This window comes from Halorubrum ezzemoulense, assembly GCF_004126515.1.
Lineage (GTDB): Archaea > Halobacteriota > Halobacteria > Halobacteriales > Haloferacaceae > Halorubrum > Halorubrum ezzemoulense.
In genome coordinates this window covers 1-56,673 of sequence record NZ_CP034940.1, presented here as the reverse complement: position 1 = coordinate 56,673, position 56,673 = coordinate 1, and the positions used below count along the sequence as shown (strand labels likewise).

Sequence of the window (56,673 nt, the reverse complement as noted above, 5' to 3'; positions counted from 1 at the left end):
CGTCGGGCGCGCTCATCATCCCGCAGTCGGTGTGGTTGATAACGACGATCTCGTCGGTGTCGAAGAAGTTCGTCGTGAGCGCGGCCGACCGGATCACGTCGTCGGTCACCTTCCCGCCGGCGTTGCGGAACACCTGCGCGTCGCCGAGGTCGATGCCGAGCGCCTCCTCGATCGGGATTCGCTCGTCCATACAGGCGACGACGAGGAGGTTCTTATCGGTCGGGATCCCTTTCCGGCGGCGGCGCGCCCAGTCGTCGCGCTCGTCGACCGCGGCGTCAAGATGTTCGTGGTGCGCGTCGTGGTCGGCGTGGTCGTGCGATGGCATCGCTCGATCGGAGGGGTGGGACAAAAGGGATCGTTGCGAAAACCGAGATTCCCGCCGTCGACGCGGATCGGCGGCGATATCGTCCGATATCGAGGACGCGTGGCAGATCGGTCGATCCGGATTCGACCGACGCGGGCGGGTCGAGGCGTCGACCGAGGCGGTCCGCCCGCGGCCTTTCGAAATCCTTTTGTCCCGAATCGGCATTGATGTGAGTGCGAGCCGCCTTAGCTCAGACTGGGAGAGCACTCGACTGAAGATCGAGCTGTCCCCCGTTCAAATCGGGGAGGCGGCATATTCTGAACCCGCGAGCGACAGCGAGCGGACGACCGCGGGTCACTCGTCGTCGACGAGGACGGTCGCGAGGCGGTCGCCGCAGTGCGGGCAGTTCAGCGTCTGCCAGGTGTCGGGATCCAGATCGCCGAACGGCTCGGACCGGCGCGCGTCCGCGGCGGCGACGCTCGCGCCGCAGGTCTCGCAGTCGTGGGTGTCGTCGGGATCGGTCATCGCCGGGCGTACGGGCGCCTCGGCGAAACCGACTTCGCCGCGCGGCGCCTCCGATCGTCCATGAGCCGGTTCGCGGCGGTGGCGTTCGACCTCGACGACACGCTGTGCCGCCACGACCACGACGTGGACGCCCTCTACCGCCGGGCGTTCGAGGAGGCGGGCGTGGAGCCGTTCGGCGAGCCGGAGGAGCTGTGGCCCCTCCTCGACGGCCCGCCGGACCCCGACGATCGCGTCGGTTACCTCGGCGCGGGGTTCGCGCGGTTGGCGGCGCAACACGGGAGAGACGTGGACCCCGTCGCGCTCGCGGCGGCGTTCGAGGCGGTCGCGGACGAGTCGCGGGTGGCGTACCTGCCGGGCGCGACCGAGGCGCTGGCGGCCGCGGCGGCGGCGGGTCCCGTGGGCGTGCTCACGAACGGTCCCGAGGACCGACAGCGGGCGAAGATCGAGGCGCTCGGGTTGGACGACCTCGTCGACGCGATCGTGTACGCCGGGGACCTGCCCCGCCGGAAGCCGCACGCGGAACCGTTCGAGCGGCTGACCGCGGCGCTGTCGGTCGATGCCGAAGAGACGCTGTACGTCGGGAACTCGCTGTCGTACGACGTCGCGGGCGCGCACAACGCCGGGCTCCGGTCCGCGTGGCTCCGCGCGAGTCCCGACGACGCGCCCGGCGCGTACGGGCCGGACCACGTCGTCGACTCGTTAGCGGAGATCGCGGACCTGCTGGCCGAGGGGCGCGGAGCCGACGGCCGCGAGCCCGGAGGCGAAGCAGCGACGACCGAGCCGGAGGAGAGTCGGTGAGCGACGCGGTCAGGGGTCGCGCCCTCGCCAAGGCGAGACCGGGGGCGACGGTCGCGAGCGTCGAACCGCTCGGGCGGGGGAACCGCAAGCGGACGGAGGTGGTGCGATTCGAGAGCGCCGCGCCGGTGGTCGTCCAACGCTCCGAAACGCCGGCCGCGACCCGGACCGAGGCGGCGCTGCTGACGGCGATCGGCGATCGGACGGACGTGCCAGTTCCCCGGCCGCTCGGCGAGGGCGTCGACGACGGGACGGGGTGGTTCGTGACGCCGCTGGTCGACGGCCGCGACCTCCACGAGGCGTTCGTCGACCTCGGTCCGGCGGACCGGCGGGGGGTCGCGCGGGCGTTCGGCCGCTGGCTCGCGGCGCTCCACGAGGCGTTTCGGTTCTCGGGGTGCGGGCGGCTCGCGGTCGACGGCGCGGCGGGCGGCGGAGCGATCGACGCGGAGTCGGTCCTCGGACGCGACGCGTCGCTGTCCGTCCGCGATCCGGTCGGCGCCGACGAGTGGCTCCGGGAGTTCGGGGAGCGACACGCCGACCGGCTCCCCGAGGAGTTCGACGGGCTCCGCGCTCGGCTTCGGGACGCGTTCCGGGAGTCGACCGCGTCCGACACCGATCCGCAGCTGTTCCCGTGGGACTTCCGCCCGGGGAACGCCCTCGTCGCGGACGGCGCGGTGACGGCCGTCCTCGACTGGGAGGCGCCGCTGGCCGCCCCGCGTGGCGTGTCGGTCGCGAAGACCGAACACCTCGTCGTCGACTGGTACGTGCCGGCGGCCGAGACCGGGCCGCTCAGGCGGGCGTTCCGCGACGGCTACGAGTCCGTCGCGCCGCTCCCGCGCGTCGAGCGTGCCCACCGCGCCGCGGCCGTCGCGAGCGCGGTCGTCGACGGCGAGGGCGTGGTGACGAACCCGCGCTACCCGCCGGTCGACCGCGACGCGGCGGTCGAGTTCCATCGACGGGCGCTTCGGCGCGCGCTGGACAACGGACCCGGATAGACCACTCCGAAACGAGGCGCCGGTCAGTACAGCGCCGTGGCCGCGAGGATGCCGGCGGTCTGGCCGAGGCCGACGAGCGCGATGCCCGCGACCGTCCCCGCCGCGGAGCCGGCGAACGCGGCGACGACCGCGCCCACGACCGAACACGCGGCCGCGGCGTGGTGGACGGTCGAGCGCGGGGCCGTCGCGTCGCGAAGCCCCGTGTAGACGAACGCCGGCGCGGGCAGGAGCATCCAGCCGTAGAAGGCGACGGCGAGGAGCGCGCCGGCCGGGAGCGCGGCCGCGAGCCCGGCCCCGTCGCGTGCGAGGAACCCGAGGACGCCCGCGAGCGTGACCGGGGTCCCCGCGAGGATCACCAGCTTCCACGCGCGGAGGATTCCCGTCGCCATGTCGCGCCACGAGGCGACGACGAAGGCGACGAGCAGGGCGCTCATGACGACGTGCGCGACGAACAGCGCGTGGAGGGAGACCGCACCGAGGACCGTCGCCGCGGCGACGCCCCACGCCGCGGGGACCAGCAGCGCGGGACCGTTCTCGCGGAGCGTGATGGCGGGGCCGTCCGCTTGGTACTCGCGTGACACGTTGGTCGCTTCCGCGCCGAGGAATATAAACGTCGGCGTCCGGTGGGGCGCCGAAGAACGACACGATCCGGTCTCGCTCGCGCCGCGAATCTGTTGTTCGGGCAGTGTTCGCTGATAAAGTTTCGGTTATTCGGAAACGATCGTCTAGAGAGAGTCGTGGTAACTGTACACTCGCAATCCTTATGACCCGACAGGGTCTCTCTCTATTCGCAATGGCGACCGGAAAGGTTGATTTCTTCAACGACACTGGCGGCTACGGATTTATCGAGACTGACGACGCGGACGACGACGTGTTCTTCCACATGGAAGACGTCGGCGGCCCGGACCTCGAAGAGGGTCAGGAGCTCGAGTTCGACATCGAGTCCTCCGAGAAGGGTCCCCGCGCGACGAACGTCGTTCGGCAGTAAGCCGATCCGAGAAGGTGGGTCGGTCCGGCTGACGCCGAACGCGACTCTGACACACGGTATCAAACGTTTTCGTCCGCGTCGCGGGCTCGCGTCCGCCGCGGTCGTATTTTACGCTCGACGAGCGCCCCGCTCGTCGCGTGCGCGCGTCGTACCCGGAGAAGAGATGAGAGCGACCGCGTCCGCGCTCAGATGTGTTGCCCGAAGAGCCCGCGGCCCTTCGTCACCTCGACGTCGCCCTCGACTTTCGTCTGACAGGAGAGGCGGACGTCGTGGTTCGGGTGGTGCGGCGGGAGCCAGAGACGGGCCTTCTCCTTCTTGCTCGGCTCGCTGACCTCGCCGTCGACCTGGACCGCACAGGAGCCGCACGACCCGGAACCGCGGCAGTTGAGCTGTTCCATCTTGCCGTTGTAGACGGAGAGACCGGCCTCTTTGAGCACGTCGCGCAGATTGGCGCCCTTCTCGCACTCGATTTCCTCGCCCTTGTAGGATACAGTAGGCATGTCGACTCACGGTACGCGAGCGATCCACAAAAGAGTCTGTGTCCGCGGGGCGCGGCGACCGGAACCGCGAGCGCCGACCGCGGCACGCCCAGAAACGGTCGTGTGCCGAGCGTCGGACGCCGACGGGGCGTTTTTTACCCTCGGCACCGCAGGGTGGCACAATGGGACTCAGGTGTCTGCTCGGACACGACTTCGGCGAACCCGAACTCCAGCGCGAGCGCGAGGAGGAGGGCGACGAGGTCGTCACGACCGTCAAGGAGGTGAAGACCTGCGCTCGCTGCGGCGAGACGCAGATCGTCAGCGAGAATACCGAAGTGACGACGATGGAGCAGCTGGCGGACGAGGCCGCCGCGAACGTCGGCGGCGAGACCGCCGGCGCGTCGGCCGCGGCGCCGACGCGCGACGACGCCCCGGACGCTGCCGAGGAGGGCGCCGGACCCGGCACGGCGTCGGGAGGGGTCGGTGCGGCCGACGCCGGGACGGCGGACGAGGGCGTGACCCTCGACGAGGAGCCCGGAGCCGGGAGCGACGACGCGGTGATCCTCGACGACGGGGCCGCGGCCGACGAGCCGGCGGGGCCGACCGACGCCGCTCCGGCCGCGGACAGCGTCGACGCGGCGACGGGCGCGGCGGACGGTCCGAACGCGCCGGACGAGGCGGGCTCGCCGGACGGAGCAGATCCGGCGGACGAGGACACGGAGGTGTTGGGCGCGGGCGGCGAGTCGGCGTCCGCGCCGTCGCCCCCGGCCGAGACCGAGTCCGGTGCCCCCTCGGGCGACGAGGCGGACGCGGAGAGCGACGACGGCGTGATCCTCGACGAGGACGAGGAGCCGGCCGACGACCGGGAGCGGGGCGCGTGGCCGGAGGTCGAGGAGGAGGACGCCGGCGCCGACGGAGCGACCGCGTGGCCCGATCACGGCGGCGAAGACGAGGGGTTCAGCGCGGAGGTCGGTGAGGGCGGTGACGCCGACGTCGAGTTCGGCGGCGGGCTCACCCCGGAGGCCGCGGATGGGCGGGAAGAGCAGGAATCGGCGACGGAGTACGTCGAGGCGCCCGACGACGGCGAGGGCGCCACGTTCGACGCCGGCGGCGAGGGCGGGACGGGGATCACCCGGGGCGAGAGCCCCGAGTTGGAGACGGTGGGCGACGACGCCCCGACGGAGTACTACTGTCCCGAGTGCGGGATGGTCCGGGCGGCGGACGGGAGTTCGATGCGCGCGGGAGACATCTGTCCGGAGTGTAAGCGCGGGTACGTCGACGAGCGTCCTCGGTAGGCGGAGCGGAAGCGGGCAGTTCGGGCCGAACCCGCCGAGCGGCCGTGACGAAACTGGTTTACGCCGGCCTGTCGAACGGTCGCGGCATGAAGGAGTACAAGATGCGCCGCGGCGAGCATCTGGACGACCGCATGCCGGACCTGAAGGGTTCGATCGAGGAGTACTTCGGCGAGGTCACCGGCACCGAGGAGTGGGAGGGGCACGAGCTGTACGTCGTCGCCGACCCCGACAACCCGGTGTTCGAGCGCATCGTCGCGGGCGCCGCCGAGTACGGGAGCAAGAAGGACAAGCTGGCGGTCCACTTCGAGGAGCGCCCCGCCGAGGACGTCATCGCGGAGGGGAACGCCGACGCCGCCGCGGACGCCGTCGACGCGAAAAACGACTTCCTCCTGGAGGCGACCGGGCGCGACGCGAAGTCGCGCCGCGACTCGCTGAAGCGCGAAGTCGAGGACGACGCCCCCGATTACTGAGCGGTTTCTGCGGCGACCGGTTCTCGTCCGTCGAGGAAAGCGCGGAGCCCGCTAGCGTCCCGCTCGCGCGACTGAACCCCGCGAGAGAGTCGTCACCGTCCTCGAAACGTCGTCGCCTCCTCACGGGAAGCGTCATCGCCCGACGAGAATCGGCTCCACTCGGCGGTGAGACTGTCAGGATCGATCTTGTGAATATTTATTCAGACTTGAGTTAAAACTCCGGCACTTTTAAGACGCACGGGGACGAAACGGTGTGTATGAGCATTGAGACGGTCGTGCTGGCGGTCGGATCGGAGGACGGGAAACGCGTCGAGCGGCTCGCCGAGGAGATCATCTCCGTCGCCGAGCCGGCGGACGCCGAGGTCGTGTTGACCCATGTGTTCGACAGGGAGGAGTTCGACGAGACCAGCGCGAAGCTCGGGTTTGAGCCGGAGAGCGAGAGCTCGACGCCCGACGCCATCGCGGAGCGACACACCACCACCCGGAAGCTCTCGGAGGCGCTCTCCGAGGCCGGCGTGCGACACTCCGTCCGGGGCGCGGTGGGAGACCTCGCGGACGAGGTCGTCGAGACGGCCGAGGGCCTCGAAGCCGACCGCGTCGTGGTCGGCGGACGGCACCGCTCGCCGACCGGGAAGGCCGTCTTCGGCAGCGTCGCGCAGGAGGTCATGCTCTCGGCGCCGTGCCCGGTCACCTTCGTCCGCGAGCCGGCGTCGTAACGCGGTTTCGCGGTACGGACCCCGTTTGTTATTCACGGTCGACCGCGCGAAGCGTCCCGCTTAAGTGAGACGGGTCCGCGCTTACACCCGATGTACTACGTGGGCGTCGACCTCGGGGCGACGAACGTCCGGGCGGCCGTCGGCGACGAGAGCGCGGCGGTCCTCGGCTCCGCGTCGCGGGGTACGCCGCGGGGACCGAACGGCATCGCCGTCACCGAGGCCGTGTTGGAGGTGGTCCGCGGGGCCTGTACGGACGCGGGAATCGCGCCGAGCGAGGCGGTCGCGGCCGGGATCGGCTCCATCGGTCCGCTCGATCTGGCGGAGGGGGTCGTCCAGGGGCCCGCGAACCTCCCGGACACGGTCGAGCGCATCCCGCTCGTCGGGCCGGTCGGTCGGTTGCTCGACACCGACGAGGTGTACCTCCACAACGACACCATCGCAGGCGTCATCGGCGAGCGGTTCCACTCCGAGCGCAACCCCGACGACATGGTGTATCTCACTATCTCCTCGGGGATCGGCGCGGGCGTCGCCGTCGACGGGAACGTCCTCTCGGGGTGGGACGGCAACGCCGGCGAGGTCGGCCACATGACCGTCGACCCGCACGGGTTCATGACCTGCGGCTGCGGGCTCGACGGCCACTGGGAGGGGTACTGCTCGGGCAACAACATCCCGAAGTACGCCCGGGAGCTCCACGAGGAGGACCCCATCGAGACGATCCTCCCGATCGAGGATCCCGACTTCTCCGCGGTCGACGTGTTCGAGGCGGCGGGCGAGGACACCTTCGCCGACCACGTGATCGACCAGGTCGCCCACTGGAACGCCATGGGGATCGCCAATATCATCCACGCGTACGCGCCGCTCGTCGTGAGCGTCGGCGGCGCGGTCGCGCTCAACAACCCCGACCGCGTCCTCGACCCGATCCGCGAGAAGCTCCCGGAGATGGTGTTCATCAACGTCCCGGAGGTTCGGCTCACCGACCTCGGCGACGACGTCGTGGTGAAAGGCGCCCTCGCGAGCGCGCTGACGGGCGGGACCGGCGACCGTGCGCGCGTCGAGAACGCGCCCTGACCGAGCGCGGCGACGGCGGCCCGCGGGCTACTGCTCGAACTCGTCGAGCTCCGGTTCCACGTCGGCGCCGACCGCGTCGCGCGTGTCGAGGTACGCGTCGCGGTACCGCCAGATCTTCCGGAGGAGGACGTACCCGAACGCGCCCTGGAAGACGATGACGAAGCCGAACAGCGCGAGGACCTGCGGGAGGCCGAAGAGTCCCGCAGCGACGCCGGTCACCGGACCGACGAGCGTGTTGTACAGCGCGTGGATCGCCGCCGCGAGGACGAGCCCCTTGACGATGATCGGGCCGCGGTTCCCGGGATTGAACTTCGCGAGCCCGAGGTAGTAGCCCGCGAACGCCGAGTAGACGACGTGTCCCGGTCCCGCGAGCGCCCGGAGCGCGGCGATGCCGTCGCCGGCGCCCAGCGCCGCGATGCCGACCGTCAGCTCCGCCATGTCGACGTTCTGGGCGATGTACACGAAGTTCTCGATGACGACGAAGCCGAGCCCCGCGATGGCGCCGTAGACGGCGCCGTCGATGACGGCGTCGAAGCGGGCGTCGGTGTACGCGTACAGCCGCACCGCGAGCAGCTTCACCGACTCCTCTATCGGGCCGACGACGACGAAGAAGAACACGACGATTCCGAGGAAGCCGAGCGGCCGGAAGTACGGCTGGAGCACGCTGTTCAGGATCGCCGCGAACGTCGCGGTGAGGATAGAGAGGAGGAACGTCGCCACGAGGAGCGACAGCGGCTCGCCGGTCGTCACGTCCGAGACGTACACGTACGCGGCCAGCCCCAGAGCGGGGATCACGGAGAGCCCGAGGAGGACCGCGATGGCCGGGTCGAAGAGGAGCCCGAGTCCGAACGAGCCGAGGATCGCCAAGAGTCCGACGAACGCGACGAGGACGACCCCGGCCTTCGCGGAGCGCGTGAGGAACCAGTACAGCGCGACCGACAGCCCGTCGAGGGAGGTGCGCTCCTCCCACGTCGCGACATCGTAGAGGTCGCGGTCGTCGTCGGCCCGAGACGCGATCGGGTCCTCGTCGCTTGGCATGGCCCCCGTTTCGCCCCCCGGTGACTTAACGGATTGGCGGAACCGGACGGGCGCGCTGAGGGCGGTGGGCGGGATGCGTCACCGACCGCGCTCGCTCCGCGGCCGACAGGATTGAAACCGCGGCGGACGAAGGTCGGGTATGCACTTCGATCCGCGGGTCCAGCGCGCCCTGAAGGAGGCCGGGCTGGACGCCGACGCCGTCGCCGACGCCTCGGACCGAGTCGCCGAACTCGTCGCCCGCGACGCCGACCGCCTCCGAGAGTTCTTCGACGGCGACGGCCCGTACTACTCGGACATGGAGATGGCGCACAGCGCGGCGTCGAGACAGGAGCACGCGAGCGCCGACGTGGACCTGTTCACCCACGGGAGCGACCTCCGCGGGTACCTCTCGCTCGACGGGTGGGGCGTCCCGGTCGAGGGCGGGCGGGTCCTCCGCGAGGCCGACGACGGCGCCCCGGTCGTCGTCGAACTCTCGCTCGGCGACACGGTGAACGACCGCGTGCGGTTCGCGCGCGAGCGCGAGGAGCTGTGACGATGGCGCGGGCCCGCGTCCGCGGCATCTACGCGACGGCGCTCACCGCGCGCCTGCTCGACGCCGGCCACGAGGTGGTGGACGCCTCGCCGCCGATCCGCCGGCGGTTCGACGCCGAGTTCGGGACCGAGCCGCCGGCCGTCCGGATCGGGACGAGCGCGGACCGGCAGGGGGTCGGCGCGCACGGCGACGCCGGCGCGCTCGGCGCGGTCCGAGATCTCCTGACCGACGCGGGCCGCGACGCGCTCGCGTGGCCCGACCCGACGCCGCCGGGGACCGTCCTCGACGGCGAGGTGACGGAGACGCTCGGCGGCGGCGCGGTCGTCGACCTCCGAGTCGGCGGCGGGCGAGTCGGCGGCGAGGGCGGCGACGTGACGGGCACGCCCGCCGCGGCCGTCGAGGGGTACCTCCCGTACGGGGCCGTCGACGCCCGGGTCGAGACGGGGGACGCGGTCCGGGTCCAGGTGCGCGAGTCGGCCGCGCCGTGGACGGACCGTCGCCCCGAACTCGCCGGGGAGTTGCGGGTCGGCGGCGACCTCGTCGCGCTCGAACCGGGGTCCGGGACGCGGGTCGACGCCCGAGACGACGAGGCCGCCCGAGAGCTGTCCGGGATGCTCGACCTGCTCGACCTCGAACCGCCGACGGGCTGGCGGGCGGTGTGGCAGCCCGCCGCCGTCGACGCCGACACGGAGGCGCTGACCGCGGGCCTCGACGCGGCCGTCGAGGCCGCCGAGGGGCTACGCGCGGCGACCGGAGCGGACGACGAGAGTGGAGTCGACGACGGGACCGGAGACGGGCTCGGCGTCGTCAGCGACCGGAGCCGGCTCCGCGACGCCCCGCTCGCCGCGCCGAACGCCGGCGTCTGGGTCTGGTTCGGCCGCGAGAGCCGGTCGGGACTCGACGACGCGCGGCGGACCGCGACCGCGACGATGCCCGGCCACCACCGCGTGAAGGCGGGGTCGGCGGACGCCTCGGCCGGCGTCGACCTCGCGGAGGCGCTCTGCGACCCCGCTCCCGACGCCGAGTTCCCGTTCGCGGTCGTGGCCGACGCGTTCGGCCCGCGTGAGGGCGACGCGCTCCGGATCGACCACGGGAAGCCCGACGGCCGGCTGATCACCCTCGGCGAGGGGACGGTGACGGGAGTCGACGCCGACGGGACCGTCACCGTCGAGCGCGAGATGACCGGCGGGGGGACCTACGACGGGCTCGGCGTCGACCGCGAGGCCGGCGACGTCGCCGAGACGAGCCTGAAGGAGGGGCGCTGGTGGTACCCGACGACGTACCGCGGCCGCGACGGGACGGTCCGCGGGACGTACGTCAACGTCTGTACGCCCGTCGAGGTGTTCCCCGACGCGGCCCGCTACGTGGACCTCCACGTCGACGTGATGAAACACCCCGACGGGACGGTCGAGCGCGTCGACGACGAGGAGCTGACCGAGTCGGTCGCGGCCGGCCACACCCCCGAGGCGCTGGCCGAAAAGGTGCGGAGCGTCGCGTCGGCGCTGGAGAACGCGCTGTAGAGGTGGATCGGCGGGCGGCGGTCCGGGCGCCGAGGCGCGTCGACTCGGTCGTTTCGAAATCCAATCACTTCGATTCGTTACAATAGCATTATTATTCATCGCATACACGCTGCGGACGGAATGCGTGAGAAACGATCACAGCAAACGTTTGACGGCGCGACGCGGCGGGGGTTCCTCGGGAGCGTGGGGGCGCTGGTCGCCGCCGCGGCCTACTCGCGAGACGTGTCGGCCGACGACGCCGCGCGAGTCGACAACGAGGCGGACGACCCGGTCCAGACGGTCGAGTCGCCCGACGGATCGATCGCGGTCACGGTCGACGTCACCGGCGGATCCCCGACCTACGAGGTCGCTCGCGGCGGCGAAGCGTACGTCGGACCGTCGACGGTCGGGTTCGACTTCCGGAATCAGCCGTCGTTCGGTGCGAGCGCCGACGGGGAGTCGGGCCCGGTGACGGTCACGGGCACCGAGCGCAAGTCGGCGACCGAGGAGTGGGAGCCGGTGTGGGGCGCGTACGAGGAGGTGTCCGCGGAGTACCGCGCCCTGAGCGTCGGGCTCGCCGACGCCGCCGGGGACGCGGACGGGTCGGGCGCCCCCGCGGCGGACGCGCGGACCGCGACCCTCCAAGTGCGCGCGTTCGACGACGGGGTCGGCCTCCGGGTCGTCCTCGGGGAGGGGTTCGCGAGCCACTCGGAGAAGGCGGTGATCGACTCGGAGAACACCGGCGTCGACTTCGCGGCCGACTACGACGCCTGGTGGATCCGAAACGAGGTAACCAATCCGCGGTTCGAGCAGGAGTACGCGGAGACGCCGCTGTCGGAGATACCGGCCGGGAGCCGCGAGACGCGGCCGACGGACACGCCGACCCGGACCGGCGCGCACACGCCGCTGACGGTGGACGCGGGCGACGCGTACCTCAGCGTCCACGAGGCGAACCTCGACGACTACGCGGCGGCGACGCTCGCGCCCCGCAGCGACGACGGGGGGACGGCCTTCGCGACCGAGCTCACGCCGCTGCCCGACGGGTCGAGGGCCTCGCTCGACCTCCCGGCGGCGACGCCGTGGCGGACGATACAGGTCGTCGACCGGCCGGGCGAGCTGATCGAGTCGCAGCTCGTCCCGCTGCTCGCCGACCCGCTCGACGAGTCGGCGCTGCCGACCGCGGGCGGCGAGCCGGACGCCGACTGGATCGAGCCCCGCAAGTACGTCGGCATCTGGTGGACGATGATCGCGGGGCAGGCGAACTGGGAGTACAAGTCGGACGACGAGATCGCCGGGAACGACGGAAATCCCGCCGCGTACGTCCACGGTGCGCGGACCGAGCGCATGAAGCGGTACATGCGCTTCGCGAGCGAGAACGGGATCGACAGCGTGCTCGTCGAGGGGTGGAACGAGGGGTGGGACACCTATCCCGGGGACGGCACCGGCTTCGGCTTCGGCGTCGACGACTCCTATCCGGACTTCGACGTGCCCGAGGTGACCGACTTCGGCGCGTCGCTGCCGGACCCCGTCGAGATGACGATCCACAACGAGACGGCCGGTAACATCCCGCAGTACGAGGCCGCGATCCTCGACGAGGGCGTGTTCGCGGGGTACGAGGCCGAGGGGATCAACTCGATCACGGGTACGTCTCGGACCCGGGGCTCGGCATCGACGGCGACGGCGCCGAGCCGACCCACAACCAGCACAACCAGCTCGCGGTGAACCACCACCGGCTCGCGATCCGTGAGGCGGCCGCGAACCGTCAGCTGCTGGAGATCCACGAGGGGATCAAGCCGACCGGCGAGATCCGGACCTACCCGAACGTGGCGAACCGCGAGGTGGTGAAGGCCCAGGAGTACGACGGGTTCGGCCAGCTCGGATCGAACGTCGGCCGCGACCACCACGTCACGCTCCCGTTCACGCGGAACCTCGCCGGCCCGGTGAGCTTCCAGCCGGGTATCTTCGACGTGACCTTCGGCGACGACCGCGGCGACCAGGTCCAGACGACCCGCGCCAAGCAGCTCGCGATGTACCCGACGTACCTCAGCGGCCTCCAGATGGCCGCCGACCGGATCGAGGGGTACGTCGACGAGACGTTCGAGGTGGGCGAGGGGCTCCAAGCCGCGGCTGGCGAGCGCGACGGACTGGTGACCGACGACACGTGGCGGGACGCGTTCGGCACGAACCACGTCGCCGTCGACCCTAACCGCGCACCGAGCGGCTCGTCGGTGACGTACGTCGTGCGCGGCGTCGAGGAGCCGGGGACATACGACCTCCACCTCCGGTACGCGAGCGCGCCGGAGGAGAACGCGCAACGCGTGATCGACGCCGGCGGGCCGCGAGCGACGCTCCGCGTCGGCGACGCGAGCCGGACGATCGAACCCGACTTCACCGCCTACTGGGACGACTGGCGGGTGTTCACGACCGGGGTGGAACTCGACGCGGGCGACACCGAGATCGCGGTCGAGCTCGACTACGAGGACGGCGGAGACGGGTTCACCGGCGACGTGGGGGGATTCAACCTCAACGCGGTCGCCGTCACCGAGTCGGGCAAGCCCTCCCCGATCCCGGCCGAGTACGAGGGGTACGTTCCGGAGAACGAGAACTTCGACGCGAAGCCGGAGTTCTCCTTCGTCGAGTCCGTCCCGGCCGCCGGCTGGGACGAGACGCGCGTCGTCGGCGCCGCGATCGGCGACTACCTCGCGATCGCCCGCCGGCACGGCGGCGAGTGGTACGTCGGCGTCATGACCGACGGGGCGGGCCGCGCGGTCAACGTGCCGCTCGACTTCCTCGCACCCGGTAAGTCCGGGGACGCGCCGGGGCACGGCAACGGTGGCGGAAAGGGGAAGGGGAAGGGGAAGGGGAAGAATAACGGGAACGGCGGCGGCCGCGACGGCCCGAAGTACGTCGCGGAGATCTACTCGGACGCGATCGGAGGAGGCGTCGACGCCGACCCGACCGGGGTCCGGATCGACGAGGCGATCGTCACCCCGAGCACGACGCTGCTCGCGTCGCTCGCGCCGAGCGGCGGAACTGCTGTCAGGTTCCGTCCGGCGCGGGGCCGCGAGATCGGTCGACTCCCGGAGTACGAGCGGCCGGAACAGGACATCTCGATCGAGATCGCGGAGGAGGCCGACCTCGACGAGTCGTTCATCGCGGGGACGGGGTCGAACGACGCCGGGTTCGTGGGCGGCACGAACGTCGAGATCGTCGTCGACGGCGAGGTCGAGACGCTCGCCAACGTCCGGCTCCCGCCGAACGCGACGGACGAGACGGTCGAACTCGGCTACCGGATCACGGCGATCGGCACCTACGACGTCGCCGTTCGCGACCCGGAGACCGACGAGGAGCTCGCCGTGGAGACGGTTACCGTCGCTCCCGGCGACGTCGTCGCCGAGCTGACCGACCCGAAGCGCGACGACGACGGGCCCGCCGAGTACGTCTACCCGACGGACGGTGCGTTCCGAGACGGCGCGTTCGATCTGCGCTCATTCCGCGTCTTAGAGACCGAGAAAGAGTACCGGTTCGCATTCGAGGTTGAGAACCTCTACGACGCGTTCGGCGGCGACTTCTCGCCGCACTACTTCCTCGTCTACTTGCGCGATCCCGACGCGAACGGCGGCCGCACGAGCGCGCTGGACGATCTCGGGCTCACCGCCGAGTTCGGCGCGCCGTGGCAGTACCGGATCGACGCCAGCGGCTTCGCGAAAGGGATCACCGACGCCGACGGCGGAGACCTTGGCACGCCGGAGGTGTTCGTGAGCTTCGAGTCGAACACGGCCGTCGTCTCGGTGCCGAAGTCCGCGGTCGGCGGCGACATCTCTGGCTGGGAGGTGGCGCCGGTCGTCGGCTCGGAGGACCGCGGCAGCTTGCGCGCGGTCGCCGAAGAGGCCGGGACCTTCGTCTTCGGCGGCGCGCGCGAGGGCGCGGCCGGGAACGCGCCGCGGGTCGTCGACCTCGTGACGCCGGACGGCGTCTCGCAGGCCGACGCGCTCGACTACGGCCCCGATTCGCTCGCGTCGCTGCCGTTCACGTCGTTATAAGAGAGGCGGCGGAATCGAGAGGCCTCGCGGCGGGACGGCCCGCCGCGTTCAGAAGTGGTTCGCGGAGTCGGTCTCGTGGCGGAGCTCGCCGCCGCGACCGCCCTCGACCGTCGAGGCGCCCTGATCGCCGGAGGAGGCGGTCCGCACCGTCACGTTGTCGACCTCGTCGAAGTCCATGATGAGGTCGCGGCGGATGTTGTCGGCGGTGATGTTCGAGATACCGCAGCCGGAGCAGGTGCCGCCGAGCTCGACGACGACCTCGCCGGTCTCGGGGTTCGCCTCGCGCACGACGCTCGTGCCGCCGTGCATCTGGATGATCGGCATCTGTCCGACCATCCACCGCTCGACCCGGTCCGCGAGGCTCTCGTCGCTCTCGTCGCTCATTACCCCCAATACATCGCCGACGGTATGGAAAGTTGCGGTTTAGGAGCCGTCGGGCGCGTCGAAAGGAACTGTATCATCGTCGATGAGACGGAACGGCGGCAGCCGAGCGCGCTATCGCTCCCCGTCGTCGCCCGAGTCGGCCGCGTCGCCAGACTGGCTGGGGAGCCGCGTGGGGTCGGCCGGGTCGTCGCCGTTCAGCGAGTCGTCGCGTTCGAGCACGTACAGCAGCGGCCCGAGCGCGGTCAACACGAGGACTCCGGGTAGGGGCGCGTCGGGAACCGCGAGTAGCGTGACGAGGCTCGCACCGCCGGTGAGCACGACGAGCGCGGCCCACGCCGCCGGCGAGCCGAGGTCGACGCCGACGCGCGCGGCGTCGCGGTAGACGGCCGCGGCGATCAGCGCGACGACGACGCCTCCGCCGCCCCCGACGAGGGCCGTGGTGACGGACATACGGCTTGTTGGACCGAGACGCGAAAAAGGGTGTCGCGAGCGAGAAGGACTGGGAACGAGCGCGGAATCGAGAACGGGTGGGAGAGTCGAGACCAGGAAACGGGCCTACGGCGCCTCGCCGGTCTCGATGCTGAAGGAGTCGCGCGGGTACGCGACGCAGGTGAGCGTGTAGCCGTCGTCGATCTCGGCCTCTTCGAGCATCTGCTGGTTGTCGTGCTCGACGAAGTCCTCGGAGGGGCCGTCCGCGATCTGCCCGGCACAGGAGACGCACTGGCCCTGTCGGCAGGCGTACGGGAGGTCCCACCCCTCGTCTTCGCCCTGTTCGAGGATGGGCTCGTCGTTGGAGAGCTCGACCGTCTCGCCCTGCTTGACGAACTCGACCTCGTAGTACTCCACCTCGTCTTCGGGGATGTCACCGGGGCCGGAGCTGACGGTGCCGCCCTCTTCGAGCTCGCCCTCCCCGCCCTCGGCGCCGCCCGCCGGGATGGCGCCGCCGCCACCGCCGCCGCCGACCGCGCGGTTACCCGGTTCCGGGAACTCGGTCTCGGGGACCGACGACGCGCGGTGTTCGAGCACTTCGTCCGAGACGTCGGTCGTGGGTTCCCACCCCGTCCCCCGCACCGAGGTGACGAGGACGACGAGAAGCGTCGCGACCGCCGCGAGGACGATCGCGGGGGGATTCACGATCGCCACGAGCACGATCGCCAGTGGGTTGAGCATACGAATGGATATGGAGAGGTGGTTTAAGGCCGTTTTGATCGGTCCAACGAGTCGAGACCGTCGCCGCGGAGCGCCCGCCGCGGAGCGACCCCCGGACGAGGCGGGGAGCGGTCCATTTATCGGCCGAGCGGTCGACGGAACGCCCATGGAAGTGAAATCTCGGCACCACCTCCGGAGCGACGAGATCACGGCGATCCGCGAGGCGGTGGCCGACCACCTCGGGGTCGACATCGACGGCGAGGCGTTCGAGTTCGTGGAGTTCGTCGACGCCGGCTACGAGCTCGTCTTAGTCGACGGCGACCCCGCCGTCTTCTACGTCGACGACGACGAGCCCTTCCTCACGGTCCGGGGGGCGAACGACTTCGACCCGGAGACGGGCGTCGTGACGGTCGACGCAGGGGCGATCTCCTTCGTCTCCGACGGCGCCGACGTGATGCGCCCGGGGATCGTCGAGGCCGACGAGGCGATCCGCGCGGGCGACCTCGTCGTCATCGCCGAGGAGACCCACGGGAAGGTGCTGGCGGTGGGCCGCGCGATGGTCGACGGCGACGCGATGGTCGGCGACAGCGGCAAAGTCGTCGAGTCGATCCACCACGTCGGCGACGACCTGTACGAGTTCTCGGTGTGAGCGGTCGGGGAGCGGCGGCCTCGATTCGTTCCGCGACACGTCCCGCGCTCCGCGCATTTTAATCGCCTCGCCCGCGACCCCCGACGTAATGACCGCGATCCGGGTGCTGAGCTACAACGTCCGCTACGCCAACCGGGGCGACCACCACGACGCCTGGCACGACCGCCGAGACGCCGTCGCGCGCCTAGTCCGCTTTCACCGGCCCGACATCGCCGCGTTTCAGGAGCCGCTCCCCGGACAGCGCCGCGACCTCCGCGAGCGACTCCCGGAGTACGAGTTCGTCGGCCGGGGTCGCGCGACCGACGGCGAGGGCGAAGGGTGCCCGATCGGCGTCCGGGGCGACCGCTGGGAAGTCACTCGGAGCGGGACGTTCTGGCTCTCCGAGACCCCGGACTCGCCGTCGGTCGGGTGGGACGCGTCCCACCCGCGGATCGCGACGTGGGCCCGAGTGCGCGCCGTCGACGGCGACGCCGCGCTCCGCGTCGTCAACACGCACTTCGACCACGTGAGCGCGCGGGCGCGGCGCGAGTCCGCCCGCCTGCTGCGCGAGCGGCTCCCGGCGATCGCGACGGGCGACGAAGCCGACGCCGACGGGACGGCCCCGGTCGTCCTCGTCGGCGACCTCAACTGTACGCCCGGGTCGGAGCCGCACCGGATTCTCATCGGCGACGACGCCGGAACCGGGGGGACCGTCGACGGAGGAGCGGTCGACGGAGGGGCGACCGACGACGCGCCCGCGCTTCGCGACGCCGCCGTTGCCGCCGACCTCCGACACGGCCCGGAGACGAGCCTCACCGACTTCGCCCGCCTCATCGACGGCCGCCGGATCGACCACGCGCTCGTCTCGCCGGAGCTTTCGGTCGAGGCGTTCGCGACCCTCGCGGACCGCGACGACCGCGGGCGGTACCCCTCCGACCACCTGCCGATCCTCGCGCGGCTGTCGATGTAGCGGGCCCTCTACTCGTCGTCTGTTTCCGTCTCGTCGTCCGTTGCCTCGTCGGGCCCCCTACCGTCGTCCGTTGCCTCGTCGGCTTCTCTCTCGTCGTCGGTCTCCTCGTCCGCGTACTTCTCCAAGACGGTCTCGTAGCCGCGCTTGGCCGTCTCGTACGTCTCGCGGAGGTCCGCCACCGGCGTCTCGCTCGCGTCGACCCGGAGGTCGTTGTAGTACGGGTCGTCGGTCTCCTCCTCCGTGTTACACACGAGCAGCGCGGCGGACTGGACTTCGAGGTCCTCGCGCTTGTCGCCCCCCGCGGCGTGGCCCGCGGCGAGGGCGTCGATCAGCCGCTCGGCGAGGGGCGCGTCGCCGTGGGCGTCGGACTCGTAGGCGGCCGCGGTGTCCTCGACCACGTCCTCGCCCGTCAGGAGGTTGCCCGCGACGGTGTAGTTCTCTCCCTCCCGGTGGCCGTACCAGCCGTTACACTCGTCGCCGGAGAACGCGAACGTCCCGTCGGCATCGACGCCGTGGAGCTGGCGCTGAGCGCTCCCCTCGTCGGCGTTCAACAGCGCCTCCAGCGCGTCGTCGACCGCGAGCCCGTCGCCGAGGTACTCGATCCCCTTCCGTCCCAGTTCGACGTTGACGAGCGACTGGGTCGCCACCGCGCCGTCGGCCGAGGCGAAGGGACACAGCGTGCCGACGCCCGGCAGGCGGGTGGTCACCGCCACGCCGAACCGGGTCTGGTCGTCGCCGTCCTCGTCGGTGTACCGCTCGCGAACGCAGATGCTGAACGTCACAGGCGTACTGGGACGGCGCCCCGCAAAAGGGTGGGTGCCGGGGTCGATGGTTCCGGTTCTCAGCGACGGGCGCGCGGACAGCGCGCGTCTCGAACGGGGCCCAACCGGCGCGCGCGAGGGATTCGAGAGAGCCGACGCTCGCCGCCGCCGTAGATCCCACGGGTCGCTGATAAAACCGGTCGAGGGACCGTCGGCGAACCGGTCGGATCCGGTGAGGGCGCAGGCGCCGGTCGCTGAGTGATGCGTGTCAACGGGCGACACACTTATCCGTGGCAATCCCTCTCACATATATAGCCTCGGATACGGGCGAGGCGACCACCGACACCGACGCGCGCCCCGACGACGCGCCGCTCGCGGCTCGACGAGCTGTTGACATGCGCACGAAGAGCGGCCGCTCCGGCCGTCGCGTCGGCCGTCGGCGACCCCGCCGCGCCCCCCGAGCGAACGTGATACGATGGCAGACCGACAAACGCTTGAACGGCTCAGCGAGGAGTACCGGACGGAGGTTCCCGACGACCTCAGAGCGGCGCGCTCGTTCGACTGGTACCTCGACGCGCTGTACGACGACCCCCGGATCGCGCGGAACGCGCACCAGCGCGTCGCGGACATGTTCGACCACTACGGGACGCACTACGACGAGGAGCGCGGCGTCGCCGAGTACGCGCTCGCCGCCGAGGACCCGCTCCACGACGGCGAGAACGTCTTCTACGGCCGCGAGGTCCACGAGGCGATCCACGAGTTCGTCAACAAGGTGAAGTCCGGGGCCCGCGGACTGGGTCCCGAAAAGCGGATCAAGCTCCTGTTGGGGCCGGTCGGCTCTGGGAAGTCGCACTTCGACTGGCTCGTGCGCCGCTACTTCGAGGCGTACACCCGGGAGGACGCGGGGCGGATGTACACCTTCCGGTGGGTCGACCTCTGTTCGGTGATCGACGATCAGGACCCGGACGACGACACGGTCCGCTCCCCGATGAGTCAGGACCCCCTCGTCCTCCTCCCGAAGCCGCAGCGGCAGGCGGTGATCGACGACCTGAACGAGCGGCTCGACGCGCCCTACACGCTTCGGAACGACCAACACCCGGACCCGGCCTCGGAGTTCTACCTGAACGAACTGCTCGCGCACTACGACGACGACCTCCAGCGCGTCCTCGACGAGCACGTCGAGGTCGTCCGGCTCGTCGCAGACGAGAACCGCCGGGAGTGTATCGAGACGTTCGAGCCGAAGGACAAGAAGAACCAGGACGAGACGGAGCTCACCGGCGACGTCAACTACGCCAAACTCGCCGTCTACGGCGAGTCCGACCCGCGGGCGTTCGACTACGCCGGCGCGTTCTGTAACGCGAACCGCGGCCTGTTCTCCGGCGAGGAACTGCTCAAGCTCCAGCGGGAGTTCCTCTACGACTTCCTCCACGCCTCGCAGGAGTCGACGATCAAGCCGAAGAACAACCCGCGGATCGACATCGACCAAGTGATCGTCGGCCGGACGAACATGCCGGAGTACCGCGAGAAGACCGGCGACGAGAAGATGGAGGCGTTCAACGACCGGACCAAGCGGATCGACTACCCGTACGTGTTGGAGTACGAGAGCGAGGCGGAGATCTACCGGAAGATGCTCGCAAACGCCGACGTGCCCAACGTCCACGTCGAGCCGCACGCGCTGGAGATGGCCGGCCTCTTCGGCGTGCTCACCCGGTTGGAGGAGCCGACCGACGAGACGGTGAGCCTGTTGGAGAAGGCGAAGGCGTACAACGGCGAGCTCGAAGACGAGGAGATCGACCGGCGGAAGCTCCGGGAGGACGCCGCCGAGTCCGCCGACGTCGGCGAGGGGATGGACGGGATCTCCGCGCGGTTCGTCGGCGACGAGATCGCCGAGGCGATCATGGACGCGACCCACCGCGACCGCAGCCACCTCTCCCCGTTGTCCGTCTTCGATCACTTCGAGGCGAACCTCGGCGGCCACGGCTCGATCGCGGCCGACGACCTCGGCCGCTACGAGCGGCTCTTGGAGACCGTCCGCGAGGAGTACCGCGAGCGCGCGATCGAGGACGTGCGCCACGCGCTGGCGTACGACGTGGACGAGCTCCGGCGGCAGGGCGAGAAGTACATGGACCACGTGATGGCGTACATCGACGACGACACCGTCGACGACGAGCTGACCGGCCGCGAGACCGAGCCGGACGAGACGTTCCTGCGCGCGGTCGAGGAACAGCTCGACGTGCCCTCGGACCGCAAGGACGACTTCAGACAGGAGGTGTCGAACTGGATCTCGCGGCGCGCCCGCGAGGGGCGCGGCTTCGACCCGCAGGAGAACGACCGCCTCCGGCGCGCCCTCGAACGGAAGCTGTGGGAGGACAAGAAGCACAACATCAACTTCTCGGCGCTGGTGTCCGCGACCGACCTCGACGACGAGGACCGGAGCGCCTGGGTTTCGGCCTTGGTCGACCGCGGGTATTCTGAGGACGGCGCCGCAGAGGTGTTAGAGTACGCGGGCGCGGCGGTCGCGCGCTCGGAGATAGCGGACGGCGGGGACTGAGATGAGCGAACGCACTCGAACGGACGGCGAGGGGTTCGTCGCCGCGGCCGACGACGCCCTTCGGGGGGCGTACGACCCGCCGATGAGCCTCGAGTCCTACGTCGACCGCGTGTTGGAGAACCCGACCGCGGCCGCCTCCGGGGCGGGGTACGTCCTCGCGGCCGTCGAGTCGTACGGCACTCGTGAGGTCCGCGAGCGGGGCGAGACGCTCGACCGGTACCGGTTCTTCGACGACCCGGCGAACGACGGCGAACACGCCGTGTTGGGCAACACCCGCGCGCTCAACGCGTTCGTCGACGACCTCCGCGCGGCCGCGACGGGGCGCGGGAACGACGAGACGATCGTCTGGATCGACGGCCCGACCGCGACGGGGAAGTCGGAGTTCAAGCGCTGCCTGATAAACGGGCTCCGCGCGTTCTCGAAGACGGACGCCGGGCGCCGGTACACCGTCGAGTGGAACGTCACCGGCGCGGGCGTCGGGAGCGGGGGCGGGGCGGGCGCCGCGTCGCTCTCGTACGGCGACGGCGGCGACGCCGGGGAGTGGTACCGCAGCCCGGTCCAGACGCACCCGCTGTCGGTGTTCCCCGAGTCGGTCCGCGAGTCGGTCGCCGACGCGGCCGACGACGACGCGTATCCGATCGCCGCCGACGTGGGGCTCGACCCGTTCAGCCGCGAGGCGTACGACCACCTGGAGTCGACCTACCGCGAGCGGGGGCGCCGCGACCTCTTCTCGGCGATCACCGACCGCGACCACCTCCGCGTGACGAGCTACGTCGTCGACGTCGGGCGGGGGGTCGGCGTCCTCCACGCCGAGGACGACGGGACCCCCAAAGAGCGGCTCGTCGGCTCGTGGATGGGCGGCATGTTGCGCGAGCTCGACTCGCGCGGCCGGAAGAACCCGCAGGCGTTCAGCTACGACGGCGTCCTCTCGCAGGGGAACGGGGTCGCCACCGTCGTCGAGGACGCCAGCCAGCACGCCGACCTGCTCCGGCGGCTGCTCAACGTCCCCGACGAGCGGCGCGTGAAGCTCGACAAGGGGATCGGGATGGACTTAGACACCCAGCTGATCGTCATCTCGAACCCCGACCTCGACGCCGAGTTGGACCGGCACGCCGAGCGCGGCGACGCCGACCCGCTGAAGGCGCTGAAGCGCCGGCTCTCGAAACACGAGTTCCGGTACCTCACGAACCGCCGCTTGGAGGCGCGGCTGCTCCGGCGGGAGATCGCCGGGGCGACGGCAGTCGAGGACGGTAGCGTCGGCGCGAGCGGCGCGGCCGCCCCGGACGCCGGTGACGGCAGGGACCGCGACCCCGGAGCGGCGCCGCTGTCGGTCGCGGTGCGGGAGTCGGACGGGACGGTCGCCGAGCGCGAGATCGCGCCCCACGCGATCGGGGCCGCGGCGCTGTACGCGGTCGTCACGCGGCTCGACGCGGACGACCTGCCCGGCGACCTCAACCTGATCGAGACCGCCGAGCTGTACGAGACCGGCGAGGTCCGCCGCGGGGACGACGCGGTCACCGTTGCCGACGTGGACCTCGCCGAGGGGGACGGCCGAAACGGGATCCCCGTGACGTACGCGCGCGACGCGGTCGCGGACCTGCTCTCGTCGACCGCCGACCGGAGCCACCCGGAGCTTCCCGTCGAGCGAGTGATCACGCCGACGGACGTGCTCGACGCGCTCGCCGACGGGCTCGTCGACGCCCCCGTCTTCTCGCGGGCCGAGGCGGCGGAGTTCGACGGGCGGCGCGAGCCGGTCGCGACGCAGATCCGCGAGCGGCAGCGGGAGGACGTGATCGACGCGATTCTCGCCGCGGAGACCGTCTCGGCGGAGACCGTCGCCGAGTACGTCGAACACGTGTACGCGTGGGACGACGACGACCCGACGGAGCGCGGACGCGCGGACGAGGCGCCGGACCCGCTCGCGATGAAGGTGTTCGAGACGGAGACGCTCGGGCGGTTCGACGAGAGCGACTACCGCGGGACCGACCCGGGCCGGGCCGTCGAGAGCTTCCGGCGCGAGCGCGTGATCCGGGGACTCACGCGGTACGCGTGGCGGAACCGTGGCGACGCGTTCAGCGTCGACGACGTGGAGCTCGCCGAGGTGCCGGAGCTGAAGGCCGTTATCGACGCGAACGACCTCGCCGACGTGAAGCGGCGGTTCCCCGACCTCGATCCGGCGGCGTGGGCCGACCCGCCGGCCGACACCGAGACGGAACGGGTGAAGGCGGAGACGATCGACCGCCTGTGCGACCGCGGCTACACGCCGGCGTCCGCGGAACTGACGAGCCGGGCGGTGATGGAGCAGGTCCGCAAGGAGTGGCCCGATATCGACGGTGAGCGGGCCGGCGACGCGGGTCCGAGCGACGGTGCCGGTCCCGACGGAGGTGGTGACCCGTGGGACTGACCGAGGACCGCGAGCGGTTCCGCGAGGTCGGCGAGACGCGCCGGGCGGACCTCGCAGAATTCATCAGCCACGGCGACCTCGGCGGGTCCGGCGCGGACCGGATCCGGATCCCGATCAAGCTTGTCGACCTCCCCGCGTTCGAGTACGACCAGCGCTCCGCCGGCGGCGTGGGACAGGGCGGCGACGGCCAGCCGCAGCCCGGCCAGCCGGTCGACCCCGAGCCCGGCGACGGCGACGAGGCGGGCGACCCCGGCGAGGAGGGCGGCGACCACGAGTACTACGAGATGGACCCGGAGGAGTTCGCCCGCGAGCTCGACGAGGCGCTCGGGCTCGACCTCGAACCGAAGGGGAAGCAAGTGATCGAGGAGGTGGAGGGTGACTTCACCGACACCGCCCGCGCCGGCCCGCGGGGGACCCTCGACGTCGACGAGTTCTTCAAGCGGGGGTTAAAACGACACCTCGCCACCGACTTCGACGGGGCGTACGTCCGGGAGGGCCTGTTCGTCGACGGCGCCGACGTGGACGACGTCTTCGCGTGGGCGCGCGGTGAGGGCGTCCCGGTCTCGCGGGCGTGGATCGCCGACGCCGCCGCGACCGTCGCGGACGAGCGGGGTGAACCGGTCGCCGCGCTTGACCGCTGGGAGAGCTTCGAGGCGCTCGACGACGGGGTGGACCACGAGCCCGTCACACACCGGATCCGGCGCGAGGGGCTCGACAGCGTTCCGTTCCGCAGCGAGGACGAGCGGTTCCGTCACCCGGAGGTGATCGAGAAGCGCGAGCGCAACGTCGTGGTGATCAACGTCCGCGACGCCTCCGGCTCGATGCGCGAGACGAAACGCGAGCTCGTCGAGCGCGTGTTCACGCCGATGGACTGGTACTTGACCGGGAAGTACGACGCCGCCGAGTTCCGGTACGTCGTCCACGACGCGGAGGCGTGGGAGGTCGACCGCGAGGAGTTCTTCGGGATCCAGTCGGGCGGCGGAACCCGGATTTCGAGCGCCTACGAGCTCGTCGAGGAACTGCTGGAGGAGTACCCGTACAGCGAGTGGAACCGGTACGTGTTCGCCGCGGGCGACTCCGAGAACGCCGGTAGCGACACCACGAACAACGTGATCCCGCTGATGGAGTCGATCGACGCCAACCTCCACGCGTACGTCGAGACCCAGCCCGGCGACGGCGCGGCGAACGCCCGCCACGCCGACGAGGTCGAGTCCGCGTTCGGCGACGACGACGACGTGGCCGTCGCGCGCGTCTCGGAACCAGACGATATCACGGACGCCATCTACGAGATCCTCAGCACGGAGTCTGACGGCGGCGGGAGCGCTCCCGCCGGAACGACCGCGGCGCGGCGGACCGACGGAGGTGAACGCAGATGAGAGACGACCGGATCGAGGCGAAGCGCGAGGCCGACGCCCTCGACGAGCCGGCCGAGGAGGCCCGCGAGCTGGCCGAGCGGCTCGGGTTGGAGCCGTACCCGGTGCGGTACTGGGTGGTCGACCACGACCAGATGAACGAGCTGATCGCCTACGGCGGCTTCCAGCGCCGGTACCCGCACTGGCGGTGGGGGATGAACTACGAGCGGCAGCGCAAGAAGGACCGCCACGGGCTCGGGAAGGCGTTCGAGATCGTCAACAACGACGACCCGGCCCACGCGTTCCTCCAGGAGTCGAACGCGGCGGCCGACCAGAAAGCGGTGATCACCCACGTCGAGGCGCACGCGGACTTCTTCGCGAACAACGAGTGGTTCGGGCTGTACGCCGACCGCGGCGAGGGCGGCCCGAACGCCGCGGCGCGGTTGGAACGCAACGCCGACCGGATCGCGGCGATCGCGAAGCGGGCCGACGTCGACCGCGACGAAGTCGAACGCCTGATCGACGCCGTGAGCGCGCTGGAGGACACGATCGACCAGCACAGCCCGGTCGACGCCGCGCGGTCCGTCGAGGAGCCGGGGATCGCGGACGACGTGAGCGGCGACGGCGACGACGCGCTCGACGCGATAGAGGCCCGGATCGACGACCTCGACCTCTCCGAGGAGGTGCGCCGGGACGTGTTCGACGACGAGTGGCTCGAAGCGCGCGGGGAGGGCGTCGAGCCGGAGGAGCCCCGCCCGGACGTGCTCGCGTTCCTGCGCGACCACGGGAAGCGGTACGACCCGGATAGCGGGAAGGCGGTCGACCGCGAGCCGTGGGAGACGACCGTCGTCGACGCGATCCGCGAGGAGGCGTACTACTTCGCCGGGCAGAAGCAGACGAAGGTGATGAACGAGGGGTGGGCGACGTACTGGGAGTCGCTGATGATGGGCGGCGAGGGGTTCGCCGGCGAGGACGAGTTCCTCACGTACGCCGACCACATGTCCCGGGTGCTCGGCTCGCCCGGCCTCAACCCGTATAAGCTCGGCTTCGAGCTGTGGACGCACGTGGAGCTGCGCGCCGCGCGCCGAGAGGTGATCGACAAGCTGCTCCGGGTCGACGGGGTGACGCCGGAGAACTTCCACTCGCGGATCGACCTCGACGAGGTCGCGACCCTGCTCGAACCCCACCCGGCGGTCGCGGGCGCCGGCCCGGCGACGCTGGACGAACTCGCCGACCTCGCCGCTGACGGCGATCCGCGCGTCGACGCCGAGGCGGTCGACCGGGCGCTGTCCGCTCGGCGCGAAGACGGCGACGGCGCGTCGGCCGACGGCGAGGAGATTGACGTGGAGCGGTACCCGTGGAAGCTCCTCACGCGCGAGGGGCTCGCGGAGCGCCACTACGTTCTCTCGCGGCCGGAACACCGGGGCGCGCTCCGGAACGTCTCTCGGGAGACGCTCGAAGAGCAGGCGCGGTACCTGTTCGACGTGGACCGGTACGCGACGGTCGCCGAGGCGATCGCCGACGTCGACCGCGCGGCCGGCTGGGAGCGGATGTTCGAGGTCCGCGAGAGCCACAACGACGTGACGTTCATCGACGCGTTCCTCACCGACGAGTTCGTGCGCGAGGGGAACTACTTCACCTACGAGTACAGCCGAGCCGCCGAGGAACACCGCGTCGCCAGCGTCGACGCCGACGACGTTCGGAAGAAGCTGCTTCTCCGGTTCACCAACTTCGGGAAGCCGACGATCGTCGTGTTGGACGGGAACTTCCGCAACCGGGGGGAGCTACTCATCGGCCACCGGTACAACGGCGTCGCGCTCGACGAGGAGCGCGCCAAAGCGACGCTGAAGCGCGTGTTCGAGCTGTGGGGTCGCCCGGTGAACCTGGCGACGATCCGCGTCGAGTACGACGACGGGGCCGTCCGGCGCGCCAAGCGACGCGGCGAGGAGCCGGAGGGAACCGAGGTCGGCGTGCGCTTCCAGTACGACGGCGGCGAGGTGACGGAACACGACCTCGACGAGTCGATCCGGGAACGGATCACCGCGGACGAGGTCGACTACGACACGAAGCCGGACGACTGGCTAGCGTGATCCGGGCGGGCGACCCCCTCGGCCGGCGCCGGCAGGCCGACGCTCAGGCGAGGTCGCCGACCAGTTCCGCCACCGCCGCGACCTCCTCCTCGTTGATCCCGTGGCCCATGCCCTCGTAGATCCGTTCGTCCACGTCGGCCCCGAGCGCCTCCAACACCGCGGTCGTCTCGTGGACCCGCTCCTCGGGGATGTGCGGGTCGACATCGCTACAGCCGACGAACGCAGGGGTGCTGGCGAGGGGGCCTGTCGCGTCGTCGCCCGCTCCGCTCCCGCGGTCGCCGGTCGCGAGGTAGTCGTCGACCTCGACCGCCTCGCCGATCAGCCCGCCGCTGAACACTGCGAGTCCGCCGTAGCGGCCGGGATCGCGGGCGACGAACTCGCTCGCGAGACAGGCGCCCTGCGAGAAGCCGGCGACGAGGACGCGGTCGCGATCGATCTCGGCGTCTGTCGCGCGGTCGACGGCCGCGTCGACGGCCCGAAGGCCCGAGGTCCGCCCCGGCTCGTTGTCCGCGACCGGCGCGAGGAACGAGTTCGGATACCAGGTGTTCCCGGCGGCCGCCGGCGCGAGGATCGCCACGTCGCGGTCGCCGGCGAGCCGTTCGCCCAAGTTGACGACGCTGCGGGCGGTCGCGCCGCGACCGTGGACGAGTACGAGCGCCGCGCCCGCGTCGTCGAGCGGCGTTCCGGCCATGACCAGCGGCTCGTCGCCGTGCGGGTCGTCGCCCGCGTGCGGGCCCTGAGCGCCGTCCGCCATCTCAGACCCCCACGCCGGCGTCGGCGTCGGGCAGGTCGTGTTTGTTTACCGGCAGGCCGAGCTCCTCCAGCGCGCCCTCCATGTGGCGGTCCTGCGCGAAGTCGGCGTCGTCCTCCTCGCGGAGCCGCTGCGCGGTCGCGAGCACCTCGCCCTTGCGGTCGTCGGGTATCTCGTATTTATCGGCGGACAGCTCGATGACGAGCCCGTTGTTGTCTTGGGTGTAAATCGAGTGGAAGATGCCGCGGTCGAAGACGTTGTACCCCTTCCCTGCCTCTTCGAGCGCCGCCATGATATCCTCGTACTCGTCGGGCTCGACGGTGAAACACAGGTGGTGAACGGCGCCCGTGTTGACGCGCTGGCCGCGCGCGGACGCCCGCTCGTCGCTCACGAACACCGTGAGGATCCGCCCGTCGCCGGTGTCGAAGAAGAGGTGCGTCTGCGAGGGGTCGTCGAGGTTCGGCTGTCGCAACACGAGCGGCATCCCGAGCAGGTCGCGGTAGAACGCGAGCGTGTCCTCCTCGTTGCTGCCCCAGACCGTGACGTGGTCGGTACCGCTGGTGTGGAACGGTGCGTCCGGGAGCTTCGACGTGACCAGAGCCGCGCTCTCGTCGCTCATACCGATCGGAAGGCGACCGAGTCGTATAAACCCGAAAGGGACGGGACCGTGACCGGCTGACACCGGTGTTATCGGTCAGAATTGCGTCCGATGCCGTCAGCCGCCGTACTCCGCGCGAAACCGATCGACGAGCCACCGAGTGGCGCGTTTTCGGTCCCCGTCGGGCACGTAGACGAACGGGATCGGGGTGTCGAAGGCGCGCTCGCCGTACAGCCCCCAGTCGCCGGCCGACCGCGTCGTCCCGCCGTACGCGATCGGAATGTCGGCCAGCTCGGAGGGCTCGTACTCGGGGACGTACGAGCGTTCAATCCACACGTCGTGAGGTGGGACGTCCAGTTCCGCCGCGAGTTCGCGTTCGAGGCGCTCGTCGCCCGAGACGAGCCACTCGCCGAACGCCTCGCGGTCGACCTCGATCCGGTCGGCGTAGGCGATCCGATGTTTCCAGCAGGTCGTCGGGAACTGCCGCGTCCGATACCGGTCGTACAGCGTCGCGAACGTGGTGTCCGGGCGGTCGCGCGCGAGCCGGCGCAGTCGCTCCGCGACGGTGTTGTCGTCGATCTCGCCGTCGAGGATCCCGTCTATCGTCACCGGCGGATCGCCGGTCAGCTCGGCCGCTCGCTCGGTGAGATCGCGGAGCAGCGCGTTCGCGTACACCGACTTGTGGTGCTGGGTCACCCACATGTACAGCGCGATCCGGCCCTCCAAGTAGTTCCCGAGCGTCGAGAGCGCCTTCTCGGAGAGCGCGAGCCCCTCGTCGGGGTGCGCCGTGTAGGCGTCGACCATGCGATCGGTATCGAAGTTCAACACGTTCGCGCCCGTCATCCAGTTGTCTCGGGAGATGTAGTCGAGGCGGTCGACGTCGACCGGCGAGTGAAGCAGCTGGGCTCCGAGGCCGTGCTGCCACGGTCCGCCCCGCTCGTACACCAGACTGTACCCCAAGACGTACGCGCACACCTCCTCCGGGTCGACCGACAGGGATCGGAGCGCGTTACCGAAGCGGTCGAGTATCAGGAGACAGCTCATGAGTTCGTGCGGACTCGCCCCGAGAAGTGGCGTGTCATCGAGCCCCGCCTCGCGAAGCGACGCGACGAAGCCCCGCTCCGCGAGCCGGTCTCGGAGTGCCGTCGCGTCGAGATGCCGCTCGCAGACGTGCGAGAACGGCGGATGGCCGACATCGTGGAGCAGACACGCACACTCCAGCGTCGACTGAATCTCGTCGAGCGTGTCCGAGGACGTGTTCCGGGTGAAATACGGCTCCTCACGGAGGTTTTCGAAGACGCGGCGGCCGAGGTGGTAGACGCCGAGGCTGTGTTCGAACCGCGTGTGGTTGGCGGCCGGATAGACGAGGTGGGTCGCCGAGAGCTGCTTGACGTACCGCAGCCGCTGAAACGCCGACGTGTCGATCACGCGATCGACGACCGCGTCGTCGAGTTCGATGTACCCGTGAACGGGGTCTTTGATCTGTGTCGTCATGTGTACAGCGACGCCGTCATCGCCTCCAGACCGCCGGTGCGACGCCGAGCGTCCGGACGGCGAACGGGTAGGCGAAAGCGATAGCGAGCACGAGCACCAACGACGCGACGACACCGAGCCCGCCGGTGATCCGGTCGGCGACCGCCAGCGCAGCGAACATGGCGACGAACATCACCGCCCAGTGGGGGGCCAGCTGTCGCACCTTCTCTCCTGTCGAACTCATGCCCGCCGTAGCGGTGCCGTCCGGTAGTGGCTGTCGGTCGAAACGCAGCATCGAAGCGAAACGAACGCCCCGACTCGGCCGGCTGTCAGTACCGCGACGGGATGAACGCCAGCCCAGCGAGCATGATGGAGGACAGCACCGAGAGGACGAGCACGCGCGAGAGGCCGCTGTTGTACTGGTTGAACTGGTCTATCTCGGAGACCTGCGCCTCGTACGCCTCGATGTCCGACGACATCCGAAGCGTCGAGGCGTCGGGGAAGTGCGCAACGTAGTCCGTGCCGCCGATCGTTACCACCGAGTGCTGGGAGAACTCCACGGTCTCCGTCTCGGTCGTCTCCCACACGAGTACGGCACCGTCAGCGGTCACACCGTCGACCGTAACCGTCTGTCCGTCGTACTCGAGGGTCTCGCCCACCTCGTACGAGCGCTGCTCGGGCGCCGGGAAGTACTCGTCGACGGGCACCAGCGTCCGTTCGCCGGAGTCGTCCGTCACGGCGACGTACTCGCCGTCGTCGAGTGTGACCGTCTCGTTCTCGGCCGCGTCGTCGGCGCCGAGGATCGCCTGCCGGTCGAGCACCTCGACGAGCGTGAACTCGGTCGCGTTCTCCCCCGTGACCTCGACGCGCCACTCGCGGTCACCGACCGTAACCGTCGAACCGTTCGCCCACGTCTCGGAGGTCTCCGCGGTGAACTCCCGCTCGAGCGTTCCGGTGATGACGGTCGTCGCCGCACCACCGTGCCCGCCTCCGCCCTCTTCTGTCTCGGAGATGTCGGCCACAACGTACGACTCACCACCGACTTCGACCGAGTCACCCTGCGAGGCGTCGACCCCCGGATTCTCGAGCGTGATCTCTGGACTATCGGCCGTCGCGGTCAGCGCGCCCGCCACGCCCGCAACGGCGAGGAACAGCGCGACAAACACGGCCACAGCGCGTCGTTGCATAGTTGACGCATGGGTCACCCGGTGTTTAACGGTTACTAAGCGGGTCAGTTCGCGGGACCGACCTCGCGGCGTACCGAGACCGAATCAAGAAGCCAAGGGCCGGATTTGAACCGGCGTTGGGCGGCTCTGCAGGCCGCTGCGTCTGACCAGACTCTGCCACCTTGGCGCTGTCCGAACGTACCGCTGTGGAGCGTTTAAGCCTAGCGGTCGCGCGTCAACGCCCTCGCCGCTCGCTATACGTCAAAAAAGCCCACGGACATACGTCCGTGGGCTGGGTGGGAGTATTCTCCCGGATGAATGGGCAGGCGGCGACCCGCGGTTCCCAGAGGATCGCTCACTCCAGTACTTCACGGTACGCTGGTGGGCTTAACTTCCGTGTTCGGAATGGGTACGGGTGTGTCCCCACCGCTCTGGCCGCCTTTATGCCGACTCTCGGAGTCGAACCGAGACTCTCTATAGAGACTCCTGTGTCGGTCGTGGTTCGGTACCAACCGTGTATACGTGCGATCCAGATACCGCCTGAACTCATGCGAGTCGTGGCGCGTCAGCGCCAATGAATGTGGCTCGGTCTGTTAGTTCTCGTGGGCTTAACACCTCGTTGCCTCGGTGCGTACACCCCGAGTCTATCGAACTCGTCTTCTACGAGTGACCTCTGTGGTACCTCTTTTCCATGTGGGTTTCGAGCTTAGATGCGTTCAGCTCTTACCCCGTGTCGCGTGGCTACTCGGCATCTGCCCTTCCGGACAACCGATACACCAGTGGCGACCAAACGTAGTTCCTCTCGTACTATACGTTCGTTCACGTCAGGTACCTCACACCCCCAATAGATAGCAGCCGACCTGTCTCACGACGGTCTAAACCCAGCTCACGACCTCCTTTAATAGGCGAACAACCTCACCCTTGCCCGCTTCTGCACGGGCAGGATGGAGGGAACCGACATCGAGGTAGCAAGCCACTCGGTCGATATGTGCTCTTGCGAGTGACGACTCTGTTATCCCTAAGGTAGCTTTTCTGTCATCTACGGGTCCCATTCCGGAACCTCGTAGGTTCGCTAGACCACGCTTTCGCGTCAGCGTTCCTCGTTGGGAAGAACACTGTCAGACCATCTTGTGCTCTTGCGCTCTTCGCCGGATTCCCGACCCGGCTGAGATGATCTTCGGGCGCGCTCGATATCTTTTCGAGCGCGTACCGCCCCAGTCAAACTGCCCGGCTACCGGTGTACTCCTCCCGGAGTGAGAGTCGCAGTCACCGACGGGTAGTATTTCAATGCTGTCTGGGTGGCGCGCTGGCGCGCGTACCTCTGTAACGACTCCTACCTATGCTGCACATCGGCGACCACGTCTCAGCGACAGCCTGCAGTAAAGCTCTATAGGGTCTTCGCTTCCCCTTGGGGGTCTCCAGACTCCGCACTGGAACGTACAGTTCACCGGGTCCAACGTTGGGACAGTGGCGCTCTCGTTTATCCATTCATGCAAGCCGCTACTGAAGCGGCAAGGTACTACGCTACCTTAAGAGGGTCATAGTTACCCCCGCCGTTGACGGGTCCTTCGTCCTCTTGTACGAGGTGTTCAGATACCCGCACTGGGCAGGATTCAGTGACCGTACGAGTCCTTGCGGATTTGCGGTCACCTGTGTTGTTACTAGACAGTCGGAGCGCCCGAGTCACTGCGACCTGCTCCTTAGAGAGCAGGCATCCCTTCTTCCGAAGGTACGGGACTAACTTGCCGAATTCCCTAACGTCGGTTCTCCCGACAGGCCTTGCCTTGCGCTGGCAGAGCACCTGTGTCGGATCTCGGTACGGACATCGTGCTTGCCTTTTCACGGGCCCTATGTACGGCTGACTTTCGCTGTTTCGCGTTTCGCTCGCTTCGTGCCGTGACGGCGTCCACGAGTTTCCACGATTCGACCGGGCGAGTGCCCGGCTCAGCGTTCCACACGGCGTCGGCGTTTACTGCACGATGGCGCTGGAATATTAACCAGCTTCCCGTCGGTGTAGTCAAGTTGTGGTACACCTTAGGACCGGCTAACCCTCGGCTGAACGGCAGTGCCGAGGAACCCTTGCTCTTCAGGCCGTCGAGGTTCTCACCCGACTATCGCTGCTACTGTGACCAGGATTGTCGTTACTGGACGGTCCACACGAGCTCTCGCCCGGGCTTCCGTCCGACCAGTACGCCAACCTACGCGGTTGCCCCTGTCAAGGGCACGGCCAGGTCTCGGTGGTAGATTTGAGCCCCGATCATTTTGGGCGCCTCAAACCTCGGCCGGTAAGCTGTTACGCTTTTCTTAGCGGGTAGCTGCTTCTAAGCTCACCTCCCGGCTGTTTAGGGCTTGAGACCACCTTCGAATCGCACTTAATCTACACTTTGGGACCTTAACCCGGCTCTGGGTTGTTCCCCTCACGGTACACAGGCTTACCCCGCGCACCGGACTCCCTTCGTCTACAGCGCCTGCGGGTTTGGAGTTCGACAGGATGGCCGACTCCTCTCGGAGGCGGGTCATCCAATCGGTAGCTCTACCCCGCGGGCTACCTCTGAAGAGGTCATGCTTCGACATGTTTCGGTTGGAACCAGCTGTTGCCAGGCTCGATGGGCCTTTCACCCCTACACACGAGTCACGAGAGGGTATTGTAGAACACCAACTCTAACAGGCCTCCACGTGGCTTTCGCCACGCTTCACCTTGCTCGCGCGTAGATCGCCTGGTTTCGGGTCGCACCTGATTGACTCCCCGCGCTTGAACACGGTGGCCCTCGCAATGCTGCGGCCGTATCGGTTTCCCTGCGCCTTCCCGGGTTCGCCGGTTAGACTCGCCAATCAAGTGCACTCCCTGGGTCGTTTTTCAAAACGCACGACACGACGCCGGCTCGTCTCTCTTCCTACTAGAGGATCGCTCCTCGGTCGTTTCAAGAGACGCCTTGTACGCCCTGTCGCTCGATCGCCAACTGATTTCAGGCCCTATTGCACCGCCCTTCTCGGGGTGCTTTTCAGCGTTCGCTCACGCTACTTGTTCGCTATCGGTCTCGAGGAGTGTTTAGCCTTCTCAGGGGATGCCTGAGATGTTCATAGAGGATATCCGACCCCTACTACTCTGGATTTGACGCCATCCGTACTGCTCTCTCATACGGGGTTGTCACCCTGTTTCACGCTCCGTTCCAGGAGACTTCTGAGAGAGTGTCGAGATTTGGTTGTCAACCCGAACACCACATTGGTCCGAAGACCTTCGGTTTGGGCTGTGTCGCGTTTACTCGCGGTTACTGACGACATCGCTGTTGCGTTCTTTTCCTGCCCTTACTGAGATGTTTCAATTCAGGGCGTTCCCTATTGCGCGTGGCAATTGTTGAACGGATTCCGATTGGGAGATCTCGTGTTCTTTCCCTCCATGCGGGTCCCACGAGCTTTTCGCAGCTTGGCACGTCCGTCGTCGGCTCTCGAGCCGAGCCATTCACCAGCTGGCACAGTAGCCAGTAGTGTGTCAGTCGACTCTCGAAGGAGAGTCACTGACGGTCAAGTGACATAGTGTCACCCGACTGTATATGGTTCACTGACGTTCCACGAACTCGGATGAGTTCAGTGGACGTCTGGATCGCACGTATACACGGTTGTCATTGAATCGCTCCGGGTGTGACGGGGCGTTCGTCGAACCCTTCCCATCCGCGGTTTCCCGGGATGGTGCATCGGTCGTCGTGTCCGAATCGAATCGCGTCTCCCACTTAAGGGGACGGATTCGCTTCGGACGGACATGGACTCACTGGGATTCGAACCCAGGGCATCCTCCTTGCAAGGGAGGCACTCTACCGCTGAGCTATGAGCCCACCTTCCCTGGTGGGAAGGTTCTCGCGTGTTGTGTGAGCCGTGGTCGTTCTGCGGTGTCCAAGCCGGTGGGTGGGCGGACGGTACACAGACCAGTGCGAATGAGTAGTGACCGTCGTGGTGACGGTCTAAGGTGAGCTCGCCCAGGGGGCGAGTCTCGGGTCGGTGGAGGTGATCCAGCCGCAGATTCCCCTACGGCTACCTTGTTACGACTTAAGCCCCCTTGCGAAGCCCAGATTCGACGTACGAGGTACGCCTCATCCGGACCTCACTCGGGTGCTTTGACGGGCGGTGTGTGCAAGGAGCAGGGACGTATTCACCGCGCGCTTGTGACACGCGATTACTACCGAATCCAGCTTCATGTGGGCGAGTTGCAGCCCACAATCCGAACTACGATCGAGTTTCTGAGATTACCGTCTCCTTTCGGAGTTGGAACCCTTTGTCTCGACCATTGTAGCCCGCGTGTTGCCCAGCACATTCGGGGCATACTGACCTACCGTTGCCCGTTCCTTCCTCCGTGTTAGCCACGGCGGTCCCCCTACTGTCCCCAGCTACCTCGCGGTACTGCTGGCAAGTAAGGGTGCGGGTCTCGCTCGTTGCCTGACTTAACAGGACGCCTCACGGTACGAGCTGACGGCGGCCATGCACCTCCTCTCTGAAGCTCGGATAAGGTCATCAACCTGATCGTCATTACTACAGTCGATGCTGGTGAGATGTCCGGCGTTGAGTCCAATTAAACCGCAGGCTCCTCCGGTTGTAGTGCTCCCCCGCCAATTCCTTTAAGTTTCATCCTTGCGGACGTACTTCCCAGGCGGTCTGCTTAGCGGCTTCCCTACGGCACAGCACCCACTCGTAGTGGGAGCCACACCTAGCAGACATTGTTTACGGCCAGGACTACCCGGGTATCTAATCCGGTTCGAGACCCTGGCTTTCGTCCCTCACTGTCGGATCCGTTCTCGCGACGTGCTTTCGCCATCGGCGGTCCGTCCAGGATTACGGGATTTCACTCCTACCCCGGACGTACCCGTCGCGCCTTCCGGTCCCAAGCCACGCAGTTTCTACCGGGCGCCCACCTGTTGAGCAGGTGGATTTCCCGATGGACTTGCGCGGCCAGCTACGGACGCTTTAGGCCCAATAAGATCGGCCATCACTTGGGCTGCCGGTATTACCGCGGCGGCTGGCACCGGTCTTGCCCAGCCCTTATTCTGGTACCGCCTTAGGGTACCGAAAAGCACAGGCGCTATGCCTGTGCACTTGGGATCCCCCTATCGCACTGTCGTGCAGTGTAAAGGTTTCGCGCCTGCTGCGCCCCGTAGGGCCCGGAATCTTGTCTCAGATTCCGTCTCTGGGTTCTCACTCTCATGACCCATACCGATTATTGGCACGGTGGGCCGTTACCCCACCGTCTACCTAATCGGCCGCAGCCACATCCTTCGGCGCCGGAGCGTTTGGCATACCACTCATTCCAGTGGTGGTATGGTATACACTATTAGCCTCAGTTTCCCGAGGGTATTGTGTTCCGAAGGGTAGTTTGGCCACGTGTTACTGAGCTATTCGCCACGAGTCTGAACTCGTGCGACTAGCATGGCTAAATCGGATCCCAATAGCAATGGCCTCCGGCAGGATCAACCGGAATGAATATCCTTCGAGCCTGATTCCCGGCTCGAAGGGGGTGTTGGCGGGTGTCAACTTCGGTTGAGACGAAGGTTGACACACCATTGCATTGGTCTGTGTGGTGTCCGGTCCATCCAGCGGCTTGGATGACACCGAACGACCACGGCTCACATCAGATCGCCGCTTACGCCGGAGCGCAGGGGGCGCGATCCTCATCCTTCGCGGACCTGAACGTACCGGACGACGGGTCATAAACCCATCGAAACGGTACGGGTCCAGCGAAACCGGGCCGAGTTGAACGGCCCGAGTCCGCGTTGCGTTCTTCGCATTTCTTCGAATGCCCGGGGTATACTTAACCCCGTCGAACCAACTCCACTACGTCATGCGGTTTCATGGCGTAAAACAGTGATAACTGACCGGATCGAATCGATGTGCGGCAGCGTCTATCCGAGACGAGTTCTCTGTGCCGGTGTAGTGATCAAGCCCGGACTGTTCCGGTCGAGCAGTACCGAAAACGATAGATCGGAACCGGAGCGTCCGGGAGTTACTCCTCGTCGAGGTACTCGATGCCCTGCTTCGAGACGTTAGCCTTAGTGATGTCGTTGAGGTCGTTGAGCCAGAAGTCGTCGTCCGCCTCGTCGACCTCGGGGGCGTTGTCCTTCCACGCCCAGCCCTCGTACTCGTGGACTTTCTGCGTCCCCTTTTCACGGAGACGGAGCGTCGTTCGTTGCGCCTCCTCTTCCGAAGGCGCCGGCTCGAGCGTTCGAGCCGCCTTGAGTGCCGCCTGACGCGGCATGTTCCCCGAGAACTCACTCGGTTCCGATCCGTCTTCCTCTCGAAGGGCAAAGTTTCGCTTACCGTCTTCACGTACCATGGTTTTGCCTCCATGTGACACCAGCACACAGTGTGTAATAAATATATCGGGGAAATGAAAGCTGTGCGGCACAACATTTATATACTATCTCGGCCGCTGCTAGCGGTTTGGAACGCCGACGAGACGAGTTGACCGACCCGCGGAGGATTTCAGGCGGACGGCGAGCGCGAGACGGTGTTCACACGAACAGTCGGAGGGGGGTTGCCAGTCGGTCGACTAGCCGGGGAGTCGATCGGCCAAGGGAGCCGACGACGCACCCGTGCGGTTGGCTCGTCGGGCATACGAATACGCGTAAACAACACTTATGTGTCTGCTATGGCGAAGTGCGACAAGTACACCCGCGATGGTCCGCAAAAAGAAGCTCAGCCCCAGTGGCGCCAAGGACGACGAGGGGGAGTACCACAACGTCCACGTGAACCTTCACGAGGACGAACTCGCCGTCGCCGGCATGGAAATCGGCGACGAGGTGTTCGTCCGAGTCCGAGACGGGAAGATAATCATCCAGAAGGCGGACGCGAACCCGGAGCAGCTCGAACACGACTTCTGACGCGGACCCGCGGGATTTTCGTCGGCAAGGACGCCGCCGAGCGGTCGCGACGCGGACTGCGGTCGGCGGATTGATTGTCGCTCGTGACGAGACACGCACGATGGGCGCGTATGACCTGTTGAAGCCAGCACTGTTCCGGCTGCCGCCGGAGACCGCACACGGACTGATCCACGGACTCCTCGGCGGCGTTCAAGGGACTCCGGTTTCCGCCGCGCTCGCCGAGCGGTACGTGGTCGGCGACGAGCGGCTCGCGGTCGACGCGTTCGGGTCGAAATTCCCGAATCCAGTGGGTGTCGCCGCCGGTTTCGACAAGAACGCACACGTGCCGCGAGCGCTGTCGTCCCTCGGGTTCGGTCACGTCGAAGTCGGCGGCGTCACCGCCGAGCGGCAGCCCGGGAACCCCCGTCCGCGGCTGTTTCGCTTGCGCGAGGACGAGGCGCTCGTCAATCGGATGGGGTTCAACAACGAGGGCGCCGACGTGGTCGGCGAGCGGCTCGATCGCGACCCGCTCCCGGACGTGCCGGTCGGGATCAACATCGGGAAGTCGAAGTCGACACCGCTCGAGGACGCCCCGGACGATTACCTGTACACGTACGAGCGCGTCGCGGACGCGGGCGACTACTTCGTCGTCAACGTCTCCAGTCCCAACACGCCGGGACTCCGCGAGCTCCAGAACCGCGACGCGCTGGAGCGGATCCTCGGGACGCTGGACGACGCGGGCGCAGACCCCCTCCTCGTGAAACTCTCCCCGGATCTTCCGGAGCCAGCGGTCGAAGACGCGCTCGGGGTCGTCGACGACCTCGATCTGGACGGCGTCATCGCGACCAACACGACGACATCGCGGCCGGACTCGGTGCGGAGTCACAACCGAGCGGAACGCGGCGGCCTCTCGGGGAAGCCGATCGAATCGCTCGCGACAGATCGGGTGCGGTTCGTCGCCGAGCGCACGGACGTGCCGGTGATCGGTGTCGGGGGGATCTCAGACGCCGCGGGGGCCTACGAGAAGATACGGGCCGGCGCCTCGCTCGTCCAGCTATACACGGGGCTCGTCTACGAGGGGCCGAGCCTCGCGCGTGACATCAACGAGGGACTGCTCGAACTGCTCGAACGCGACGAGTTCGACTCGATCGAGGACGCGGTCGGCGCGGACCTGTGAGCGGATCGAGAGGCGAAAGGGGAGGGCGGGCTACGCCTCGTTACGCACGATGACGACGACGTCGTCGGCCTGAAGCAGCTCGCCCTCGCCCTGGTACTGCCGCTCTTCTTCGACCGCGAACTCGTCGTCGACCAGCGTGACGCTCGCGACGTGAAGTTCGTCGCCGTCGATCTTGTACTCCCCCTGCGCGAGAGCGGCCTCGATGTCCCCGACCTGATCGCCGTACTTCGGGCCGACGGTGGCGTAGTCGAGGTCGATGCCCGTGATCACCGTCTCGACGGGCGCGTCGCCGTCGGGGTGGACCGCGAGGTCGTCGACGTGCATCACGCCGGTGATGTCGTCCTCGAAGCCCCGCACGTCGGCGTACACCTCCACCGCGTCGAGCGCGGCGGTGAGAGGGAGCTGATTCTCGCTTTTGTACTTCCGGAGCGCGCCGACGACGGCGGTGGCGGCGGTCCCGGCGTCGCGGTCGGCCTCGATTCCGAGTGGCTCGGGCCAGTCGGCGAGGTGGATCGAGTCGCTCGCACCGTCGGCGAGCGAGACCCCTTCGGGTGTGGCCCCGTCGACCGCGTCGGCGTACATGTCGTGCCACAGCTCCTCGGTAACGTGCGCAAGGAGCGGGGCGAACAGCTTCAGGAACCGTCGGTGCGCGGTGCGGAGGGTGTATGCCGCCGCGTCGTCCTCGCGCTGTTTCGCGATCTCGAGGTAATCGTCACAGAACGTGTTCCAGAAGAAGCTCCGGAGCTCGTCGCGGGCCTTCGAGAACGCGCGGTCGTCGAGGAGCTCGGTGAGCCGCTCGACCTCGGCGTCGAGCTCGGCGAGGAGCCAGCGGTCGAGCTCGCGGAGGCCTCCCTCGGGCTCGGCTGGGAACGGCTCCGGCGCGAGCGACTCGACGAGCTTCGAGGCGTTCCACAGCTTCCGGATCAGCTTCTCGCCCGCGCGGAGGTCCTTCTCCTTGAACGGGAAGTCGTCGCCGACGGCGGTGCCGGCCGCCCAGTAGCGCGTGGCGTCCACGGGGAACTCCTCGAGGACCGCCTCGGGCTCGACGACGTTGCCGACGGACTTCGACATCTTCTCGCGGTTCTCGTCGAGGACGTGGCCGTTGATCATCGTCTCCTCGAACGGGACCTCACCGGTGTGCTCGTAGCACTTGACGAGGGTGTGGAACAGCCAGAAGCTGATGATGTCGTGGCCCTGCGGTCGGAGGTCGAACCGGTACAGCTCCGGGCGCTCCATCGTGAACTCCTCGGCCTCGTCGTCCCAGTCCCAGCCGGCGTTGACGAGGGGCGTGAGGCTGGAGGTGGCCCACGTGTCGAGCACGTCGTCCTCCGGCTGGAAGGCGTCGTGCCCGCACTCGGGGCACGCGTCGACGGGCGGGTCGTCCGACAGGGGCTCGACCGGGAGGTCGGCCTTCTCGGCGATGACCTCCTCGCCGCAGCCCTCGCAGTACCACACCGGGAACGGGATTCCGGATGACCGCTGACGGGAGATGAGCCAGTCCCATTGGAGCCCCTCGACCCAGTGTTCGTACCGGGTGAACATCTTCTCGGGCGACCAGTCCATCTCGCGACCGATCTGGAGGTACTCGTCCGTCTTGTCGAGCATCTCGATGTACCACTGCTCGGTGACGAGGAACTCGACGCTCGTCCCGCAGCGCTCGTGGACGTTGACCGTGTGGGTGATGTCGCGGCGGTCGAGCAGCGCGCCCGCCTCGTCGAGGTCTTCGACGATCACTTCGCCCGCCTCGTCGGCGTGGAGCCCTTCGTACTCCCCGGCGAGGTCGGTCATGTGGCCGGACTCGTCGATGGCGACCCGGAGGTCGAGGTCGTGGACCTGGTACCACTCGATGTCGTTCTGGTCGCCGAACGTACAGCACATCACGATGCCGGAGCCGGTCTCCATGTCGACGCGCTCGTCGGCGATGATCGGCACCTCGTGGCCGAACAGCGGGACCTCCGCGGACTCGCCGACGAGGTCCTGGTTCTCGTCGTCGTCCGGGTGGACGAAGACGGCGACGCACGCGGGGAGGAGTTCGGGCCGCGTCGTCGAGATAACGAACTCGTCGGCGACCTCGTCGTTCCCGTCGCGTCCGGCGACGGGGAACGCGATGTCGTTGAAGTGGCTGGCCTGCTCGTCGTCCTCGGTCTCGACCTGCGAGATGGCGGTCTCGCACTCGGGACACCAGATCGCGGGGGCCTTCTCGCGGTACTCCCGGCCCTGCTCGTACAGGTCGACGAACGACAGCTGCGAGACGCGCTGGACGCGGGGTTCGATCGTCTGGTACGTGTGGTTCCAGTCGACCGACACGCCGAGCGATTGGACGTTCTCGGTGAACTGCTCCTCATAGTCGGCGCAGACCTCCCGGCACTTCGCTTGGAACTCGCGCCGCTCGAAGTCCTGATGCCGGATGTCGAGCTCGTCCTCCGTGAGCCGCTCGGAGGCGATGCCGTTGTCGTCGTAACCGAACGGGAAGAACGTCTCCCCACCGTTCATCCGCTCGAAGCGCGCGACGAAGTCCTGGAGGGTGAACCCGTACAGGTGGCCCATGTGGAGGCTGCCCGATACCGTCGGCGGGGGCGTGTCGATAGAGAAGACGGTGTTCGGGTCGACCGGGTCGTCGTCGGAATAGGCGTACGTCTCCTCGTCGACCCATCGCCGCTGCCAGCGCGGCTCGACGGCGTCGGGGTCGTACTCACCACTGGGCATTTCGGTCACACGTTCCGCCGGTTCCCCCTTAACGGGCTCGGTTGTGCGGGACATCGGCGCACGCCGAGCGCTTCAGACCGTGTCGTCGAGGTCGTGGTCGGCCGCCATCTTCGACGCCTCCGTCGCGAACCGCTCGACCTCGTCCGCGGGCGTCTCCCCCAACGCGGTCTCGTCGACCTCGCGGCCGGCGGTGATCCCGCCACCGGTGACGAGCCGCTGTTCGGCCAGCTCCTTCGTGTGTATCCGCTTGCCGTCCTCAGTGGCGTAGGTGAGCCGCACGAGCCCCTTCGAGTCGAACTGCCGGTCAACGAGCCAGACCGTGGTCATACGCGGCGATCGGTGCCTGCGACGCTTAAGAAGGGCGGTCGGCTGTTGGAAACCGAGGGGGGGAGGTCGGTGTCGGAGAGGGGTTGCGGTGACGCGTGCCGACGAACAGCTGTCAGGACGCGTGCCGACGAACAGTCGTCAGGCTGTGAGTCGCGCGCGCGAGGTCGCCGGCGCTGCGCGCCGGCTGCCGGAGCATCTTCGATTCTTGCTGGAGTCGGGAGCGAAGCGAGCGACGAGGTCGGGGCTTCGGAGGTAGTTACCGAGGATTGACCGTCGAATCCGAGTCAGTCATCGAATCAGAACCAACCGGAGCCCTACACGTCTCGTCGTCACCGCTTTGTATCGGCTCGCCGAACAGGTGAGCATGTACGTCGAGTTCGACCGCGACACCTGCGTCGGGATGTACCAGTGCGTCGCCGAGTGGGACGCCTTCGAGAAGGACCTGAACGACGGAAAGGCCGACTTAGCGGGGAGTACCGAGGAGGACGAGGACCTGTTCGTCGTCGAGGTGCCCGACGGCGAGGAGCTCGACGCGAAGTTCGCGGCGCGCTCGTGCCCGGTCGACGCCATCGAGGTGTACGACGACGACGGCGAGCAGGTGGTGTGAGCAGTTCCGGTCGCTCGATCGGTTGGGTATAAACAACAGCCGGTGTCTCGATCTGAGCGAACACCGCCGAAGCCCCGCCCCGCGGCCTCACGCCTCCCCGGCCTCGTCGGCCTCCTTTCGCGACTCTATCGCACGCGCTCCTCGCGGCCGCCGGTGGCGACCGCTCGGAGGCGCGCGCCGAGGTAGATAGTCGGGAAACGCGTCGACTCCTGCCCGAGTCTATTTATAACTGATCGGCTACGTCCTCGGCGAAGTACGTGATGATGAGGTCCGCGCCCGCGCGCTTGAGCGCCGTGAGCGACTCCAGCGCGGTCGCCTCCAGGTCGAGCCACCCCTTCTCCGCGGCGGCGTGGAGCATCGCGTACTCGCCGGAGACGTTGTACGCCGCGATGGGACGGTCGAACTCTCGCCGGAGGTCGCCGACGATGTCGAGGTAGGGCAGGCCGGGTTTCACCATCAGCACGTCGGCGCCCTGCTCGGCGTCGAGGCGGGCCTCTCGGAGCGCCTCGCGGCGGTTCGCGGGGTCCATCTGGTAGTGGCGTCGGTCACCGAACGCGGGGGCGCCGTCGGCCGCGTCGCGGAAGGGGCCATAGAAGGCGGACTCGTACTTCGCCGCGTAGCTCAGGATGGCCACCTCCTCGTGACCCGCCGCGTCGAGCGCCTCGCGGATCGCTTTTACCTGCCCGTCGGTCATCGCGGAGGGAGCGACCACGTCGGCGCCCGCGTCGGCCTGCGAGACTGCGGTGCGCGCCAGCAGGTCCAGCGTCTCGTCGTTCTTGACGGTGAGCGTCGGATCCGACTCGGCGCTCTCCTCGATCACGCCGCAGTGTCCGTGCTCGGTGTATTCACAGAGGCAGACGTCGCCGATGACGGTGACATCGGTCTCGGCGGAAATCCGGCGGATCGCGCGCTGGACGACGCCGTCGTCCGCGTACGCCCGGCTCCCGGACGCGTCCTTCGACTCGGGGACGCCGAACAGGATGACGGCCTCGACGCCGGTGTCGCTGACCTCGGCGACCCGGTCGACCGCCTCGTCGACCGGCACGCGCTCGTGGCCGGGCATCGTCTCGATCGGGACGCGCTCGTCGGTCGTGGCGTCGACGAAGACGGGGGCGACGAGGTCCGACGCGGAGAGGTCGGTCTCGGCGACGAGCGGGCGAACGCCGTCGGTCCGGAGGCGGCGGGGCCGGTCCGTGAGGTCCATACCGGTTGTTCGGGTCCCGCCGACTTTTAGCGTTCGTCTCCGGCCGATTACTCGGAGGACTCGACGTCGATCCGGTCGCGGAGCTCCGCGAGCTCGTCCGACTCGGCGAGCTCCTCGACGCGCTGTTTGAAGTGGGACTCGCAGAGGCCGACGACCACGCCGCCCTGCTCCGCCTCGTACGTGGCCTCCCGGTCGCAGTAGTGACACCGCATACTCGGCCCTCGGTCCGGCGCGGGCTTAATCCTGTTCGTCGGGCGTCGCCGCGGCGGCGGAGTCGCCCGTCGCGGACCCGTCTGTCGGGACCGCCTCGGGGAGCCGATCGCGGACGGGCTCGAACGCCGACGCCGTCAAGCCCGCGACGCCGAGCGTCCGCTCGTGCGCGTCCGTCCCGCCCGTTCTGAGCAGGTCGGCCTCGGCGGCGAGGCGGTCGATCCGCGAGTCGTCGACGGCGCGACCGTAGGGGTAGAAGCGCTCGACCGCGTCGATCGCGGCCGACTCGCGGGCGACGTCGAGCGCCTCGTCGACGCGCTCGTACCGGAACGGGTGAGCGAGGCCGACGAGCGCGCAGGCGTCGTCGAGGAGGTCGAGCCCCTCGTCGAGCGGCGTCACGTCGCGCGCGACGTAACACGGACCGTCGTTCCCGATCAGCTCGTCGAACGCCCCGGCGTAGTCGTAGGGGGCCTCCGACTCGTCGATCGCCCGCGCGATGTGCGGTCGCCCCAGCCCGGCGCGGGGCTCGATGTCGAGGTCGACGCCCAGTCGCTCCTCGACCGCGTCGAGGATGGCGGCGCCGCGCTCTCGGCGGTCGCGCTGGAGACGGTCGATCTCCGCGTCGAGCGCGTCGGTGTGTTCGACGCCGTAGCCGAGAAGATCGAGCCGCCCGAACCCGGCGTCGACGCGGAGTTCGATCCCGCGGACGATCCGGACGCCGTCGCGCACGACGACCGGCGCGTCTATCTCGGGGTGAACGCTGTCGTGGTCGGTGACGGCGACCCAGTCGACGCCGGCCTCGCGGGCGGCCGCGGGGACTTCGTCGAGCGTCATCGTGCCGTCCGAGAGGGTCGTGTGGGCGTGGAGGTCGGCGACGACGCGGTCGTCAGAGGCGGCGGGCATACCGGCGAATAGTCGGGCGCGCCACTAAGCGACGGCGGTTCGAGGGGACCGATCGGACCGGGCCGTCGAACCGGAGCAGGCCCGATATAAGGCAATATAAGGTATCCCCTCCGACTAAGGTCGTACATGGACAATCATTAAGGACTGCTGGCGGCTCCCTACTGTTGATGCGCTTGAACGGCGTCGACGACCGACTCGAACGGCACCAGTACCCGACCACCTCTGAGGAGATCATCGCGGCTCACGGAAACGCGACCGTAGAGCTCGCGAACGGGTCCGAGCGGCTCGGCGACGTCTTGGAGCGGTTCGGCGATCAGACGTTCGAAGACGCGGAGGACGTGTTCACCACGCTCCGGGCCGGCGTCTGTCACCGCGGCGTCGGTCGCCGGTTCTACTCGGACCGCGACCCGACCACCGACGCGGAGGACGAGCCCTCGCCCGTCTCGTTCTGAGGCGGCGAACCGCGCGGGATCCACGCACGTTTTTTCGAAACTCGATCGCGGAGCGTCGCCGATCCGCTGCGAGGGAGAGAGCTCGGCTCGGCGGAACCCCGCGAGGCTACGAGACGCCGTCGACGACCCCGGAGAGGTCGAGCGGGACCGACCCCTTCCGATAGCCCTCGATCGACCCGTCCGGCTCAGCGCGGTAGACGACCGCGGGCTTGTGACGGACCGCGGGTTCGGCCTCACGCACGGCGGCCCACTCGTCGGCGGGAAACGACGAGCAGTCGACGAACAGCGTGACGCCGCCGGCGTGGGCCGCGAGCTGTCCGCTGGTCTTCGTCTCGGCGGTGTCGCGGACGGCGGCGACCGGATCGTTCGCGGACCGCCCCGCGGTCGGCTGCGGGCGCGTGACCTCGACGAGGTGACCGGTCCCGGTGTCGGGCTCCGTCGCGCGGAAGTCGAGCGAGTGTCCCGTCGTCACCTCGATCTCCGGGGTGACCTCGTACCCCGCGTCCGCGAGGATCCGGGCCGCGGTGAACTCGGCGATGGCCGCGCTCATCCGGACGAGGTCCCGCGAGGCGGAGGTACCGAGCTTCCCGGCCATCGTCTCGCGGTAGTCGTCGAGCACCCCCGGTCGGAGGGTCTCCTCGACGAACCCCGTCCCGGCGTCGCGGGTCGCGTCCGGGAACCCGGCCGCGTGGTCGCGGAAGAACGCCCGGCTCGTCTCCGCGCCGTCCTTCGAGCAGAACACGGGGAGAAAGAACCACGAGACGTGGGGGTACTCCGCCAGCCACGGCTCGTCGTCGTGGAGGCCGGCGAGCAGCTCCCGCTGTGCCCACCGAGAAACGGGATACGGCGCCTCGTCGAACCCGTACTTGTCCGTCCGCCAGAGCTCGCTCGGCGTCTCCGTGTTGCCCAGCCAGTACCCGACGGGACCGCCCTCGGCGCCGGCCGGCGGGTCGGCGTCGTCGTCGGTCCAGCAGAACAGCGCGAAGGAGTCGTCGTCCATGTCGAACCGCCGCGCCTCGTAGTCGGGCGGCGGCGCGAACCACGGGTCGCCGGTGGTCGACCCGAGGTTCTCGTCGAGGGGACGGCCGAGCTGCGACCGGACCCGGTCCGCGGTCCACCGGCCGGGCGAGCGCCTGAATCGGAGGGGTTGGGCCACGGGCGTTTGGTATCACGTCGCGGGGTTAATCGATTCCGGTGGACGTGGCCGAACCTTCATCATCTATGATACGTTTACCGACAGGTATATTACAGGAAACGGCCAAGTGTAGTCGTACCATGTCAATGGGTGCCTATGACGAGGCCGAACATGAGCGTCGCGAGAAGAAGACCAGCGAAGTCGACGCCGACTTCGACGCGGAGCGGCCCGAGTACTCCGGTTCCCTGAGCTACGACTCGGGCGACTCCACGGAGGCACTCCTCGACAAGTTCGAAGAGCTTCAGGGGAAGTGACGCGGCCGCGGCGACGCCGCGCCTTTTAATTCCGTTCTCGAACGCCGATAGCGGTCGCGCTCTCGATACCGGCCGTGTTATTGTACCGGACTCGCTGCCGATAGCGACCGCGTCTCACGTGAGCAGGATCGCCGCGCCGCAGACGAGCGCGACCGCGATGACGTGCCCCACCACCGCGCCGAGCAGCACGGGCTCGGAGAGTAAGAACGGGACGAGCGCGAGCTGAACGAGCGAGAAGCCGATGTTCTCGGCGTCGAGCCGGCGGACGGTCGCCCGCTCCTCGGACGGGAGGTCGACGTGGACGGCGCGCCACAGGGCGACGACCGCGCTCCACCACGAGGTCCCGATGCGGTACGTCAGGTCCCAAAGGACGAGCAGCGTGAGGTAGACGACGGGAATCGGCGGGTCCGCGCCGAACAGGCGGTTGATGAGGGTCCCGTCCCACGCGAACAGGTACGTCACCAGCGCGATGAACGCCAGCACGCCCAACACGATCTCGATGCTCGACCCGAACAGCAGCCGCTTGTGTTCCGGAGGGGTTCCGAGCAGGCGGTTCTTCGCGCCCAAGCGGTGCATCTCGACGCTGCCGACCGCGGCGACGACGACGGCGACCGTCCCGGCGGCCACGGCGTTCCAGACCCCGTAGTACCACCCGAGCGCCACCACGCCCACCTCGAAGATCACGAACTGGAGCGCGACCGCCAGCGTCCGGGAGATCCCGAGCCCGGGGATGCCGCCGACGAGGCTCTCGTACACCCACGTCTCTCCGTACTCGCGGCTCACGGGCGGATCCCCCGGAGCGTCGTCAGCCACGGGCGCTGCGCGTTCGGCGAGTCGGTCAGCGCCCGGGCGACCGCGAGTTCGAACGACGTGCGTTCGATCGGGACGAGGTCCCGGATCCGATCGTCTTCGACGATCACGGTGTTCCGGAGCCCCTCGACGAGCGACCGCGCGAGGTACGGGTTCACGTCGGTGACGAGCCGGAGCCAACGGGCGGACAGGCCCGGGCTCAACACCGGGACCCGCACGATGCGAAGCCCGCCGCCGAGCTGTCGCCTGGTCCGGCGGAGGATCTCCGCGTAGGTCAACACCTCCGGCCCGCCGATCTCGAGCGTTTCGCCGGCGGTCTCGGGGGCGGCGAGGACGCCGGCGAGGTACGCGACCACGTCGGCGACCGCGATCGGCTGGCACAGCGTGTCTACCCACTTCGGGGTGACCATCACCGGAAGCCGCCGCGCGAGCCCCGCGATCACCTCGAAGCTGGCGCTGCCGGCGCCGATGATGATCGCGGCCCGGAGGGCCGTGAGCGCCGGGTCGCCTTCCGCGAGGATCCGCTCGACCTCGCGTCGGGATCGGAGGTGTTCGGAGAGGTCCTCGCGGTCCTCACCGAGCCCGCCGAGGTAGACGATCCGTTCGATCCCCGCGGCCGAGGCCGCCGCCGCGAAGTTGGTCGCGCAGTTACGGTCCCGCTCCTCGTATCCCGGGCCGCCGTCCATCGAGTGGACGAGGTAGTACGCGGCGTCGACCGTCTCGCCGTCGATCTCGAACGCCGGGGGGAGCGTGTCCGGTTCCAAGAGGTCCCCCTCGACCACGGAGACCCCCTCGGGCGCCGCGTAGCCGTCGGCGTCGCGGACGAGCGCGACCACGTCGTGGCCGCGCGAGAGGAGCGTCGGGACGAGGCGGCTCCCGACGAACCCGGTCGCACCGGTGACGAGCACTCGCATACCGTCCCCTCGGGCGGCGCGACCATAAGCCCCGGCCCGCGCGATCGCCGCCGACCCGTGAGACCCGGCGCTGAGCGTCGCGGTCGGCCTGCGGACCGATCGCTAGAAGTGCCCCCGGGTCCCTCGTCCGGTATGCGCGCAGGCGAGTTCGAACCGGTCCGGGGCGTCGAGGACCTGTACGTCCACGACACCGGGATGTTCGCTACCGACGAGTACGGCGCAGTCTACGTGTACGACGCCGAGCGACCGATCGTGATAGATACCGGGACGGGGGCGAACCGAGAGGCCCTCTTCGAGAGCATCGAGGCGATCGGCATCGACCGCGACGAGCTCGCGTGGATCCTCCCGACCCACGCCCACCTCGACCACGCCGGCGGGGCGGGCTACCTCGCCGAGCGCTACCCGAACGCGGGGGTCCGAGTGCCCGAGGAGGGAGTCAGACACCTCGTCGACCCCGAGGCGCTCGTCGCGGGAACCAAGTCGGCGGTCGAGGGGCAGTGGACGTACTACGCGGAGCCGGAGCCCGTCCCGGAAGACCGGATCACGGGCGTCGCCGACGGAGACCGGATCGATCTGGGCGACCGCGAGCTGATCGTCCACGACGCGCCCGGGCACGCCCCCCACCACGCGGTCTACCACGAGCCGGAGGCGGACGTGGTCTTCACCGCCGACGCCGCCGGGATCTACGTCCCAGAGGTCGACGACGTGGTGCCGACGACCCCGCCGCCGCAGTTCGACCTAGAGCAGTGCCTCGAGGACCTCCGGCTGATCGAGCGGCTCGACCCCGACACGGTCTGCTTCGGACACTTCGGACCCCGGAGCTACGAGTCGACGCTGATCGGTGAGGCGAAGCGGGCGTACGTCGAGTGGGTGGAGGCGGTCCGGCAGAAGCGCGCGGAGCTCGACGACGACAACGCGGTGGTCGAACACTTCGAGGCGGCGAGTCGCAACGTCGACTACTGGACTCGGGAGCGAGCGCGGGCGAACACGGGGCTGAACGTTAGAGGAGTGTTGACGTATCTTGACCACGTCGACGAGATTCCGGCGGCGGACGTCGGCGAGGAGTAGTCGAAGGCGTCGGCGAGGAGTAATCGAGGGGCCAGCGACGGCGGACCCGAGAGAAACGCCCTAAACCCCGCCGCACGTAGCGGGGAGCAGATGGGTATCTTCGACACGATCCGGGCCGTGCTCGGGACCAGCGCCGAGACCGACGCGACCCGCGAGGCGGACCCCGAGGACCTCTTCGGGATGTCGACCGCGTATCTGACGATGCAGGCGGACCTCGGGTACGACCACTGCGGCGAGGCCGCCCTGTGTTTCTCCGGCATGGACAGCACTCGCTTCGACGACGCGGTCGAGAGCGTCGAGTCGATCCTAGAGGCCGGCGAGATCGACACCGGCACCGGCTTCCACCGGTACGAGGACGACCACGGGTACCAGTGGTTCGTCCTCGAGGACGACGACCCCGAGGACCTCGTCACGAGCGTCCACTTCGCGGCCGACCAGTTCATCGAGGAGGGGTTCGGGTCGCGGCTGCTCGCGGCCGTGTTCGGCTTCGAGAACGACGACGGCCCGGCCTACTGGATCTACTCGTTCCGGCGCGGCGCGTACTACCCGTTCGCGCCGCGGGGGACGAACGACCGGAGCCAGCAGGTCGAGTTCAAGCTCCAGTCGGTCCTCGACGGCGAGCTCGGCTTAGAGGACGACGAGTCGTACTGGTACCCGCTGTGGCCGGACGCGCGCGGGAACCACCCGTGGGAGTGAGGCCTCGATGAGCGCTGACACCGCGCTAGGCGGGGCGGACCCGAGTCGAGATGAGGGGGCTGCCGGCCGCGACACCCCGAGAAAACGCCTCCTCCGGTGGGTCGCCGTCCAGGCCGCGGTCGTCGCCGCGGCGGTCCACCTCCTATGGGCGTGGCCGCGGCTCGGCTCGCCCCCGGACGCCCGCCCGTACCTGTTCGTCGCCGGGAGCGCGCTCGCGGTGGCCGTCGCGGTCGCGACGCTGCGGGCCGGCGAGTACCGCCGACTGTACGCGCTCGGCGCGGGAACGCTCGGAACGTTCCTCGGCGGGTTCCTCGCGTGGCACGGGACGGGCGCGGCCGCGGCGCTGGCGGCGGAGCCGCTCGCGGTCGTCGCGGTGATCGTCGAAGTCGTCGGATTCGCCGCCTACCTCGCGCTGTTCCGGCTCGCGCCGCCGACGAGCGTGGTCGTCGAGCGTCGCGAGGCGGACGGAGCCGAAGGAGAGCCGGAGGCCGACGAGGGGACGCCGTGACCGACGCGTACCGGACCGTCGCCGAGCGCGCGACGGCGCGGTTCGAGGTCCAGGGGTCGGAGTTCCTCGGCCACGTCGCGCCGGTCGACACGGTCGAAGCGGCGGAGTCGTTCGTCGAGGCAGTCCGAGACGAGTACGCCGACGCGACCCACAACGTGCCCGCGTACCGGGTTCCCGCGGGCGAGCCGTCCGAGCGCGCTCGGGGGTCGGAACCGATGCTCAGGGAGTACTCGTCAGACGACGGGGAGCCGACCGGCTCCGCCGGGAAACCGGCCCTGAACGTCCTCCAGCAGCGCGAGATCCGGAACGTCGCCGCGGTGGTGACGCGCTACTACGGCGGGACGAACCTCGGAGTCGGGGGGCTCGCGCGCGCTTACTCGCGCGCAATGAAGGAGGGTGTCGACGCGGCGGGAGTGACCGAGGAGCGCCCGCACCGAAGTCTGGTCGTCGAGACCGAGTACGACGACTCGGGGACGGTCCGGGGAGTGATCGAGTCGTCCGGCGTCGAGTTCGACGCCGACTACGGCGAGCGGGTTCGGTTCGACCTCCGAGTGCCCGTCGCGCAGGTCGACGCGCTCCGCGAGCGGCTCAACGACGCGACGAGCGGGCGGGTAGAGATCGGTCGATAGCGGTCGAGAGGGGCTCGTTCGTTCCGGCCGATTTACGAGAACTTCCGGACCGTCATGTCGAGCGTGTCGAGGTCGAGGATCGGCGCGTAGCCGGCGTCGGGGTCGATGTTGACTGACTTCTGGAAGTCGGTCTGGGCCTGCCAGCAGCCGGAGTTGACCGCGAGGACGTTGTGATACTTTCCCCAACCGAGCTTGTGGACGTGGCCGGTGTGGAACACGTCGGGGACATCCTCGATGACGAGGTAGTCGCGCTCCTCCGGCGCGACGCGGGTGTGCCCGCCGAACTGCGGCGCGACGTGACGCTTCTTCAGCAGCTGGTACATCGCCTTGTGCGGTTCGTCGTAGCTCGCCTTCTCTTCCGGGAGCTCCGCGATCACCTCGTCGAGCGAGACGCCGTGGTACATCAGCACCTCGACGCCTTCGACGGAGACCGTCGCCGGGTTCGAGACGATCCGCGCGTCGTGGACGTCCATGATCGCGCGGATCTCGTCGTTGAACCCGGGCTGCGGCTCCGCGAGCCGGACCGCGTCGTGGTTGCCCGGGATCATCACGATCTCGGTGTCCGCCGGTACCTCCTTGAGGTGTTCCGCGAAGGCCTCGTACTGCTCGTAGATGTCGACGATATCCAGCTCCTCGTCCTGGTCCGGGTAGACGCCGACGCCCTCGACCATGTCGCCCGCGAGCAGGATGTACTCGACGGGGTCGGCCTCGGGCGTGTGGAGCCAGTCCGCGAAGCTGTGCCACGCGTCGGCCATGAATTCGTCGCTGCCGACGTGGACATCGGAGATCAGCGCGGCCTGGACGTGACGGTCGGCGCCGCCAGGGTTGTGCGTCCGGGGGACGTCCGGGAAGTGGAGCGAGTCCGCGAAGAGGATCCCGGCGTCGTCGGCGAGCGTCCCCTCGACCGCGACGCACTCGTCCAACAGGATTTCGTCGACGACGTCCGCGAGCCCCTTGTCCTTCATCACGAGGGCGGGGAACGTCCCGGTGGTGTCCTCCAGTTCGACCAGCCAGTGGCCCGACTTCGTGGAGCGCACGTCGTTGACGAGGCCGATCATCGCGGCGTCGCTACCGCCGGGCATGTTCGCGATCGCTTCGGCCGGTCGGTGGTTGACGCGGCCGCGGAGGACCTTCGAGAGCCGCTCGTAGCGGTCGCGGAACGTCGTGACGAAGTCGCTGTACTCGCCGGTTCCCGTGCTGCGGCCGGTCATGTCGTTGCCGACCTCCAGATCGCGCAGGTCGAGATCACGTGAGGTATCGGCGGCGGTCGCGGAGTCGACAGTCGGTGAATCGGCAGTCGCGGGGTCGGCAGTCGGTGAATCGGTAGTCGCGGGGTCGGCAGTCGGTGAATCGGTAGTCGTGGGGTCGACGGTTGGGGTGTCGGCCGTCGCGGGGTCGCTAGCGGCCCCCGTATCGACATCCATAGCCGAAGCGCCGTCGGTCGTCACTGGGTCGGCGACGGTCTCGGTCGCGCCGGGTTCGGTGGCTGATGACCCCTTCGTTTCGACTGGAGATTGTCCGGTTTCGTCCGGGGGAGCGGCCGATTTATCGGTGTGGTCGATCGCTTCGCGGACGTGGTCGGCGGTGATCCGAAGCGCCTCGTCCGGGGCGCGGTCGACGGTGGCCGCGATCGCCGCGGTCGGGTCCGTCGCGCCCGCGAGTAAGGTGACCGCCTCGCGTTCGGCGTTGTAGCCGCGCTCGGCGAGGGCTTTCGCGATCCGGGCGTTCGACTCCAGCGGCACGACACTCGAAAGGGGGGTCACGGGCAAAACCGTTCCGGAGGCGTCGGCTGGAGTCGGAGCCGGAGTCAGGAGGTAGGGGAACTCCCGAGACCCGGAAGCTTATGAGCGAAACCCCCCAAACGCGTCGTAATGGATGAAGGGGATCGGCCGACAGACGGCGACGAGTCGGCCGATCGAGACGAGCGGAACCGAAGCGAATCGGCAACGGCTCACGACGGAGGAGGCGGCGTTTCTGACGAGTTAGAAGACGAAGCGTCCGACGGAGCGGGCGGCGACGCACCTGACACTGAGCCCGAGCCCGGTTCTCGGCCCGAGCCCGGTTCTCGGCCCGAGGCCGAGCAGCCGGGCGAACCCGATCGCGCCGACGCTCACGACGGTGCGTCTCACGGCGCCGACTCTCACGACGAGGCCCCTCGCGACGGCGAGGATATCGCTACCAAGGCGGGCCTCGGATCGACAAGATCGTCGGACGGCGACCCGGACGAGTCGTTCCTGTATCGGTTCCGTCACGACCGGGAGGGCGCGCTGATGTGGATCCGCGAGATGCTGTCGAGCGTCGCCGTCGTCCTTCTGGTCGGGCTGCTGCTGTTCGGCGTGAGCGGCGTGTGGCCACCCATGGTCGCGGTCGAGTCGGGGAGCATGGAGCCGAACATGCAGGTCGGCGACCTCGTGTTCGTCACCGAGCCGGGACGCTTGGCGCCGGACGCGGCCGAGAACGGCGTCGGCGTCGTCACGCACGAGGTTGGTCAGGAGGTCGACTACCGGACGTTCGGATCCTACGGCTCCGTGATGATATACACGCCCCCGGGTCGGACCGGATCGCCCATCATCCACCGGGCTAGGTTCCACGTGACAGAGGGAGAGAACTGGTACGACCGCGCCGACGATCGGTATCACAACGCCGTCGACTGCGAGTCGCTCGCCAACTGCCCGGCGCCGCACGACGGCTACATCACGCTGGGGGACAACAACGGGGCCTACGACCAGGCCAGCGGACTCTCGCCGCCTGTTAGAGCGGAGTGGGTGAACGGGGTGGCGCGGGTCCGAGTCCCGTATCTCGGCTACATCCGGCTGGTCGCGACGGGGCAGGTAGAGCTGAACGAGGCGATAGCGCGGACGGTTGGAAGTAGCCTCTCTCCGGCGTCGTCGGGTTTCTCGGCCGCGGGGTAACTGCGGACGCGACACGCCGACGTCAGACGTGTCAGAGGCGGCGCGGTCGGCGTCAGTTGTCGAACCGCGCCTGAACGAACGGCTGCGCGTTTTCGATGTCGCCGAGCCGAGAGTCGGACAGGAGGACCGCCTCGGTCTCCTCGACCGGCACGGAGAGACCCATCTCTTTCGTTCGCCCGTAGCGGCCCTTGGAGACGACGACGGCGTTGACGATCCCCAGCATGTCGAGTTCGCTGATGAGGTCGGTGACGCGCCGCTGGGTCAGCACGTCGGCGTCGATCTCCTCGCAGAGCCGCTTGTAGATGTTGAACACCTCGCCGGTGTTGATGTTATGAACGCCGTTCTTCTCCAGGAGGATCACGGCGAATAAGACGATCTTGCTCTGTGTCGGGAGGGTGCGGACGACCTCGACAACGCGGTCGAGTTCGATCTTGTCCTGCGCCTGCCGGACGTGCTTCTCCGCGACGATCTCGGCCTGCGAGCGCTCGGCGAGTTCGCCCGCGGTGCGGAGGAGGTCGAGCGCCCGGCGCGCGTCGCCGTGTTCCTGCGCGGCGAAGGCGGCGCAGAGGGGGATCACGTCGTCGGTGAGCGCGTCGGGCTTGAACGCCGTGTCGGCGCGGTGCTGGAGGATGTCGCGGAGCTGGTTAGCGTCGTACGGCGGGAAAACGATCTCCTCCTCGCCGAGGCTCGACTTGACGCGGGGGTCGAGGAAGTCGGTGAACTTGAGATCGTTCGAGATCCCCATGATGGAGATGCGCGAGCGGTTGAGCTCGGAGTTCATCCGCGAGAGGTTATAGAGCGTGTCGTCGCCGCTCTTCTCGACGAGCTTGTCAATTTCGTCGAGCATGATCACGACCACGCGCTCGTGGTAGTCGACCGCCTCGAAGAACGTCGAGTAGACGCGGTCGGTCGGCCACCCCGTCATCGGGACCTCCTCCATCTCGTCGGCGTCGTCCTCCAGCGTCTCGATGCGGTCGTCGAGGTCCTCGATCGAGTCGAACTCGGTGTCGGCGAGGGCGGCGGCCGCGTCGCGGCCGGCCGTCTCGTCGGCGTCCGTCGCGTCCGCGCGGAGGCCTTCGAGTCGCTCCAGCTGATCGGCGATCACCGCTTGGTTCTCCTCGATGAACGTGTTCGCGAGCTGGGCGAGGACGCGGTACTGGGTGTCGGTCACCTCGCAGTTGATGTACTCGACCTCGCAGGGTACGTCGTACTTCTGCGAGGTGGACTCGAGCTCCTGCGAGACGAACTTCGCCGAGGCGGTCTTCCCGGTTCCCGTCTTCCCGTAGATGAGGATGTTCGAAGGGGTCTCGCCGCGGAGCGCGGAGACGAGGATCGTCGCCATCCGGTTGATTTGGTCGTTCCGATGCGGGAGTTCGTGCGGGGTGTACGAGGGCCGGAGGACCTCCTTGTTCTCGAAGATCGGCTCGCCGGAGAGGAGGTCGTCGAACAGGCCCTGATTGTCGTCGTCGTCGAGGACGACGCCGTCGAAGTCGACGTCGGGCGACGATCGGTCGCGACTGCCGTTGTCGATCTCCGCGGTTTCGGGTCCGGCGTCCGTTACCGGGTCGGGTACGGAGCGGGATCCCGAGTCGCGGTCGGAGTCCTCACTGGAGTCGGCGTCACGGTCGGGGTCGTCACCGAAGTCGGAACCGGTCTCGGGCGGGCCATCGGAGTTCAGATCAGCGATATCGGACGCGGAGCCGTCGCTACGGTCCGAGTCGTCGTCGACCGAGTCATCGTCGTCGGTCTGATCAGTGCCGTCGTCAGCCCGCGGTGTGTGATCGCCTTCGTCCATGTGAACCCCTCCGTTTCAGGTGGAGACGACCAAGAGAACCGATTCTCACGCCGTCTCCGGTCGGAAATACGCATTCGCGGTCGAATACGACATCGACCGCGTCCACTTGATACAGTCGAACCAGATGAAGAGACGGTACAAAAGTGTTCCTCTCTGGAGTTGAAACGTCCCCATTAGTCCAGCGAACAGGTGGAGACAGACCCCGTCCGAACCGAACCAATCGCCGGACAGACTGGTCGAGAAAATGAGGTGATCCCAGCGACAGACGGGAAAGCTCCACGACGTTTGACGAGATATCGCCGAACGGGTCGTCTCATCGGCAGATCAGTCGGTCCACATTCGACCTGATGAGTGGGAGTCGCCGTGAAGGAACCAATCATCCGGCTGGGAGTTCCGTTGGTCGTTCCCGATCTCCCGGTTGTGGGCGCGGTCTGGAGTGC

Annotated in this window: 50 protein-coding genes, 3 tRNA genes, 3 rRNA genes and 1 pseudogene (1 of these 57 only partly in view); 27 read left to right on the top strand and 30 right to left on the bottom strand. The window is 68.5% G+C overall.

The window, feature by feature from the left end; genetic code table 11:
• Positions 1–325, bottom strand: partial view of a beta-class carbonic anhydrase gene (locus tag EO776_RS00275; RefSeq protein ID WP_049932855.1) — the 5' portion only. 284 nt of this gene lie to the left of the window's left edge; the window shows 325 of its 609 coding nt (coding positions 1–325); it begins with the start codon at positions 323–325; its stop codon lies beyond the left edge, outside the window.
• A 218-nt stretch (positions 326–543) separates the two neighbouring features.
• Between EO776_RS00275 and EO776_RS00270 the strand changes: the two genes are divergently transcribed.
• Positions 544–617: transfer RNA gene (locus tag EO776_RS00270), tRNA-Phe, on the top strand.
• Positions 618–658: 41 nt separating this feature from the next.
• On the opposite strand, the gene EO776_RS18725 is transcribed toward EO776_RS00270, so the two are convergent.
• Entirely contained in the window at positions 659–829 is a 171-nt protein-coding gene (locus EO776_RS18725) for a hypothetical protein (protein WP_167373096.1), read from the bottom strand.
• Positions 830–889: 60 nt separating this feature from the next.
• Here EO776_RS18725 and EO776_RS00265 point away from each other — a divergent pair, with 60 nt between their 5' ends.
• Complete coding sequence (locus EO776_RS00265) at positions 890–1,627, top strand: HAD family hydrolase (RefSeq protein ID WP_094494888.1); 738 nt, start codon at positions 890–892, stop codon at positions 1,625–1,627.
• Positions 1,624–2,619: a phosphotransferase family protein gene (locus EO776_RS00260; RefSeq protein WP_094521178.1), complete on the top strand. Its 996-nt coding sequence runs from the start codon at positions 1,624–1,626 to the stop codon at positions 2,617–2,619. Before EO776_RS00265 ends, EO776_RS00260 begins: the two co-directional genes overlap by 4 nt.
• A gap of 23 nt (positions 2,620–2,642) precedes the next feature.
• Here EO776_RS00260 and EO776_RS00255 read toward each other — a convergent pair whose 3' ends face one another.
• Positions 2,643–3,200: a hypothetical protein gene (locus tag EO776_RS00255; RefSeq protein WP_394346120.1), complete on the bottom strand. Its 558-nt coding sequence runs from the start codon at positions 3,198–3,200 to the stop codon at positions 2,643–2,645.
• A 212-nt stretch (positions 3,201–3,412) separates the two neighbouring features.
• Between EO776_RS00255 and EO776_RS00250 the strand changes: the two genes are divergently transcribed.
• Positions 3,413–3,607, top strand: coding sequence for a cold-shock protein (locus tag EO776_RS00250; protein WP_004599158.1), 195 nt, complete (start codon positions 3,413–3,415; stop codon positions 3,605–3,607).
• Positions 3,608–3,792: 185 nt separating this feature from the next.
• Here EO776_RS00250 and EO776_RS00245 read toward each other — a convergent pair whose 3' ends face one another.
• Positions 3,793–4,107 (bottom strand): 2Fe-2S iron-sulfur cluster-binding protein, encoded by a 315-nt coding sequence (locus EO776_RS00245; protein WP_049932858.1) that lies wholly within the window; start codon positions 4,105–4,107, stop codon positions 3,793–3,795.
• A gap of 161 nt (positions 4,108–4,268) precedes the next feature.
• Between EO776_RS00245 and EO776_RS00240 the strand changes: the two genes are divergently transcribed.
• The 4 genes from EO776_RS00240 (at position 4,269) to EO776_RS00225 (ending at position 7,635) form a co-directional block, all read left to right on the top strand.
• Entirely contained in the window at positions 4,269–5,381 is a 1,113-nt protein-coding gene (locus tag EO776_RS00240; RefSeq protein WP_129452282.1) for a DUF7093 family protein, read from the top strand.
• Positions 5,382–5,467: 86 nt separating this feature from the next.
• Positions 5,468–5,851, top strand: a complete 384-nt coding sequence (locus EO776_RS00235; protein WP_049932860.1) for a DUF5611 family protein — start codon at positions 5,468–5,470, stop codon at positions 5,849–5,851.
• A 257-nt stretch (positions 5,852–6,108) separates the two neighbouring features.
• Positions 6,109–6,567, top strand: coding sequence for a universal stress protein (locus EO776_RS00230; RefSeq protein WP_049932861.1), 459 nt, complete (start codon positions 6,109–6,111; stop codon positions 6,565–6,567).
• A gap of 90 nt (positions 6,568–6,657) precedes the next feature.
• Positions 6,658–7,635, top strand: a complete 978-nt coding sequence (locus EO776_RS00225; RefSeq protein ID WP_049932862.1) for an ROK family protein — start codon at positions 6,658–6,660, stop codon at positions 7,633–7,635.
• A gap of 27 nt (positions 7,636–7,662) precedes the next feature.
• Here the strand turns inward: EO776_RS00225 and EO776_RS00220 are convergent, their stop codons facing one another.
• Positions 7,663–8,673 (bottom strand): PrsW family intramembrane metalloprotease, encoded by a 1,011-nt coding sequence (locus EO776_RS00220; RefSeq protein WP_094521175.1) that lies wholly within the window; start codon positions 8,671–8,673, stop codon positions 7,663–7,665.
• A 139-nt stretch (positions 8,674–8,812) separates the two neighbouring features.
• Between EO776_RS00220 and EO776_RS00215 the strand changes: the two genes are divergently transcribed.
• From EO776_RS00215 to EO776_RS00205, 3 genes and pseudogenes are all read left to right on the top strand, one after another.
• Positions 8,813–9,205 (top strand): DUF7532 family protein, encoded by a 393-nt coding sequence (locus EO776_RS00215; RefSeq protein ID WP_094521174.1) that lies wholly within the window; start codon positions 8,813–8,815, stop codon positions 9,203–9,205.
• A 2-nt stretch (positions 9,206–9,207) separates the two neighbouring features.
• Positions 9,208–10,725 (top strand): DUF402 domain-containing protein, encoded by a 1,518-nt coding sequence (locus EO776_RS00210; RefSeq protein ID WP_094521173.1) that lies wholly within the window; start codon positions 9,208–9,210, stop codon positions 10,723–10,725.
• Between the two features lie 183 nt (positions 10,726–10,908).
• Positions 10,909–14,747, top strand: a pseudogene (locus tag EO776_RS00205) (glycoside hydrolase family 97 catalytic domain-containing protein).
• Between the two features lie 48 nt (positions 14,748–14,795).
• Here the strand turns inward: EO776_RS00205 and EO776_RS00200 are convergent.
• The 3 genes from EO776_RS00200 to EO776_RS00190 form a co-directional block, all read right to left on the bottom strand.
• Positions 14,796–15,131: a NifU family protein gene (locus tag EO776_RS00200; RefSeq protein ID WP_049932866.1), complete on the bottom strand. Its 336-nt coding sequence runs from the start codon at positions 15,129–15,131 to the stop codon at positions 14,796–14,798.
• Between the two features lie 111 nt (positions 15,132–15,242).
• Positions 15,243–15,581: a hypothetical protein gene (locus EO776_RS00195; RefSeq protein ID WP_049932867.1), complete on the bottom strand. Its 339-nt coding sequence runs from the start codon at positions 15,579–15,581 to the stop codon at positions 15,243–15,245.
• Positions 15,582–15,686: 105 nt separating this feature from the next.
• A complete protein-coding gene (locus EO776_RS00190; RefSeq protein ID WP_049932868.1) occupies positions 15,687–16,301 on the bottom strand; it encodes a 2Fe-2S iron-sulfur cluster-binding protein in 615 nt (204 codons plus the stop codon).
• 145 nt (positions 16,302–16,446) lie between these two features.
• On the opposite strand from EO776_RS00190, the gene EO776_RS00185 reads away from it, so the two are divergent.
• Together EO776_RS00185 and EO776_RS00180 are read left to right on the top strand one after the other, a co-directional pair.
• On the top strand, positions 16,447–16,929 hold the full coding sequence (locus EO776_RS00185; protein ID WP_049932869.1) for an RNA-binding protein: 483 nt from the start codon (positions 16,447–16,449) through the stop codon (positions 16,927–16,929).
• A gap of 88 nt (positions 16,930–17,017) precedes the next feature.
• Positions 17,018–17,878 carry an endonuclease/exonuclease/phosphatase family protein gene (locus tag EO776_RS00180; protein ID WP_086216787.1) on the top strand — a complete coding sequence of 287 codons (861 nt, stop codon included), beginning with the start codon at positions 17,018–17,020 and terminating at the stop codon, positions 17,876–17,878.
• Positions 17,879–17,886: 8 nt separating this feature from the next.
• Here the strand turns inward: EO776_RS00180 and EO776_RS00175 are convergent, their stop codons facing one another.
• The gene (locus EO776_RS00175) at positions 17,887–18,660 is read right to left on the bottom strand and encodes a DUF1028 domain-containing protein (RefSeq protein ID WP_241898019.1); all 774 of its coding nucleotides are present in this window, start codon (positions 18,658–18,660) and stop codon (positions 17,887–17,889) included.
• A gap of 454 nt (positions 18,661–19,114) precedes the next feature.
• Here EO776_RS00175 and EO776_RS00170 point away from each other — a divergent pair, with 454 nt between their 5' ends.
• From EO776_RS00170 to EO776_RS00155, 4 genes are read left to right on the top strand one after another with little or no spacing between them, the layout of a single operon-like run.
• A complete protein-coding gene (locus tag EO776_RS00170) occupies positions 19,115–21,190 on the top strand; it encodes a PrkA family serine protein kinase (RefSeq protein WP_049932872.1) in 2,076 nt (691 codons plus the stop codon).
• 1 nt (position 21,191) lies between these two features.
• Positions 21,192–23,594, top strand: a complete 2,403-nt coding sequence (locus EO776_RS00165; RefSeq protein WP_094520183.1) for a kinase anchor protein — start codon at positions 21,192–21,194, stop codon at positions 23,592–23,594.
• Positions 23,585–24,970, top strand: coding sequence for a DUF444 family protein (locus EO776_RS00160; RefSeq protein WP_094520182.1), 1,386 nt, complete (start codon positions 23,585–23,587; stop codon positions 24,968–24,970). The genes EO776_RS00165 and EO776_RS00160 overlap by 10 nt, the downstream gene beginning before the upstream one ends.
• Positions 24,967–27,036: a SpoVR family protein gene (locus tag EO776_RS00155; protein ID WP_086216948.1), complete on the top strand. Its 2,070-nt coding sequence runs from the start codon at positions 24,967–24,969 to the stop codon at positions 27,034–27,036. The genes EO776_RS00160 and EO776_RS00155 overlap by 4 nt, the downstream gene beginning before the upstream one ends.
• Positions 27,037–27,079: 43 nt before the next feature.
• Here EO776_RS00155 and EO776_RS00150 read toward each other — a convergent pair whose 3' ends face one another.
• The 11 genes from EO776_RS00150 to EO776_RS00095 all read right to left on the bottom strand — a co-directional run bounded on the left by EO776_RS00150 (position 27,080) and on the right by EO776_RS00095 (position 37,340).
• Positions 27,080–27,790, bottom strand: coding sequence for an alpha/beta hydrolase (locus EO776_RS00150; RefSeq protein WP_094520181.1), 711 nt, complete (start codon positions 27,788–27,790; stop codon positions 27,080–27,082).
• A 1-nt stretch (position 27,791) separates the two neighbouring features.
• Positions 27,792–28,406, bottom strand: coding sequence for a VOC family protein (locus EO776_RS00145; protein WP_094520180.1), 615 nt, complete (start codon positions 28,404–28,406; stop codon positions 27,792–27,794).
• 96 nt (positions 28,407–28,502) lie between these two features.
• A complete protein-coding gene (locus EO776_RS00140; protein WP_094520179.1) occupies positions 28,503–29,879 on the bottom strand; it encodes an HD domain-containing protein in 1,377 nt (458 codons plus the stop codon).
• 16 nt (positions 29,880–29,895) lie between these two features.
• Positions 29,896–30,102 carry a hypothetical protein gene (locus tag EO776_RS00135; protein ID WP_049932879.1) on the bottom strand — a complete coding sequence of 69 codons (207 nt, stop codon included), beginning with the start codon at positions 30,100–30,102 and terminating at the stop codon, positions 29,896–29,898.
• Between the two features lie 85 nt (positions 30,103–30,187).
• The gene (locus tag EO776_RS00130; RefSeq protein ID WP_094520184.1) at positions 30,188–31,030 is read right to left on the bottom strand and encodes a hypothetical protein; all 843 of its coding nucleotides are present in this window, start codon (positions 31,028–31,030) and stop codon (positions 30,188–30,190) included.
• Positions 31,031–31,135: 105 nt separating this feature from the next.
• A tRNA-Cys gene (locus EO776_RS00125) sits at positions 31,136–31,211 on the bottom strand.
• Between the two features lie 134 nt (positions 31,212–31,345).
• Positions 31,346–31,467, bottom strand: a 5S ribosomal RNA gene (gene rrf, locus EO776_RS00120).
• Positions 31,468–31,599: 132 nt separating this feature from the next.
• Positions 31,600–34,512 (bottom strand): 23S ribosomal RNA (locus tag EO776_RS00115).
• 270 nt (positions 34,513–34,782) lie between these two features.
• Positions 34,783–34,854: transfer RNA gene (locus EO776_RS00110), tRNA-Ala, on the bottom strand.
• Positions 34,855–35,018: 164 nt separating this feature from the next.
• Positions 35,019–36,488 (bottom strand): 16S ribosomal RNA (locus EO776_RS00105).
• The 16S, 23S and 5S rRNA genes sit together here with 2 tRNA genes alongside, the layout of an rRNA operon.
• 522 nt (positions 36,489–37,010) lie before the next feature.
• Entirely contained in the window at positions 37,011–37,340 is a 330-nt protein-coding gene (locus tag EO776_RS00095; protein WP_049931936.1) for a non-histone chromosomal MC1 family protein, read from the bottom strand.
• Between the two features lie 343 nt (positions 37,341–37,683).
• Between EO776_RS00095 and EO776_RS00090 the strand changes: the two genes are divergently transcribed.
• Both EO776_RS00090 and EO776_RS00085 read left to right on the top strand, forming a co-directional pair.
• Positions 37,684–37,887: a hypothetical protein gene (locus EO776_RS00090; RefSeq protein WP_049931938.1), complete on the top strand. Its 204-nt coding sequence runs from the start codon at positions 37,684–37,686 to the stop codon at positions 37,885–37,887.
• Between the two features lie 100 nt (positions 37,888–37,987).
• Positions 37,988–39,043, top strand: a complete 1,056-nt coding sequence (locus EO776_RS00085) for a quinone-dependent dihydroorotate dehydrogenase (protein ID WP_049931940.1) — start codon at positions 37,988–37,990, stop codon at positions 39,041–39,043.
• Positions 39,044–39,073: 30 nt separating this feature from the next.
• On the opposite strand, the gene EO776_RS00080 is transcribed toward EO776_RS00085, so the two are convergent.
• Both EO776_RS00080 and EO776_RS00075 read right to left on the bottom strand, forming a co-directional pair.
• Positions 39,074–41,749 carry a valine--tRNA ligase gene (locus tag EO776_RS00080; RefSeq protein ID WP_094519505.1) on the bottom strand — a complete coding sequence of 892 codons (2,676 nt, stop codon included), beginning with the start codon at positions 41,747–41,749 and terminating at the stop codon, positions 39,074–39,076.
• Between the two features lie 72 nt (positions 41,750–41,821).
• A complete protein-coding gene (locus EO776_RS00075) occupies positions 41,822–42,076 on the bottom strand; it encodes a hypothetical protein (protein WP_049931944.1) in 255 nt (84 codons plus the stop codon).
• A 364-nt stretch (positions 42,077–42,440) separates the two neighbouring features.
• On the opposite strand from EO776_RS00075, the gene EO776_RS00070 reads away from it, so the two are divergent.
• Positions 42,441–42,683, top strand: a complete 243-nt coding sequence (locus EO776_RS00070) for a ferredoxin (protein ID WP_049931946.1) — start codon at positions 42,441–42,443, stop codon at positions 42,681–42,683.
• 223 nt (positions 42,684–42,906) lie between these two features.
• Here the strand turns inward: EO776_RS00070 and hemB are convergent, their stop codons facing one another.
• The 3 genes from hemB to EO776_RS00060 are packed head-to-tail and all read right to left on the bottom strand — an operon-like array spanning position 42,907 to position 45,000.
• Complete coding sequence (gene hemB, locus EO776_RS00065) at positions 42,907–43,887, bottom strand: porphobilinogen synthase (RefSeq protein WP_049931948.1); 981 nt, start codon at positions 43,885–43,887, stop codon at positions 42,907–42,909.
• 47 nt (positions 43,888–43,934) lie between these two features.
• Complete coding sequence (locus EO776_RS18720) at positions 43,935–44,099, bottom strand: DUF6757 family protein (RefSeq protein WP_167373086.1); 165 nt, start codon at positions 44,097–44,099, stop codon at positions 43,935–43,937.
• A gap of 25 nt (positions 44,100–44,124) precedes the next feature.
• Entirely contained in the window at positions 44,125–45,000 is an 876-nt protein-coding gene (locus tag EO776_RS00060) for a PHP domain-containing protein (protein WP_094495462.1), read from the bottom strand.
• Positions 45,001–45,167: 167 nt separating this feature from the next.
• On the opposite strand from EO776_RS00060, the gene EO776_RS00055 reads away from it, so the two are divergent.
• Positions 45,168–45,452: a DUF5789 family protein gene (locus tag EO776_RS00055; protein ID WP_094519506.1), complete on the top strand. Its 285-nt coding sequence runs from the start codon at positions 45,168–45,170 to the stop codon at positions 45,450–45,452.
• A 106-nt stretch (positions 45,453–45,558) separates the two neighbouring features.
• Here EO776_RS00055 and EO776_RS00050 read toward each other — a convergent pair whose 3' ends face one another.
• Entirely contained in the window at positions 45,559–46,608 is a 1,050-nt protein-coding gene (locus EO776_RS00050; RefSeq protein ID WP_094519507.1) for a DUF5784 family protein, read from the bottom strand.
• Between the two features lie 125 nt (positions 46,609–46,733).
• Here EO776_RS00050 and EO776_RS18715 point away from each other — a divergent pair, with 125 nt between their 5' ends.
• The gene (locus EO776_RS18715; RefSeq protein WP_222104448.1) at positions 46,734–46,901 is read left to right on the top strand and encodes a DUF5786 family protein; all 168 of its coding nucleotides are present in this window, start codon (positions 46,734–46,736) and stop codon (positions 46,899–46,901) included.
• Between the two features lie 114 nt (positions 46,902–47,015).
• Here EO776_RS18715 and EO776_RS00045 read toward each other — a convergent pair whose 3' ends face one another.
• Both EO776_RS00045 and EO776_RS00040 read right to left on the bottom strand, forming a co-directional pair.
• Positions 47,016–47,684, bottom strand: a complete 669-nt coding sequence (locus EO776_RS00045) for a DUF7530 family protein (RefSeq protein ID WP_049932142.1) — start codon at positions 47,682–47,684, stop codon at positions 47,016–47,018.
• Positions 47,681–48,625 (bottom strand): NAD(P)H-binding protein, encoded by a 945-nt coding sequence (locus tag EO776_RS00040; RefSeq protein WP_049931954.1) that lies wholly within the window; start codon positions 48,623–48,625, stop codon positions 47,681–47,683. Before EO776_RS00040 ends, EO776_RS00045 begins: the two co-directional genes overlap by 4 nt.
• Positions 48,626–48,757: 132 nt before the next feature.
• Between EO776_RS00040 and EO776_RS00035 the strand changes: the two genes are divergently transcribed.
• The 4 genes from EO776_RS00035 to EO776_RS00020 all read left to right on the top strand — a co-directional run bounded on the left by EO776_RS00035 (position 48,758) and on the right by EO776_RS00020 (position 51,526).
• Positions 48,758–49,693 (top strand): MBL fold metallo-hydrolase, encoded by a 936-nt coding sequence (locus tag EO776_RS00035; protein WP_094519508.1) that lies wholly within the window; start codon positions 48,758–48,760, stop codon positions 49,691–49,693.
• Positions 49,694–49,783: 90 nt separating this feature from the next.
• The gene (pspAB, locus tag EO776_RS00030; RefSeq protein WP_049931956.1) at positions 49,784–50,389 is read left to right on the top strand and encodes a PspA-associated protein PspAB; all 606 of its coding nucleotides are present in this window, start codon (positions 49,784–49,786) and stop codon (positions 50,387–50,389) included.
• 7 nt (positions 50,390–50,396) lie between these two features.
• Entirely contained in the window at positions 50,397–50,897 is a 501-nt protein-coding gene (locus EO776_RS00025) for a hypothetical protein (RefSeq protein WP_049931958.1), read from the top strand.
• The gene (locus EO776_RS00020; protein WP_094519509.1) at positions 50,894–51,526 is read left to right on the top strand and encodes an IMPACT family protein; all 633 of its coding nucleotides are present in this window, start codon (positions 50,894–50,896) and stop codon (positions 51,524–51,526) included. The genes EO776_RS00025 and EO776_RS00020 overlap by 4 nt, the downstream gene beginning before the upstream one ends.
• Before the next feature lie 32 nt (positions 51,527–51,558).
• Here the strand turns inward: EO776_RS00020 and EO776_RS00015 are convergent, their stop codons facing one another.
• A complete protein-coding gene (locus EO776_RS00015) occupies positions 51,559–53,268 on the bottom strand; it encodes a DNA-directed DNA polymerase II small subunit (protein ID WP_094519510.1) in 1,710 nt (569 codons plus the stop codon).
• Positions 53,269–53,397: 129 nt separating this feature from the next.
• Here EO776_RS00015 and EO776_RS00010 point away from each other — a divergent pair, with 129 nt between their 5' ends.
• Positions 53,398–54,438, top strand: a complete 1,041-nt coding sequence (locus tag EO776_RS00010; protein WP_094519511.1) for a S26 family signal peptidase — start codon at positions 53,398–53,400, stop codon at positions 54,436–54,438.
• 52 nt (positions 54,439–54,490) lie between these two features.
• Here the strand turns inward: EO776_RS00010 and EO776_RS00005 are convergent, their stop codons facing one another.
• Positions 54,491–56,233, bottom strand: coding sequence for a Cdc6/Cdc18 family protein (locus EO776_RS00005; protein ID WP_049931964.1), 1,743 nt, complete (start codon positions 56,231–56,233; stop codon positions 54,491–54,493).
• Positions 56,234–56,673 lie beyond the last annotated feature (440 nt).

Bases quoted from the DNA above. Each gene is read 5' to 3' on its own strand.
- EO776_RS18725 (WP_167373096.1), bottom strand. From the start codon at position 829: ATGACCGATCCCGACGACACCCACGACTGCGAGACCTGCGGCGCGAGC.
- EO776_RS00265 (WP_094494888.1), top strand. From the start codon at position 890: ATGAGCCGGTTCGCGGCGGTGGCGTTCGACCTCGACGACACGCTGTGC.
- EO776_RS00250 (WP_004599158.1), top strand. From the start codon at position 3,413: ATGGCGACCGGAAAGGTTGATTTCTTCAACGACACTGGCGGCTACGGA.
- EO776_RS00245 (WP_049932858.1), bottom strand. From the start codon at position 4,107: ATGCCTACTGTATCCTACAAGGGCGAGGAAATCGAGTGCGAGAAGGGC.
- EO776_RS00240 (WP_129452282.1), top strand. From the start codon at position 4,269: ATGGGACTCAGGTGTCTGCTCGGACACGACTTCGGCGAACCCGAACTC.
- EO776_RS00235 (WP_049932860.1), top strand. From the start codon at position 5,468: ATGAAGGAGTACAAGATGCGCCGCGGCGAGCATCTGGACGACCGCATG.
- EO776_RS00230 (WP_049932861.1), top strand. From the start codon at position 6,109: ATGAGCATTGAGACGGTCGTGCTGGCGGTCGGATCGGAGGACGGGAAA.
- EO776_RS00225 (WP_049932862.1), top strand. From the start codon at position 6,658: ATGTACTACGTGGGCGTCGACCTCGGGGCGACGAACGTCCGGGCGGCC.
- EO776_RS00220 (WP_094521175.1), bottom strand. From the start codon at position 8,673: ATGCCAAGCGACGAGGACCCGATCGCGTCTCGGGCCGACGACGACCGC.
- EO776_RS00215 (WP_094521174.1), top strand. From the start codon at position 8,813: ATGCACTTCGATCCGCGGGTCCAGCGCGCCCTGAAGGAGGCCGGGCTG.
- EO776_RS00210 (WP_094521173.1), top strand. From the start codon at position 9,208: ATGGCGCGGGCCCGCGTCCGCGGCATCTACGCGACGGCGCTCACCGCG.
- EO776_RS00200 (WP_049932866.1), bottom strand. From the start codon at position 15,131: ATGAGCGACGAGAGCGACGAGAGCCTCGCGGACCGGGTCGAGCGGTGG.
- EO776_RS00195 (WP_049932867.1), bottom strand. From the start codon at position 15,581: ATGTCCGTCACCACGGCCCTCGTCGGGGGCGGCGGAGGCGTCGTCGTC.
- EO776_RS00190 (WP_049932868.1), bottom strand. From the start codon at position 16,301: ATGCTCAACCCACTGGCGATCGTGCTCGTGGCGATCGTGAATCCCCCC.
- EO776_RS00185 (WP_049932869.1), top strand. From the start codon at position 16,447: ATGGAAGTGAAATCTCGGCACCACCTCCGGAGCGACGAGATCACGGCG.
- EO776_RS00180 (WP_086216787.1), top strand. From the start codon at position 17,018: ATGACCGCGATCCGGGTGCTGAGCTACAACGTCCGCTACGCCAACCGG.
- EO776_RS00170 (WP_049932872.1), top strand. From the start codon at position 19,115: ATGGCAGACCGACAAACGCTTGAACGGCTCAGCGAGGAGTACCGGACG.
- EO776_RS00165 (WP_094520183.1), top strand. From the start codon at position 21,192: ATGAGCGAACGCACTCGAACGGACGGCGAGGGGTTCGTCGCCGCGGCC.
- EO776_RS00155 (WP_086216948.1), top strand. From the start codon at position 24,967: ATGAGAGACGACCGGATCGAGGCGAAGCGCGAGGCCGACGCCCTCGAC.
- EO776_RS00150 (WP_094520181.1), bottom strand. From the start codon at position 27,790: ATGGCGGACGGCGCTCAGGGCCCGCACGCGGGCGACGACCCGCACGGC.
- EO776_RS00145 (WP_094520180.1), bottom strand. From the start codon at position 28,406: ATGAGCGACGAGAGCGCGGCTCTGGTCACGTCGAAGCTCCCGGACGCA.
- EO776_RS00140 (WP_094520179.1), bottom strand. From the start codon at position 29,879: ATGACGACACAGATCAAAGACCCCGTTCACGGGTACATCGAACTCGAC.
- EO776_RS00135 (WP_049932879.1), bottom strand. From the start codon at position 30,102: ATGAGTTCGACAGGAGAGAAGGTGCGACAGCTGGCCCCCCACTGGGCG.
- EO776_RS00095 (WP_049931936.1), bottom strand. From the start codon at position 37,340: ATGGTACGTGAAGACGGTAAGCGAAACTTTGCCCTTCGAGAGGAAGAC.
- EO776_RS00090 (WP_049931938.1), top strand. From the start codon at position 37,684: ATGGTCCGCAAAAAGAAGCTCAGCCCCAGTGGCGCCAAGGACGACGAG.
- EO776_RS00085 (WP_049931940.1), top strand. From the start codon at position 37,988: ATGGGCGCGTATGACCTGTTGAAGCCAGCACTGTTCCGGCTGCCGCCG.
- EO776_RS00080 (WP_094519505.1), bottom strand. From the start codon at position 41,749: ATGCCCAGTGGTGAGTACGACCCCGACGCCGTCGAGCCGCGCTGGCAG.
- EO776_RS00075 (WP_049931944.1), bottom strand. From the start codon at position 42,076: ATGACCACGGTCTGGCTCGTTGACCGGCAGTTCGACTCGAAGGGGCTC.
- EO776_RS00070 (WP_049931946.1), top strand. From the start codon at position 42,441: ATGTACGTCGAGTTCGACCGCGACACCTGCGTCGGGATGTACCAGTGC.
- hemB (WP_049931948.1), bottom strand. From the start codon at position 43,887: ATGGACCTCACGGACCGGCCCCGCCGCCTCCGGACCGACGGCGTTCGC.
- EO776_RS18720 (WP_167373086.1), bottom strand. From the start codon at position 44,099: ATGCGGTGTCACTACTGCGACCGGGAGGCCACGTACGAGGCGGAGCAG.
- EO776_RS00060 (WP_094495462.1), bottom strand. From the start codon at position 45,000: ATGCCCGCCGCCTCTGACGACCGCGTCGTCGCCGACCTCCACGCCCAC.
- EO776_RS00055 (WP_094519506.1), top strand. From the start codon at position 45,168: ATGCGCTTGAACGGCGTCGACGACCGACTCGAACGGCACCAGTACCCG.
- EO776_RS18715 (WP_222104448.1), top strand. From the start codon at position 46,734: ATGGGTGCCTATGACGAGGCCGAACATGAGCGTCGCGAGAAGAAGACC.
- EO776_RS00040 (WP_049931954.1), bottom strand. From the start codon at position 48,625: ATGCGAGTGCTCGTCACCGGTGCGACCGGGTTCGTCGGGAGCCGCCTC.
- EO776_RS00035 (WP_094519508.1), top strand. From the start codon at position 48,758: ATGCGCGCAGGCGAGTTCGAACCGGTCCGGGGCGTCGAGGACCTGTAC.
- pspAB (WP_049931956.1), top strand. From the start codon at position 49,784: ATGGGTATCTTCGACACGATCCGGGCCGTGCTCGGGACCAGCGCCGAG.
- EO776_RS00025 (WP_049931958.1), top strand. From the start codon at position 50,397: ATGAGCGCTGACACCGCGCTAGGCGGGGCGGACCCGAGTCGAGATGAG.
- EO776_RS00010 (WP_094519511.1), top strand. From the start codon at position 53,398: ATGGATGAAGGGGATCGGCCGACAGACGGCGACGAGTCGGCCGATCGA.
- EO776_RS00005 (WP_049931964.1), bottom strand. From the start codon at position 56,233: ATGGACGAAGGCGATCACACACCGCGGGCTGACGACGGCACTGATCAG.